Annotated in this window: 43 protein-coding genes and 2 tRNA genes (1 of these 45 running past the window's edge); 27 read left to right on the top strand and 18 right to left on the bottom strand. The window is 70.5% G+C overall.

Annotation, left to right across the window (positions count from 1 at the left end):
- The 10 genes from AB0903_RS17560 to AB0903_RS17515 form a co-directional block, all read right to left on the bottom strand.
- Positions 1 to 474 carry the beginning of a cytochrome P450 gene (locus tag AB0903_RS17560; protein ID WP_366703648.1) on the bottom strand. 885 nt of this gene lie to the left of the window's left edge, so only the first 474 of its 1,359 coding nucleotides appear in the window; it begins with the start codon at positions 472 to 474; its stop codon lies beyond the left edge, outside the window.
- 26 nt (positions 475 to 500) lie between these two features.
- Positions 501 to 1,595, bottom strand: coding sequence for a selina-4(15),7(11)-diene synthase (locus AB0903_RS17555; RefSeq protein ID WP_366703646.1), 1,095 nt, complete (start codon positions 1,593 to 1,595; stop codon positions 501 to 503).
- 176 nt (positions 1,596 to 1,771) lie between these two features.
- Positions 1,772 to 3,214 carry a cytochrome P450 gene (locus AB0903_RS17550; protein WP_366703644.1) on the bottom strand — a complete coding sequence of 481 codons (1,443 nt, stop codon included), beginning with the start codon at positions 3,212 to 3,214 and terminating at the stop codon, positions 1,772 to 1,774.
- The gene (locus AB0903_RS17545; protein WP_366703642.1) at positions 3,211 to 3,831 is read right to left on the bottom strand and encodes an ATP/GTP-binding protein; all 621 of its coding nucleotides are present in this window, start codon (positions 3,829 to 3,831) and stop codon (positions 3,211 to 3,213) included. The genes AB0903_RS17550 and AB0903_RS17545 overlap by 4 nt, the downstream gene beginning before the upstream one ends.
- On the bottom strand, positions 3,812 to 4,171 hold the full coding sequence (locus tag AB0903_RS17540; protein ID WP_366703640.1) for a DUF742 domain-containing protein: 360 nt from the start codon (positions 4,169 to 4,171) through the stop codon (positions 3,812 to 3,814). The genes AB0903_RS17545 and AB0903_RS17540 overlap by 20 nt, the downstream gene beginning before the upstream one ends.
- Entirely contained in the window at positions 4,168 to 4,584 is a 417-nt protein-coding gene (locus AB0903_RS17535) for a roadblock/LC7 domain-containing protein (RefSeq protein WP_366703638.1), read from the bottom strand. The genes AB0903_RS17540 and AB0903_RS17535 overlap by 4 nt, the downstream gene beginning before the upstream one ends.
- On the bottom strand, positions 4,581 to 6,074 hold the full coding sequence (locus AB0903_RS17530; protein ID WP_366703636.1) for an ATP-binding protein: 1,494 nt from the start codon (positions 6,072 to 6,074) through the stop codon (positions 4,581 to 4,583). The genes AB0903_RS17535 and AB0903_RS17530 overlap by 4 nt, the downstream gene beginning before the upstream one ends.
- A gap of 353 nt (positions 6,075 to 6,427) precedes the next feature.
- Positions 6,428 to 9,034 carry an aminopeptidase N gene (pepN, locus tag AB0903_RS17525; RefSeq protein ID WP_366703634.1) on the bottom strand — a complete coding sequence of 869 codons (2,607 nt, stop codon included), beginning with the start codon at positions 9,032 to 9,034 and terminating at the stop codon, positions 6,428 to 6,430.
- A gap of 166 nt (positions 9,035 to 9,200) precedes the next feature.
- The gene (locus AB0903_RS17520) at positions 9,201 to 10,229 is read right to left on the bottom strand and encodes an aspartate-semialdehyde dehydrogenase (protein ID WP_366703710.1); all 1,029 of its coding nucleotides are present in this window, start codon (positions 10,227 to 10,229) and stop codon (positions 9,201 to 9,203) included.
- Positions 10,230 to 10,417: 188 nt separating this feature from the next.
- Positions 10,418 to 13,738 carry a S8 family serine peptidase gene (locus AB0903_RS17515; protein WP_366703632.1) on the bottom strand — a complete coding sequence of 1,107 codons (3,321 nt, stop codon included), beginning with the start codon at positions 13,736 to 13,738 and terminating at the stop codon, positions 10,418 to 10,420.
- A gap of 202 nt (positions 13,739 to 13,940) precedes the next feature.
- Here AB0903_RS17515 and AB0903_RS17510 point away from each other — a divergent pair, with 202 nt between their 5' ends.
- Entirely contained in the window at positions 13,941 to 14,408 is a 468-nt protein-coding gene (locus tag AB0903_RS17510) for an NUDIX hydrolase (RefSeq protein WP_366703631.1), read from the top strand.
- On the opposite strand, the gene AB0903_RS17505 is transcribed toward AB0903_RS17510, so the two are convergent.
- Together AB0903_RS17505 and pepN (AB0903_RS17500) are read right to left on the bottom strand one after the other, a co-directional pair.
- Positions 14,384 to 15,409 (bottom strand): hypothetical protein, encoded by a 1,026-nt coding sequence (locus tag AB0903_RS17505; RefSeq protein ID WP_366703629.1) that lies wholly within the window; start codon positions 15,407 to 15,409, stop codon positions 14,384 to 14,386. The two genes, AB0903_RS17510 and AB0903_RS17505, sit on opposite strands and share 25 nt — an antisense overlap.
- 522 nt (positions 15,410 to 15,931) lie before the next feature.
- Entirely contained in the window at positions 15,932 to 18,493 is a 2,562-nt protein-coding gene (gene pepN, locus AB0903_RS17500; protein WP_366703627.1) for an aminopeptidase N, read from the bottom strand.
- 116 nt (positions 18,494 to 18,609) lie between these two features.
- On the opposite strand from pepN (AB0903_RS17500), the gene AB0903_RS17495 reads away from it, so the two are divergent.
- Positions 18,610 to 19,248, top strand: a complete 639-nt coding sequence (locus AB0903_RS17495) for a DsbA family protein (protein WP_366703625.1) — start codon at positions 18,610 to 18,612, stop codon at positions 19,246 to 19,248.
- 169 nt (positions 19,249 to 19,417) lie between these two features.
- Here AB0903_RS17495 and AB0903_RS17490 read toward each other — a convergent pair whose 3' ends face one another.
- Positions 19,418 to 20,053, bottom strand: coding sequence for a superoxide dismutase (locus tag AB0903_RS17490; protein ID WP_366703623.1), 636 nt, complete (start codon positions 20,051 to 20,053; stop codon positions 19,418 to 19,420).
- Between the two features lie 180 nt (positions 20,054 to 20,233).
- A complete protein-coding gene (locus tag AB0903_RS17485; protein ID WP_366703621.1) occupies positions 20,234 to 21,649 on the bottom strand; it encodes an amino acid permease in 1,416 nt (471 codons plus the stop codon).
- 516 nt (positions 21,650 to 22,165) lie between these two features.
- Between AB0903_RS17485 and AB0903_RS17480 the strand changes: the two genes are divergently transcribed.
- From AB0903_RS17480 to AB0903_RS17470, 3 genes are all read left to right on the top strand, one after another.
- Positions 22,166 to 22,780, top strand: a complete 615-nt coding sequence (locus tag AB0903_RS17480; RefSeq protein WP_366703619.1) for a biotin transporter BioY — start codon at positions 22,166 to 22,168, stop codon at positions 22,778 to 22,780.
- Between the two features lie 145 nt (positions 22,781 to 22,925).
- On the top strand, positions 22,926 to 23,414 hold the full coding sequence (locus tag AB0903_RS17475) for a ribose-5-phosphate isomerase (protein ID WP_366703617.1): 489 nt from the start codon (positions 22,926 to 22,928) through the stop codon (positions 23,412 to 23,414).
- Complete coding sequence (locus tag AB0903_RS17470; RefSeq protein ID WP_366703615.1) at positions 23,414 to 24,226, top strand: DNA-formamidopyrimidine glycosylase family protein; 813 nt, start codon at positions 23,414 to 23,416, stop codon at positions 24,224 to 24,226. Before AB0903_RS17475 ends, AB0903_RS17470 begins: the two co-directional genes overlap by 1 nt.
- Before the next feature lie 273 nt (positions 24,227 to 24,499).
- Here the strand turns inward: AB0903_RS17470 and AB0903_RS17465 are convergent, their stop codons facing one another.
- Complete coding sequence (locus AB0903_RS17465) at positions 24,500 to 25,729, bottom strand: GNAT family N-acetyltransferase (protein ID WP_366703613.1); 1,230 nt, start codon at positions 25,727 to 25,729, stop codon at positions 24,500 to 24,502.
- Positions 25,730 to 25,834: 105 nt separating this feature from the next.
- Between AB0903_RS17465 and AB0903_RS17460 the strand changes: the two genes are divergently transcribed.
- Positions 25,835 to 26,980, top strand: coding sequence for a PP2C family protein-serine/threonine phosphatase (locus AB0903_RS17460; protein WP_366703611.1), 1,146 nt, complete (start codon positions 25,835 to 25,837; stop codon positions 26,978 to 26,980).
- A gap of 73 nt (positions 26,981 to 27,053) precedes the next feature.
- The gene (locus AB0903_RS17455; protein ID WP_366703609.1) at positions 27,054 to 27,509 is read left to right on the top strand and encodes an HD domain-containing protein; all 456 of its coding nucleotides are present in this window, start codon (positions 27,054 to 27,056) and stop codon (positions 27,507 to 27,509) included.
- A gap of 40 nt (positions 27,510 to 27,549) precedes the next feature.
- On the opposite strand, the gene AB0903_RS17450 is transcribed toward AB0903_RS17455, so the two are convergent.
- On the bottom strand, positions 27,550 to 28,716 hold the full coding sequence (locus tag AB0903_RS17450) for an acyltransferase family protein (RefSeq protein WP_366703607.1): 1,167 nt from the start codon (positions 28,714 to 28,716) through the stop codon (positions 27,550 to 27,552).
- 421 nt (positions 28,717 to 29,137) lie between these two features.
- On the opposite strand from AB0903_RS17450, the gene AB0903_RS17445 reads away from it, so the two are divergent.
- Positions 29,138 to 29,332, top strand: a complete 195-nt coding sequence (locus AB0903_RS17445; RefSeq protein ID WP_264243361.1) for a hypothetical protein — start codon at positions 29,138 to 29,140, stop codon at positions 29,330 to 29,332.
- 94 nt (positions 29,333 to 29,426) lie between these two features.
- On the opposite strand, the gene AB0903_RS17440 is transcribed toward AB0903_RS17445, so the two are convergent.
- Positions 29,427 to 29,497: transfer RNA gene (locus AB0903_RS17440), tRNA-Gly, on the bottom strand.
- 140 nt (positions 29,498 to 29,637) lie between these two features.
- Here AB0903_RS17440 and AB0903_RS17435 point away from each other — a divergent pair.
- The 5 genes from AB0903_RS17435 (at position 29,638) to clpX (ending at position 34,321) form a co-directional block, all read left to right on the top strand.
- Positions 29,638 to 29,714, top strand: a tRNA-Pro gene (locus AB0903_RS17435).
- Between the two features lie 151 nt (positions 29,715 to 29,865).
- On the top strand, positions 29,866 to 31,260 hold the full coding sequence (gene tig / locus AB0903_RS17430) for a trigger factor (RefSeq protein ID WP_366703605.1): 1,395 nt from the start codon (positions 29,866 to 29,868) through the stop codon (positions 31,258 to 31,260).
- 295 nt (positions 31,261 to 31,555) lie between these two features.
- Entirely contained in the window at positions 31,556 to 32,161 is a 606-nt protein-coding gene (locus AB0903_RS17425; RefSeq protein WP_366703708.1) for an ATP-dependent Clp protease proteolytic subunit, read from the top strand.
- Positions 32,162 to 32,207: 46 nt separating this feature from the next.
- A complete protein-coding gene (locus AB0903_RS17420; protein ID WP_366703603.1) occupies positions 32,208 to 32,882 on the top strand; it encodes an ATP-dependent Clp protease proteolytic subunit in 675 nt (224 codons plus the stop codon).
- A gap of 149 nt (positions 32,883 to 33,031) precedes the next feature.
- Positions 33,032 to 34,321, top strand: coding sequence for an ATP-dependent Clp protease ATP-binding subunit ClpX (gene clpX, locus AB0903_RS17415; protein ID WP_264243358.1), 1,290 nt, complete (start codon positions 33,032 to 33,034; stop codon positions 34,319 to 34,321).
- A gap of 109 nt (positions 34,322 to 34,430) precedes the next feature.
- Here the strand turns inward: clpX and AB0903_RS17410 are convergent, their stop codons facing one another.
- Complete coding sequence (locus AB0903_RS17410; protein WP_366703601.1) at positions 34,431 to 35,405, bottom strand: hypothetical protein; 975 nt, start codon at positions 35,403 to 35,405, stop codon at positions 34,431 to 34,433.
- Between the two features lie 136 nt (positions 35,406 to 35,541).
- On the opposite strand from AB0903_RS17410, the gene AB0903_RS17405 reads away from it, so the two are divergent.
- The 14 genes from AB0903_RS17405 to AB0903_RS17340 all read left to right on the top strand — a co-directional run bounded on the left by AB0903_RS17405 (position 35,542) and on the right by AB0903_RS17340 (position 57,550).
- On the top strand, positions 35,542 to 38,163 hold the full coding sequence (locus AB0903_RS17405; protein ID WP_366703599.1) for a valine--tRNA ligase: 2,622 nt from the start codon (positions 35,542 to 35,544) through the stop codon (positions 38,161 to 38,163).
- Positions 38,164 to 38,242: 79 nt separating this feature from the next.
- Complete coding sequence (locus AB0903_RS17400) at positions 38,243 to 39,787, top strand: folylpolyglutamate synthase/dihydrofolate synthase family protein (RefSeq protein ID WP_366703597.1); 1,545 nt, start codon at positions 38,243 to 38,245, stop codon at positions 39,785 to 39,787.
- A 7-nt stretch (positions 39,788 to 39,794) separates the two neighbouring features.
- Positions 39,795 to 40,148 carry a DUF4233 domain-containing protein gene (locus AB0903_RS17395; protein ID WP_366703595.1) on the top strand — a complete coding sequence of 118 codons (354 nt, stop codon included), beginning with the start codon at positions 39,795 to 39,797 and terminating at the stop codon, positions 40,146 to 40,148.
- 102 nt (positions 40,149 to 40,250) lie between these two features.
- Positions 40,251 to 40,664, top strand: coding sequence for a nucleoside-diphosphate kinase (gene ndk, locus AB0903_RS17390; RefSeq protein ID WP_366703593.1), 414 nt, complete (start codon positions 40,251 to 40,253; stop codon positions 40,662 to 40,664).
- 408 nt (positions 40,665 to 41,072) lie between these two features.
- Positions 41,073 to 42,092: a rod shape-determining protein gene (locus AB0903_RS17385; RefSeq protein WP_366703706.1), complete on the top strand. Its 1,020-nt coding sequence runs from the start codon at positions 41,073 to 41,075 to the stop codon at positions 42,090 to 42,092.
- Between the two features lie 149 nt (positions 42,093 to 42,241).
- Positions 42,242 to 43,285 (top strand): rod shape-determining protein MreC, encoded by a 1,044-nt coding sequence (gene mreC / locus AB0903_RS17380; protein ID WP_366703591.1) that lies wholly within the window; start codon positions 42,242 to 42,244, stop codon positions 43,283 to 43,285.
- A gap of 13 nt (positions 43,286 to 43,298) precedes the next feature.
- Positions 43,299 to 43,970, top strand: coding sequence for a rod shape-determining protein MreD (gene mreD, locus AB0903_RS17375; RefSeq protein WP_366703589.1), 672 nt, complete (start codon positions 43,299 to 43,301; stop codon positions 43,968 to 43,970).
- 16 nt (positions 43,971 to 43,986) lie between these two features.
- The gene (gene mrdA, locus AB0903_RS17370; RefSeq protein WP_366703587.1) at positions 43,987 to 46,152 is read left to right on the top strand and encodes a penicillin-binding protein 2; all 2,166 of its coding nucleotides are present in this window, start codon (positions 43,987 to 43,989) and stop codon (positions 46,150 to 46,152) included.
- Between the two features lie 3 nt (positions 46,153 to 46,155).
- Entirely contained in the window at positions 46,156 to 47,355 is a 1,200-nt protein-coding gene (gene rodA / locus AB0903_RS17365; RefSeq protein ID WP_366703586.1) for a rod shape-determining protein RodA, read from the top strand.
- 82 nt (positions 47,356 to 47,437) lie between these two features.
- Entirely contained in the window at positions 47,438 to 48,958 is a 1,521-nt protein-coding gene (locus AB0903_RS17360; RefSeq protein ID WP_366703584.1) for a CYTH and CHAD domain-containing protein, read from the top strand.
- A gap of 51 nt (positions 48,959 to 49,009) precedes the next feature.
- The gene (locus tag AB0903_RS17355; RefSeq protein WP_366703582.1) at positions 49,010 to 50,935 is read left to right on the top strand and encodes a TIGR03960 family B12-binding radical SAM protein; all 1,926 of its coding nucleotides are present in this window, start codon (positions 49,010 to 49,012) and stop codon (positions 50,933 to 50,935) included.
- Between the two features lie 133 nt (positions 50,936 to 51,068).
- Complete coding sequence (locus AB0903_RS17350) at positions 51,069 to 52,013, top strand: hypothetical protein (protein WP_366703580.1); 945 nt, start codon at positions 51,069 to 51,071, stop codon at positions 52,011 to 52,013.
- Positions 52,014 to 52,136: 123 nt separating this feature from the next.
- The gene (locus AB0903_RS17345) at positions 52,137 to 52,916 is read left to right on the top strand and encodes a TIGR03936 family radical SAM-associated protein (RefSeq protein WP_366703578.1); all 780 of its coding nucleotides are present in this window, start codon (positions 52,137 to 52,139) and stop codon (positions 52,914 to 52,916) included.
- A 233-nt stretch (positions 52,917 to 53,149) separates the two neighbouring features.
- On the top strand, positions 53,150 to 57,550 hold the full coding sequence (locus AB0903_RS17340) for an Rne/Rng family ribonuclease (protein WP_366703576.1): 4,401 nt from the start codon (positions 53,150 to 53,152) through the stop codon (positions 57,548 to 57,550).
- The last annotated feature ends 121 nt before the right edge of the window (positions 57,551 to 57,671 follow it).

Raw genomic sequence — 57,671 nt, 5'->3', positions numbered from 1 at the left:
CGTCGTCGCCAGCGTCTCGATGGCGAACTGCGCCATCGCCTGCTCCATCTCGATCTCCTGGCCGGCCGTCCAGGAGTCCGCGAGGGAGCGGGCGTTGGAGCTCATCGCCTCCGCGTAGAGGGCGATCCGCTGCGGATGGAACATCGGCTGGATGAGCCGGCGGTGCTTGCGGTGGATCTCGCCGTCGGCCGTGGCGAGGCCGTCACCCGCGAGGGGCCGCAGCCGGTCGAAGAAGCGCCCCTTCTCGAAGCTGCGGGCCTGGCGCACGGTGACCTCGTGAATCAGCTCCGCCGACGTGGCCACGTACATCGGCATGGTGCCCAGGTCGACCCGCACCAGGTCACCGTTCTCCCGCAGGGACTTGAGGAAGCCGAGCGGGTCACGCCACAACTTCCAGGCGTGGCCGAGGAGCGGTACCGCGCCGGGGGCGACGGGCACAGACTGCGGCGCGGCTGGCCGCGTTCCGACTGACACCGGACGATCCTTTGCTGTAGGCGTGTCTATACGGTCTGCTCGACCGGACGGCGACCGGCGAACCGCTCGCAGGGAGCGGGCACGAGCTCCCACCACCAGGCGACGGCGGGGATGCCGAGCGGTTCATGGCGGTCGTCCGTCGGCGTCTCCCGGAAGGCCGGGGGCAGGCCCGCCGGGTCGTCCGGTGTGGTGTAGCGGACGGAGCTGATGCCCCAGTCCTGCGCGCCGCGGATGAAGCTGGAGAGACTGCTCAGATACTGCCGCAGCTGCGGGCTGCCCTCGGCGGACAGCTGCTCGGTCAGGCGCATGTACAGGCACATCACCCTGTCCCGTTGGGTTATCGCCGCGTTCAGGGCCTCCTTCGTGGACAGCCCGTCCTGCTCCAGCACCCGCAGGACGTTGAGGTAGTAGCCAGCGGACCTGCGCTCCTTGTGGTGGGAGAAGATGTCGTTGTCCCAGGTGATGATGAACGACGCCATCTCGGCCGCGGCGCGCACCGCCGTACGGTCGCGCTCGTGCGGCTGGAGTTCGTAGCCGTACGCCATCTCCAGCATCGGCAGGACCACGGACGTGGCTCCGTCGTAGAGGCGCATCAGGGTGTAGTCGTTGAGGTCGGGGACCGTGCCCGCGCGCCGGTGCGCGGCCTCCCACACGACGGAGAAGAAGTACTCGCGCAGGGCGTCCACCCAGCGGGCCGCCTGCCCGGCGGTGCCGTAGCGGTCGACCCTCGTCCGCAGGTCGCGCAGGCCGGCGGCCAACGGGTCGCCTCGCATCATCGGGGCCTCGGGGTTCTGCGCGACGCGGATCAGGCGGTGCAGGAGACCGGCCAGGTCCCCTGGTCTGTGTCCGAGTTCGCCCTCCTCGCAGTGGCCGTCGTCGACGCCGAACAGCCACAGGACGAAGTCCGCGAGGAGGGAGACGACTTCCTCCCGTCCCTCGGGCAGGATGCGCGCGGAGAAGATGCCGATCTCCTGGGTGACGAGCTTGCCGCGCAGTTCTTCCGAGCCGATGCGAAACGTTTCTGCCCAGGCCGCCGTCTGGACATCGATGTCGGCGTGACGCGGATGGATGGCCGGCCGGAGGGGCGAGAAGATCGGGGGTACGGTCAGCTCGGTCTCCACTGCGGCCTGCCTTTCGATGCCGGGTGCAGGGCGCCGGGTGCCAACGCCCGTACCGCACACGTGACTTGCGCCCCAACGTTGATCAACTGTCACGCATCGTACTCAGCCAACTTGGCTGATCCAATAGGATGATCTCCCTGCAATTGGGCCACATCGGGTCGTGTGCGACGGGCGTCTCAAGAGCGGAACAGTGACTTCCACCACGGTGTCCGCTCGGGGGCGCCGTCCGACCCGGCATCCGGTGCGGGCCGCGGCGCGACGGCCACGGTGGCCGGCAGCGCGCCCGGCACCGTCGACGCGATCTCGTCGGACCGCTCTGCGGCCGCCCGCACCTTCTTGAACGGCGGGGTGAACCGCACCGGCAGGGACTCCAGACGGTGTGACAGCCACGAGGCACTGGTACGCAGCTCCGCCTCGGACACGCCGAGCCGAAGGTCGGGCAGCCGGGCGAGCAGCGTGTCGATCCCCGTGTCCGCGATGGCCCGGCCGATGTCCTGGCCCGGGCATTCGTGCGGACCGCTGCTGAAGGCGAGATGGGCGCGATTCCCCAGTAGCGGTTTGTCCAGATCGGGCCGGATGGCCGGGTCCGTATTGCCCGCCGCCAGCCCCAGCAGCAGCATGTCCCCCTGCGCGATCTGCTGGCCGCCGAGCACGGTGTCGCCGGTCGCCCAGCGGCCGGTGATCGCGGAGAGCGGCGGCTCGTCCCACAGCACCTGTTCCAGGGCGTCCGGCAGCGTCATGTGCCCACCGGCCAGGTTGGCGCGGAAACGCCGGTCGGTCAGCACCAGGCGCAGGGTGTTGGCGATCAGGTTGACCGTGGTCTCGTTCGCCGCGACGAGAACGAGGCGCAGGTGCTCCATCACCTCGTCGTCGTCGAGGTCGGCCTGATGGCCGATCAGCCAACTCGTGAAGTCGTGACCGGGCTTGGCCTTCTTCCGCTCGGCAAGCGTCCGCAGGGTGTCCACGACGAGTTCGTTGCTTTCGAGCGCCGTCTCGCTGCCCTTCATCAGGTCCAGCGCGGCATCCACCAGCCGTGGCCCGTACTCCTCCGGCATGCCGAGCAGCTGGGTCATCACCAGCATCGGCAGCTTCTCGGCGAAGTCCCCGATCAGATCCGCCTGCCCGGACGTGGCGAACGAGTCCACCAGCTGGTTCGTGTACCGGATCACATAGCGCCGGATGCCCCGCCGGTCGAACTGCTCGAGCCCGTCCCGCACCGCCGATCGCAGTCGCTCGTGGTCGGCGCCGTCGGCGAAGACACAGATGGGCTGCCAGCCCACCATGGGCAGCAGCGGGGAGTTACGGGCGACCCTGCCCTGCTGGAACATCGACCACAGCCGGGAGTTGTTGGAGAACCGCGACGGCGCACGCATCACCTCGAGATTCTCCCGATGCCCCAGCACCAGCCACGCCGGCAGATCTCCGTGCAGCAGCACCGGCGCCACCGGGCCGTGCTCCTTGCGCAGCAGTTCGTACATCGCCCGGGGATCCGCCTCCGCCTCCGCGCCGTACAGGCGGCGCAGCGCGGCCGGCGCCACGCCGTGGGCGGGGCAGCCCGGCGGCGGGGCCGGGGTGCCGGGGGTGTCGTCCGGTCCGTGCGGGGCGGGGGTGGTGGTCATGACGCCTCCTGCGTCGTGGCGAGAGTCCGGAGGTAGCGCATCAGCGTCATCAGCACCTCCCGGCTGGAGCCGCGCAGCCGCGCGTCACACAGCACGATCGGGACCGCCGCCGGCAGGTCCAGCGCGGCGCGCAGCTCCTCCAGAGGATGCTCGGGCGCGTCGGGGAAGGTGTTGACGGCGACCACGAACGGCACGCCGCGCTCCTCCAGCCGGCCGATCACGTCGAAGCTGACTTCGAGCCGGCGGGTGTCGACGAGGACCACGGCGCCCAGCGCGCCCTCGAACAGGCCGCGCCACAGGAACCAGAAGCGCTCCTGGCCCGGGGTGCCGAACAGGTACAGCACCAGCTCCTCGTTGATGCTGATGCGGCCGAAGTCCATCGCGACGGTCGTGGAGGTCTTGCGCTCCACGCCCTGGGTGTCGTCGACGCCGGCCCCGGCCCGGGTCATCGTCTCCTCCGTCGTCAGCGGCCGGATCTCGCTCACCGAGCCGACCAGTGTCGTCTTGCCGACGCCGAAACCACCCACGACGACCACCTTGACGGCGGCCGTGGCCGTCCCGGGCAGCACGTCCTCGCTCCGCGGCCCGAGGGCCTGCTCAGAGCTTCTGAAGTCCATCGATCACTGCCTCAATCAAAGCGCGGTCGGGGAGATGGGCGGCCTGGACGGGTGCGCGTGCCAGCACCTTGTCCTCGGCCAGGAGGTCGCTGAGCAACACGGTCACGACGCTCACCGGGAGGCCCAGATAGGCGGAGATCTCGGCCACCGACAGCGGGGCCTGGCAGATGCGGATGATCGCCGCGTGCTCCGGCTGCATGCCGGGCGCGGGACCCGACCTGGCCACGATCAGAGTGACCAGGTCGAGCGTGGCGGGCGCGGATGAACCGCTGCGGCCGCCAGTGATGACGTAGAGCCGCTCGGGACTGCTCTGCTCCCAGTCCCCGCCCGCGTCGCTCACGCGGTCTGCCCCTCGTGCCGCGGCGGCGTGCTCAGATGCTCGCCGATCCGCAGCACGAGGTCCCGCATCCGCTGGCCCATCAGCCCGGCGTCGACTCCCTCGTCGGCCAGCACCGCGAGGTACGCGCCCTCGCCCGCCGCCATCAGATAGAAGAAGCCGCCGTCCATCTCGATGACGACCAGGCGCATCCGCCCGTCGCCCCGCGGGAGTTCGGAGGCCACCGCGGCCGCCAGGCTCTGCAGCCCCGCGCAGGCGGCGGCCAGCCGGTCGGCGGTGTCGGTGTTGGCACCGTACTGGGCCATGCGCAGACCGTCGGCGGACAGGACGACGACGTTACGGGTCTGCGGAACGCCCTCCGCCAGGTCCTTGAGCATCCAGTCCATGTTGGTCTGGTTGGACTGCCGCTGAATCATGGCTGCTTGTTCCCCTTGCTTGACTGGGTGGTGTCACCGGACAGGCCGTTCTGGAACGCGGTCAGCCACATCCCGGGCTGCACCGCCGGTGCGGACCCCGTCCCGGAGGCGGTCGCGGAGCTCGCCTCGCCGGCGCCGGGGGCGGCCTGCGTGACGGGAATGGCGGTCGGGGCGGTCGCCGCCGGCTCGGCGGTCGCGGTCGCGCGGGTCTTGCGGCGCCGCTGGGGCAGACCGGTCGGGGTCCGCTCGGTCACCTCCGGCGCGTCGTCGCCGGCCGGGCCCGTCGGACCCGTGACCGGCCTCGGCAGCCGCTCGTGGGTCTCGGAACCGGCCGCGCGGGGACCGGAAGACGTACCGATGCCGTGCGCGAGGCCGGTGGCGGAGGAGACGGTGGTGATCAGGTCCTGCGGCACGACCAGCACGGCCCGCACACCGCCGTACGCCGACGAGCGCAGCGCTACCCGGAAGCCGTACGCCTGCGACAGCCGGCCGACCACCGCGAGGCCCAGCCGAGGGGTCTCGCCGAGGTCGTTCACATCGATGCCCTGCTGTGCCTGCCGGAGCATGCGCTCGGCCCGCAGCCGGGCCTCCTCGCTCATGCTGACGCCGCCGTCCTCGATCTCGATCGCGATCCCGGACTGCACGTCCACCGCGGTCAGATGGACCTTGGTCTGCGGCGGCGAGTAGCGGGTGGCGTTGTCGAGCAGCTCCGCCAGCGCGTGGATCAGCGGCTCGACGGCCGTGCCGACGACGGCGACCTCGGAGACCGAGTGCAGCTCCACCCGCTGGTAGTCGAGGATCCGCGACATCGCGCCGCGCATCACGCTGTACAGCGGTACCGCCCTGCTCCACTGGCGGCCCGGGCGGGCGCCGCCGAGCACGGCGATGGAGTCCGCGAGACGGCCGATCAGGGCCGTGCCGTGGTCGATCCGCAGCAGGTCGCCGAAGACGCCGGGGGTCTGGCCGTGCCGGTCCTCCATCTCGCGCAGCTCTTGCGCCTGCTGGTGGACGATGGCCTGAACGCGGCGGGCGATGTTCACGAAGGCCCGCTGGGCGGACTCGCGCAGATCCTCCTCCGCACTGACCGCCTCGACGACCGAGCGGAGCACCGCCCGGTGCTCGGCCGGGGCGTCGATCGAGGCGAGCACGTCCTCGGGGAACTCGCCCTTGCGGAGCCGCTCCACCACCTGGGGCAGCAGCTCACCGGCGAGGCGGCCGGTCTCGGCGGCCCGGCGCGCGAGAGCCGCGTCCTGGTCCGCGACGGTGCGGTGCAGCCGGGCCACTGCTCTGCCGCGCCGCACGACCTCGGCGCAGGCGGCGGCGACCACGGCGACCGCGACCACGCCGACCAGGGCCACCGGGGTCCGGGCCGGAGCGGGGACCAGGAACACGGCCGCGACGGCGGCCGCGAGGGTCGCGGCCACGGGCAGCTGCCAGAGGCGGCCGGCCGGGGGCCGCGGACTTCCGGTCGACGTTCCCTGTCGAACCATCGGCATCCTCAGAATCGAACGTGGAAGATCATCAGACGACCGGGAGCATATCCCGCTCGTCGAGGGCGCTTTGATGGCGGGTCATGAGACTGTCGCGATGTATGCGGCTGAAGTGGCAAACCGGCGCGCCGAGTTCACGAGAAGAACATCGACATCCTGATGGACGCGCACGAGGCCCGGCCGCACCGACGCGGGCAGTGCCGATGCCGGCCGCACCGACGCCCGGCCGTGCCGTCGGTGGCCGCACCGACGCCGCGACGCGAACACGGGGAAGCCCCGGAACCGGCCTAAGGGGCGGTTCCGGGGCTTCCCCGCGTTCGAGGCCGGGGCGCGGTCGCCCCTTGTGGGCGCGGTCAGCCCGCTGCCGCGTCCGCGGCCTGGGCGCGCAGGGCGCGTTCGATGCCGGCGCGGGACTCGGAGACGAGCCGTCGCAGCGCCGCGCTCGGCCGGGCAGAGGCGAGCCAGGCGTCCGTCGCGTCCAGCGTCTCCCGGGAGACGAGCAGCGACGGGTAGAGACCGACCGCCACCTGCTGCGCCATCTCGTGGCTGCGCGAGTCCCAGACGTCCTTGACGGCCGCGAAGTACTTCTCCGCGTACGGCGCGAGCAGCTCGCGCTGGTCGGTCTGGACGAAGCCCGCGATCACCGACTCCTGCACGGCGTTCGGAAGCTTGTCGCTCTCGACGACGGAGGTCCACGCCTCCGCCTTCGCCTCCGCCGTCGGGCGCGCGGCCCGCGCGGTCGCCGCGTGGCGCTCGCCGGCCGCCGTCTTGTCCCGCTCGTACTCGCCCGCGATGTCGTCCTCGTCCAAGACGCCGGTCGCGGCGAGCCGCTCGACGAAGGCCCAGCGCAGCTCGGTGTCGACGGCCAGGCCCTCGATCGTCTCCGTGCCGTCCAGCAGCGCCTGCAGCAGGTCCAGCTGCTGCGGGGTGCGTGCCGTCGCGGCGAACGCCCGTGCCCAGGCCAGTTGGTGGTCACTGCCCGGCGCCGCGGCCCGCAGGTGCGCGAGCGTGGCGTCCGTCCACTGGGTGAGGCCGGCCTCACGCCATCCCGGCGCCGCGTACAGGTCGAGGGCCAGCTTGACCTGGCGGTGCAGGGACTGGACGACGCCGATGTCGGACTCCTTGCCGATCCCGGACAGGACCAGCGCCAGGTAGTCGCGGGCGGCGAGTTCGCCGTCGCGGGTCATGTCCCACGCGGAGGCCCAGCACAGTGCGCGCGGCAGGGACTCGGCGAAGTCGCCCAGGTGCCCGGTGACGTTGCGCAGGGACTCCTCGTCGAGGCGGACCTTCGCGTACGTCAGGTCGTCGTCGTTGAGCAGCACGACCGCCGGACGCGCCTTGCCCACCAGCTCCGGTACGTCCGTCAGCTCGCCGTCGACGTCCAGCTCGATCCGCTCGCGGCGCACCAGCTTGCCGGAGTCGTCCAGGTCGTACAGGCCGATGGCGATCCGGTGCGGGCGGAGCACCGCCTGCGGCGGAGCCGCGTCATCGGACACGGTGCCCTTGGCGCCCGCGGGGAGCGCCGGGGCCTCCTGCCGCACCGCGAAGGCGGTGATGCCACCGGAGCCGTCCGTGGTGATCTCGGGACGCAGGATGTTGATACCGGCTGTTTCCAGCCACGCCTTCGACCAGGTCTTCAGGTCCCGTCCGCTGGTCTCCTCCAGGGCGCCGAGGAGGTCGGAGAGACGGGTGTTGCCGTACGCGTGCGCCTTGAAGTACGCCTGCACGCCGCGGAAGAACTCGTCCATGCCGACGTACGCGACGAGCTGCTTCAGGACCGACGCGCCCTTGGCGTACGTGATGCCGTCGAAGTTCACGAGAACGTCGTCGAGGTCGCGGATCTCGGCCATGATCGGGTGCGTCGACGGCAGCTGGTCCTGCCGGTACGCCCAGGTCTTCATCGAGTTCGCGAACGTGGTCCACGAGTGCGGCCACTTCGAGCCCGGCGCGTACGCCTGGCACGCGATCGAGGTGTAGGTGGCGAACGACTCGTTCAGCCACAGGTCGTTCCACCACTCCATGGTGACGAGGTCGCCGAACCACATGTGCGCGAGCTCGTGCAGGATCGTCTCCGCCCGCACCTCGTACGCCGCGTCCGTCACCTTCGAACGGAAGACGTACTGGTCGCGGATGGTGACGGCGCCCGCGTTCTCCATCGCGCCGGCGTTGAACTCCGGCACGAAGAGCTGGTCGTACTTGGCGAACGGGTACGCGTAGTCGAACTTCTCCTGGAACCACTCGAAGCCCTGCCGGGTGACGTCGAAGATCGCGTCCGCGTCCAGGAACTCCGCCAGCGACGGGCGGCAGTAGATGCCGAGCGGGACGGACTGCCCGTCCTTCTCGTACGAGCTGTGGACGCTGTGGTAGGGGCCGACGATCAGTGCCGTGATGTACGTGGAGATCCGCGGCGTCGGCTCGAAGCGCCATACGGTGCCCTGCGGGCCCTCGGGCTCCGGCGTCGGAGAGTTCGAGACGACCGTCCAGCCCTCGGGGGCCTTCACGGTGAAGGCGAACGTCGCCTTCAGGTCGGGCTGCTCGAAGCTGGCGAAGACCCGCCGCGCGTCCGGCACCTCGAACTGCGTGTACAGATACGCCTGCTCGTCCACCGGGTCGACGAAGCGGTGCAGCCCCTCGCCGGTGTTGGTGTACGAGCAGTCGGCGACGACCTTCAGCTCGTTGTCGCCCTCGCGCAGATGCTGCAGCGCGATCCGCGAGTCCCGGAAGACCGCGGCGACGTCCAGCGGTTTCCCGTTCAGTACCACGTCGTGCACGGCCGGTGCGACCAGGTCGATGAACGTCTCCGCGTTCGCCTCCGCGGACGCGAAACGCACGGTGGTCTCGGACCGGTAGGTCCCGCCCTCCTGCGCCCCGGAGAGATCGAGGTCGATCTCGTACGAGTCAACGGTGAGCAGGCGCGCACGCTGCTGCGCCTCTTCACGGGTCAGGTTTGTGCCAGGCACCCGGTCATCTCCTCGGTATGTGATGTTTGCGGCACATCCTTCCACGCGGGGTGTGCGCCCCGCCCGGGAGAATCCGCAGCCCGGCACCGCCCTGTGCGGACGTGCCGGCGTGGTGAACGCCGAAGGGGCGGACGCCGCACCGGCGCCCGCCCCCAGGAGGCCCTGCTCAGCCGCGCAGCTCCTCCGCGACGAGCTCCGCGATCTGCACCGCGTTCAGCGCCGCGCCCTTGCGCAGGTTGTCGTTGGACACGAACAGCGCAAGACCGTTGTCCACGGTCTCGTCCACGCGGATGCGGCCCACGTAGGACGCGTCCTTGCCGGCCGCCTGCAGCGGCGTCGGGATCTCCGAGATCTCCACGCCCGGGGCGTCCTTCAGCAGCTCGTAGGCGCGCTCCACGGCCAGCGGGTTCGCGAAGCGGGCGTTGACCTGGAGCGAGTGGCCGGAGAAGACCGGGACGCGGACGCAGGTGCCGGAGACCTTGAGCTCCGGGATCTCGAGGATCTTGCGGGACTCGTTGCGGAGCTTCTGCTCCTCGTCGGTCTCGTGGGAGCCGTCGTCGACGATCGAGCCGGCCAGCGGCAGGACGTTGAAGGCGATGGGGCGCTTGTAGACGCCCGGCTCGGGGAAGGCGACGGCCTCGCCGTCGTACGCGAGCTGGTCGGCCCGGTCCGCCACCGCCTTGACCTGGTCGTCCAGCTCGGCGACGCCCGCGAGGCCCGAACCGGAAACGGCCTGGTACGTGGTGGCGACCAGCGCGAGCAGGCCGGCTTCCCGGTGCAGCGGCTTGAGGACCGGCATGGCGGCCATCGTGGTGCAGTTCGGGTTGGCGATGATCCCCTTGGGGCGGTCCTTGACCGCGTGCGGGTTGACCTCGGAGACCACGAGCGGCACCTTCGGGTCACGGCGCCAGGCGGAGGAGTTGTCGATCACGACGACGCCCTGGGAGGCGACCTTCTCGGCAAGCGCCCGGGAGGTCGCGCCGCCGGCGGAGAAGAGGGCGATGTCCAGGCCGGTGTAGTCGGCGGTGGAGGCGTCCTCGACCGTGATCTCCCGGCCCTCCCACTCGATGGTGGAACCCGCGGACCGGGCCGAGGCGAACAGCCGCAGCTCGTCCACCGGGAACTTCCGCTCGGCAAGGATCTTGCGCATGACCGTGCCGACCTGCCCGGTGGCTCCGACGATTCCGACCTTCACGAGGACTCCTCCGTACGTACTTGCGGCCATGTGCCGCTCCATGATGCGTATGTCCACACTCGGCTTGTCCAATCGGTTGTCCGAGTGGCGGGACGTGTGAGACACCTCATGCCACTTGACCTGCAAGAACGCAAGAAGGGGCGGGGACCCGCATCGGATCCCCGCCCCTCACTGTCGCGCCCGTGGTGCTACTCGGTGACCTTGGCGATCACCACGCTGCCCGCGCCCGCGGCCGTGCCGCGGCTGTTCAGCAGCTGCACCTCACCGAAGAACCGACGTCCCTCGGGTGCCGCGCCACTCACCACGACCTCGGCGCTGACCTGAGCCGACGCACCGGCCTCGAGCGTGAACGGCTTGTCCTCGTCGACCTTCAGCGTGCCGAGCGACGAGGAGAAGAACACGTCGCGGTAGTCGTACTCGGTGGTCCCGGCCGGGACCGAGTAACCGTCGACCACGATCGTGTAGGTGCCGGCGGCCGGCTTGATCAGGCTCACCGCCTCCTCCGAGTCGCCGTCCGCGGACTGGCCGACCACCGCGCCGTCCTTGAGGACCACCAGGTCCAGGTCGGCGCCGTTGTCGGAGGTCGAGCCGATCGCCACGTCGAGGCGCTCCACGCCCTCGCCGACGGTGACCGTGGACTCCTGCGACTCACCGTCCGCGATCGACGGTCGGGCGACCTTCGCCGAACCGAGCGAGCCGCCGGCCAGCTTGCCGTCGATGGCGGCGAACTGGTTGGTGACGTCCCACTCGACCGCCGTCGGCGTGCCGATCTTCGCCTCGGGGAGCGTCTTGACGGCCGGGTCGAAGGCGGCGCCCAGCACCGTCACGTCCAGCTTGAACGGGTTGTCCAGCAGCGGGGACGTACGCCGCGACTCGACCTCGATCTCCCACACACCCGGTGTCGGGTCCTTGTAGGACCGGACGTCCGGACGGCACGTGTTCGCCGGGTTGTCGTAGTTCGGGTAGCAGTTGATCGTCGAGGTCGGGTCGACCGGCAGACCGTACGGGTGGATGCCGATGAACCGGGTCTGGCTGCCCTCGTCGAGCCCGCCGATCGCGACCTCGAGGTTCTTGGCGCCCTCGGGGACCGTGACGAAGTACGACTTGTGGCTGTTGCGCTGCACCGAGTCCGACTTCGAGACGGTGTACCCGGGCTTCGCGAGCTCGTCGGAGACGACCACGGTGGCCAGGATCTGCTTGTCCGTGCCGATGGTGCGGCGGTCGTCCGCCTCGAGGATCGCGCTGTGCACACCGGCCGTCTTGGGCCGGGCCTGGACGGTGACGGTGACCGGCTGATTCAGCGGGAGCCTGACCTTGGAGCCGCCGAGCAGACGGAAGGTGCCGTCGTTGTTCTTCCAGCGCAGCTTGTGCTCGACCGCCTTCTTCGGGCCGGTCGTGCGGGTGACGGTGATGTCGTACGTCCGGCTCTTGCCCGCCTTCAGCCCGCCTTCGCGGTCGTAGAGGCCGGTGCCGAAGCCGGGGGTCTTCAGCGCGAAGTCGATCGCGGTGTCGACCGGCGCCTTGACCGTGTACTCGTGGGCGGCGACGCCGCGCCGGATCTGCTTCCAGGCGTCCACGACGTCGATCAGGCCCGCGCCCTGCTCGTGTGCCGACACACCCTTGATGCGGTCGGCGGTGCTGGTCAGGGCGGTGCGCAGCTGCGCCGGGGTGAGCTCGATGTCGCGCTGCTTGGCCGCGGAGAGCAGCAGCGCGGCCGCGCCGGCGGCCTGCGGTGAGGACATCGAGGTGCCCTGCATCATCGAGTAGCCGGGCGGCAGCTCGTAACCGGCCTCCTTGACCGGGCCGCCGGCCGCCCAGGTCTGGGTGGTGTTGACCGCCGCACCCGGGGCGGTCAGCGTCGGCGTGAAGCCGCCGTCCTCACGCGGGCCGCGGGAGGAGAAGGGCAGCATCGCGTACTTCTTCTTGACACCGGAGCCGTAGTTGGCGGCCCAGGTCTGCTTGGAGATGGACGCGCCGACGGAGATCACCTTCTCCGCGACGGCCGGGTCGCCGAGGGTGTTGGTGCCGGGGCCGGAGTTGCCGGCGGAGATCACCAGCTGGACGCCGTAGGCGTCGATGAGCCGGTTGTAGAGCTCGGCGCGCGCGTTGTTGCCGTCGTTGAGCGCGGGCAGACCGCCGATGGACATGTTGACGATGTCCACGCCGCGGTTGATGACCAGGTCGGCCATGCCCTCGGTGAGCGCGATGTTGGTGCAGCCGCCGCTCCAGGTGCACGCGCGCGAGGAGACTATCTTCGCGCCGGGGGCGGCACCGTTCATCCGGCCGCCGAAGAGGCTGTTGGCGGCGGTGATACCGGCGACGTGCGTGCCGTGCGAGCCCTCGATGACACCGATGTTGACGTAGTCGGCCGTCGCGCCCGCGCTGTTGTAGACGACGTCGGTACGGACCTCGATGACGAACGGGATGCGCTCGGCGATCGCGGTCTTCGGGTCGTCCTTGCCGAAGTAGCCCACCTGGAAGCCGTTCTTGTACGGCTTCATCAGGGTGTCGTCGGTGAAATCGGCGTTGTTGTTCAGGTCGACGCGCGCCGTGCGGGTGCCCTCGTCGTAGAGGACCGCCCAGACGTCGGTGGTGTCGCCGTCCCGGTTCAGGTCGCCCGCCATGTCGCCGCCCTTGGTGGCGGCCTCGGCGAACAGGTTGAAGCGGTAGTCGCCGGCCGGGGCGCTGTAGGTGCGCCCGTTCACGGCGAACGTCGGGCCGGAGACGGCCGTGTTCATCCGCAGCCAGGTGCGGTCGCCGTCGGCCACCGGGTCCGTCGCCGTGACCCAGTCGACGATCTTGCGCTCGCCGGTGGTGGTCTTCTGCAGCGCCGGGTGGGCGACGTCGACACCGGAGTCGAGGATTCCGATGGTCACGCCGCGGCCGTCGGCCTTCGGGTGCTTCTTGACGAAGTCCACCGCTCCGGTCTCGAACGACGGGTTGTACGGGTTCTTGGCCGGCGTCCCCTCCCCGGGCGCCGGGTACTGCTTGACCTGGGCCTCGGCAGTCCCTGCGGACGCGACGGTGTCCGCTGCCGGGGTCGGGTCGTCAAGCTGGATCTCGTGCTTGAGATCGATGCCGTGCACGCTGGACAGCTTGGCGGCGGACTTGAGAGCCGCCTCCGCCTTGTCCGTGGGCAGCGTGGCACTGACGTAGCCGAGCTCGTCGAAGGTCCGGCCGACGACTGCGCCCTTCACGGCGTCCAGTCGGTCCGCGACCTGCTCGGTCTGGCCGGGGGCGGTGGCCACCATGACGGTGACGCTCTTCTCGCCCTTGGCCTCGGCCTCCGCCAGCAGCTCCTCGTCGGCCTTGCCGATCTTGTCGGAGGACTTGGCGGCCTTGATCTCCTTGGTGCCGGCCGGGTCGTCGGCGGGCGTGGAGGCGACAGCAGGGGCGACGCCGGCGGCGACGAGCGCGGCCACCATGGAGGCGGCGGCCGCGACGCGCGCCACGCGTCTGTTCCCTGGCGTCGAGCGTCCTGTTGCGGAGCTCTCGGGTTGGGGGGTCATCAGTATCCCTGTTCGTGAAAGAGAGGGTCCGGAATACGGTGCCGGATGACCGCTCAGCCTTTCGTAAATGACAGGGGTTTGTGGAGGGTTGATCGAGACGGATGTGTGCATGGCGCACATCCGCCACCGCGTACGGTGCGCCACCGGGAACGAACCGGTGCGTACCGCCCTGGCCGGCCGGGCGCGCCGGTAATCTCACCGGATGAACAAGGAGTTGAGGGTCGCGGCCTACGCCGTGTGCGTCCGGGACGGACAGGTCCTCCTGGCCCGCTGGGTCGCCCGCGACGGAACCAAGAGGTGGACGCTCCCCGGCGGCGGCATGGACCACGGCGAGGACCCCCTCGACACCGTCGTACGGGAGGTGGAGGAAGAGACCGGGTACGGCTCCGAGATGACGGCGCTGCTCGGACTCGACTCGGTACGCCGACGCTACCCGCGCACGTTGGGCGCGTTCGCCGACTTCCAGGGCCTGCGGATCGTGTACGAGGGCCGGATCACCGGCGGCGGGCTGCGCAACGAGGTCAACGGGTCCACGGACCTTGCCGCCTGGCACCCCTTGGCGGCGGTTCCCCGCCTCGACCGGGTGGAACTCGTCGACGTCGGCCTGGAACTGTGGCGCTCCAGACCCGCGCTGGGCCGGGCCCCTCAGCGGGGCAGCACGACCACATAGGCAGCGGGCTCCCGGTCCGCCGCGGCCATCAGCGCCGTACGCACCACGGTCGCCTGCTGCTCCGGAGCCTCGCGCAGCTTGCGTGGCGTGAGATGCACGACGGTGATGCCCAGGCGCTCCAAGTGGTCCCGCTTGCGGGCGTACCGCGCCCACTCGGCCTCCGCGTCCTGGCGCGGTGTCCGGGTGTCCAGCTCCACGGCGACGGCCTGCTCGGGCCAGTACGCGTCGACCCCGCCGAGACGCGGCCCGCCGGGAAGGCGGAGGTCCACGTTCCACAACGGGTCGGGCAGGCCGCCGTCGCGCACCAGCCGGTACAGCCGGCCTTCCGCCAGGGCGCGGCGCTCCGCGAGCAGGTCGTCGACGGCACTGACGACGTGCGGCCGGTCCAGCAGCCGGGCGTTGTTCAACTCCCGTACCAGCGCGGCCGGTTCGCTGTAGCCGCCGCGCACGGCCTCCGTCAGCAGCCGGCCGACGAGCTGCGCGTCGTCGAGCTGTGCCACGGCGTCGGCGACCGCGCGAGCCGCCGGGGCGACGGGAAGGCCGGTGATCTCCTGCGCCTGCGGGAGGGAGCGCCCCCGCAGCAGCCGGGCGCAGCCCGTCGACCGCAGCCGCCGGGTCCCCGGCACCAGCACGTCGATCACGCCGAGCGCCGTCAGCGACGGCACCGCCGAGAACCCGTGCAGGGCGAGCGCGGCGAGTCCGGTGACCATGGCGTCGCCGTACGGTGCCGAGTCCTGCCGTTCGTGCCCCTGCGCAGGCAGGACGGGCCGGCCGGCGTACATCAGCACGGCGTGCAGCCGCTCCGCGCCGGTGGGCAGCCCGGGATGCAGCAGATACACCCCCGGCAGCAGCATCTGCCACGCCCCACCGGGCCGGCACTGCTCCGCGACCCGCGAGGGCGGGACGCCGTGCATCCGCAACTGCGCGCCGGACACGACGCGGTGGGACGCGGAGGCGAGGGGGAGGGGGAGAGGGGAGAGGGAAGCGTCGGGGTGGCTCATGCCGATGAGATGCCCGCGTCGCCGGACCGGGCTAACCGCTGTTACAAGCTCGTCGACAATTCGGGACGACCCTGCCCTAAAGTACGCCCGTTCGACTGCCGACACCCCGCGCGCCTTCCCCCGGGGGCTCTCCGCCCCCTACTCCCGGCGCCTCAATCGCCGGCGGCGGGGAGCTTGCCGGTCTCGTCGGGGCTCCGCCCCGCGTTCCCGGCGCCTCAATCGCCGGCGGCGGGGCTGGACGGGCCCGGCACACCGGCCCGGCCGGCGCTTGAGGCCACCGCGCGCAGCGCGGTACCGGGTCCGGGCGGAGCCCGGTCCGGCCGTCGGGCGGGCACGGGTGTGGGGGCACAGCCCTCAAGTGGCGGCCGGAGGGCGTGGTGGGGTTGGAGGCTTGCCCGGGGAGACCGCGCGCAGCGCGGTACCGGGTCCGGGCGGAGCCCGGTTTCGGGAAGGGGCGGGTAGGGGACCGGCTCCGCGCAGCGGGCCACCGCCCCCTCTCCCCGCGGCGCCCTCGGCGGCCCGTCAGTCCCCGTCCCGCCCCTGCGCGTTCAGCGCCCGCGCCAAGTCGTCCCGCGCCTCGGCCACCAGCCGCCGCAGCGCCGGCGCCGCCGACGGGCGCGCGGCGAGCCACTCGTCCGTCGCGGCGAGCGTCGCGGCGGAGTCCTGCAGGGCCGGGTACAGGCCCCGCACCACGTCCATCCCGATCTGGATCGACCGCTCGGCCCACACTCGCTCGATCGCCTCGAAGTACTTCTCCGTGTACGGCGCGACCAGCGCACGCTGCGACGGCTGGACGAAGCCCGAGATCGTCGCCTCGACGAGCGCGTTGGAGAGCGTGTCCGACTCGACGACCGCCGCCCACGCCTGGTCCTTGACCGCCGCCGACGGCCGGGACGCCAGGCAGCGCACCTCGTGCCGCTTGCCCGACGCCGTGTCGTCGCGCGCCAGTTCCGCGGCGATCGCGGACTCGTCGGCGGCGCCGTGCGCGGCCAGTGGCTCCAGGAACGACCAGCGCAGCTCCTGGTCGACGTCCAGTCCGTCGATCTTCGCGGTGCCGTCCAGCAGCCCGCTCAGCAGCCGGAAGTCCTCGTCCGACGCGGCGACCGACGCGAAGAACCGCGCCCAGGTCAGCTGGTGCTGGCTCCCCGGCTCCGCGTCCCGCAGCTCCCGCAGCGCGCCCTCGGCGGCCAGCCGGCCACCCTCCTCGCGCCAGTCGGGCGCCACGTAGTGGACGAGGGCCGCGCGGGTCCACGCGTGCAGCATCTGCAGCACGCCGATGTCGGACTCGCGGCCGGCGAACCTCAGCACCAGGCCGACGAAGTCCCGCGCCGGCATCAGCGCGTCCCGCGTCAGGTTCCACAGCGCCGACCAGCACAGCGCACGCGCCAGCGGGTCGGTGATGTCGCCGAGGGACGCCCGCAGTGTCTCCAGCGACCCTTCGTCGAAGCGGAGCTTGCAGTAGGTCAGGTCCTCGTCGTTGACCAGGACCAGCCCCGGCCGCTCCTCGCCCGCGAGCCCGGGGACGACCGTCCGCGCACCGGTGACGTCCACCCCGGTCTGCGCGTACCGCACCAGTGCGCCGTCCTCGACCCGGTACAGGCCGACCGCCACCCGGTGCGGCCGCAGCGTCCCGCCGTCCTGGGCGATCGCCAGCTCCGTGATCCGGCCGTCCTCCCCGACGACGACCTCCGGGGTCAGCGAGTTGACGCCGGACGTCTCCAGCCAGGAGCGCGACCACGTCTTCATGTCGCGTCCGGAGGTCTCCTCCAGCACGGACAGCAGATCGCCGAGCCGGGTGTTCCCGTACGCGTGACGCTTGAAGTAGCGCCGCGCCCCTTCGAGGAACGCGTCCCGACCGGCGTACGCGACGAGCTGCTTCAGCACGGAGGCGCCCTTGGCGTACGTGATGCCGTCGAAGTTGAGCTTGGCGTCCTCGAGGTCATGGATGTCGGCCGTGATCGGATGCGTGGACGGCAGCTGGTCGGCGCGGTACGCCCACGACTTGCGGTTGTTGGCGAAGGTGACCCAGCCGTTGGTGAAGCGGGTGGCCTCGACCATCGAGAAGGACCCCATGAAGTCCGCGAAGGACTCCTTGAGCCACAGGTCGTCCCACCACTGCATGGTGACCAGGTCGCCGAACCACATGTGCGCCATCTCGTGCAGGATGACGTTGGCGCGGCGTTCGTACGACGCCTGCGTCACCTTGCCGCGGAAGACGAACTCCTCCCGGAAGGTGACACAGCCCGGGTTCTCCATCGCGCCGATGTTGTACTCGGGCACGAACGCCTGGTCGTACTTCCCGAAGGGGTACGGGTAGTCGAAGTGCTCATGGAAGAAGTCCAGGCCCTGCTTGGTGACGAGGAAGATGTCGTCGGCGTCGAAGTGCCTGGCCAGCCCCTTGCGGCACATCGCGCCCAGCGGGATCCGCAGCAGCGTGCCGTCGGGCAGCTCGCGCTCGTACAGATCGGTCTCGTAGTGGTACGGCCCGGCGACGATCGTGGTGATGTACGTCGAGATCGGCGCGGTCTCGGCGAACCGCCACGTCCCGTCCTCGGAGCGCGCACCCTCGCGGTTGCTCCACACCGTCCAGCCCTCGGGGGCCGTGACCTCGAAGCGGAACGGTGCCTTGAGGTCGGGCTGCTCGAAGTTGGCGAAGACTCGTCGGGCATCGGCCGGTTCGTACTGGGTGTAGAGGTACACCTCCCCGTCCTCGGGGTCGACGAAGCGGTGCAGACCCTCGCCGGTGCGGCTGTAGGCGCACTGGGCGTCGACGACGAGTACGTTCTCCGCGGTCAGGGCGTCGAGCGTGATGCGCGAGCCGTCGAAGACGGCGGCGGGGTCCAGCTTCTCGCCGTTGAGGGTGACGGCCGTCACGGCCGGGGCCACCAGGTCCACGAACGTCGAGGCGCCCGGCTCCTCGGCGCGGAAGCGAATGGTGGTCACGGACCGGTACGTCCTTGGCCCGGAGGAGTTCTCGGGCTCCCCGACCGCGGAACGCACGTCGAGGGCCACCTCGTACCCGTCGACGGACAGCAGTCCGGCCCGGGACCGGGCCTCGTCGCGGGACAGATTCTCACCGGGCACAAGCACTCCTTCGTGTCTCGTTCGAACAGGAGCGATCCTCCCATGGGAATCCACCGGGCCCTCGGCGGCGTTGCCCGGGCAGGCGCGCAGGGCGCCGGCCCTTTCCGAGGAGTGATATGTCGCACAACGGCAAGACGCCCGTGGACTTCTGGTTCGACCCGCTGTGTCCCTGGGCCTGGATGACCTCGCGCTGGATGCTCGAGGTGGAGAAGGTTCGCGACGTAGAGGTGCGTTGGCATGTGATGAGCCTTGCCGTGCTCAACGAGGACAAGCTCGACGAGCTGCCGGCGGAGTACCGGGACATGCTGGAGAACCAGGCGTGGGGCCCGGTGCGGGTCGTGGTGGCCGCCCGGCAGGAGTACGGCGACGAGGTGGTCGGCAAGCTCTACACCGCCCTCGGCACCCGCTTCCACAACGAGGGCCGGGGACCCGTGCGGGAGGCCGTGGTCGCGGCGCTCAAGGAGGTCGGTCTGCCGACTTCCCTCGCCGACTTCGCGGACAAGGGCACGTACGACGCCCAGCTGCGCGCCTCCCACAAGGAGGGCATCGAGAAGGTCGGCCAGGATGTCGGCACGCCGGTCATCGCCGTTCCGGGGGCCGACGGCGAGCAGATCGCCTTCTTCGGCCCGGTCGTCACCCCCGCCCCCAAGGGGGAGGAGGCGGCCAAGCTCTGGGACGGCACGCTGATGGTCGCCTCGATCCCGGGCTTCTACGAGATCAAGCGCACGCGGACGGCGGGCCCGATCTTCGACTGAGCGGTCGCACCGACCTCAATCAGTCCCAGGTCGTCGAGCGTCCCCAAGCCCAGCGTCCCCACGCCGAACGGCCCCCGCGAGTCACGTCCTCGCGGGGGCCGTCCGTCTTGCCGCCTGCCCGGTGAAGGTTGAGAAGACGATCACGAGCAGGACATCCGGTGGCGCCGGTTCAGGGGGCGATCAGCGGCGTGCGGTCCTTGGCCTGCGCGTAGCGCTTCGCCACGTCCTGCCAGTTCACGACCCGCCACATGGCCTCGATGAAGTCGACCTTCTGGTTCTTGTACTGCAGGTAGAAGGCGTGCTCCCAGGCGTCGAAGACCAGGATCGGCACGGTGCCCTGGCCGACGTTGCCCTGGTGGTCGTAGACCTGCTCGACGATCAGCCGGCCGCTCACCGGCTCGTACGCCAGCACGCCCCAGCCAGACCCCTGCGTGGTCGCGGACGCCTTGGACAGCTGGGCCTTGAACTTGGCAAAGGAGCCGAACGATTCGGCGATCGCGTCCGCCAGTTCGCCGACGCCGTCCTTCTCCAGCGGTTCGCCGCCGCCGTCACCCGTCATGTTGTGCCAGTAGATGCTGTGCAGGATGTGCCCGGAAAGATGGAACGCGAGGTTCTTCTCCAGGCCGTTGATCGCTGCCCACGCGTCCTTGTCGCGCGCCTCCGCGAGCTGCTCGAGGGTGTCGTTGGCGCCCTTCACGTACGCGGCGTGGTGCTTGTCGTGGTGGAGCTCGATGATCTCCGGGTTGATGACCGGCTCGAGCGCCGCGTAGTCGTACGGAAGTTCAGGAAGCGTGTAGATGGCCATGGTCCGGTGGTCCCTCCGACTGCCAACAACTTGTTGCGAATCCTATGCAACTGCACGCTACCAGCAAGAGGCGTCCGTGTTGATCAGGTTCCTGAAGCGGCGGCGATGGTGGCCGGGCACGACGGAGGGACCCCCGGGCCGTCACGGCCCGGGGGTCCCTCCGTCGTGGTGCGGTGCCGGTCAGTCGACCGGGGCGCGGCTGCCGCGGCCCCGCTGGATCAGATGGCCGACCGCCGCCAGCACCAGCGTCAGTCCGCCCGTCCACAGCAATTGGACGCGGGTGCCCTCCTCGCGCGCCATCAGCACGAACACGGCAGCCATGCCCGCCAGCGCCACCCACGTCAGCGCCGGGAACAGCCACATCTTCACGACCAGCTTCTCGGGCGCCTCGCGCTCGGTGCGGCGGCGCAGGATCAGCTGGGACACGGCGATGAAGAACCAGACGACCAGGATGATCGCGCCGATCGTGTTGAGCAGCCACATGAAGACGTCGTCCGGCCGCCAGTAGGACAGCAGCACGCACAGGAAGCCGAAGACGGAGGACACGACGACGGCGACGCGCGGCACACCGCCGAAGACCCGGCCCAGTGCCTTGGGCCCCTGGTCACGGGCTACCAGCGAGCAGGCCATGCGGGAGGCGCCGTAGATGTTGGCGTTCATCGCGGACAGCAGAGCGATCAGCACCACGACGTTCATGATCCCGCCCGCAGCGGGGATGCCCAGGTGGTCCAGGGTCGCGACGTACGGGCCCTTCTTCTCGACCGCCTCGTCGTGCCAGGGCACCAGCGTGACGATGACCGCCATCGAACCGATGTAGAACACGGCGATCCGCCACATCGCGGTGCGCACGGCCTTCGCCACACCCTTCACCGGGTGCTCGGACTCGGCGGCCGCGATGGTGACCGTCTCCAGGCCGCCGTAGGCGAAGACGGAGGCGAGCAGACCCACGATCAGACCCTCGGTGCCGTTGGGCATGAAGCCGCCGTCGCCGGTCAGGTTGGTCGTACCGGGGGCGTCGACGTCCGGCAGGACGCCGACGACGGCGAGCACGCCGATGCCGAGGAAGAGCACGATCGCGCCGACCTTGAGCGCGGCGAACCAGAACTCGAACTCGCCGAAGTTCTTCACCGCCGCCAGGTTGGTGCCGCAGAACACCAGCATGAACAGCGCCACCCAGGCCCACTCGGGAGTGCCCGGGAACCAACCGGTCATGATCCCGGCGGCGCCGATCGCCTCCAGGCCGACGGCCACGCAGAGCAGGAACCAGAACGCCCAGCCGGCGGTGAATCCCGCCCACGGTCCGATCGCACGCTCGGCGTGCACGGAGAAGGAGCCGGAGGCCGGGTTCGCGGCCGACATCTCGCCCAGCATCCGCATCACCAGCATGACGAGCAGACCGGACAGCGCGTAGGCGACGACGATCGACGGGCCGGCCGCGGCGATGCCGGCTCCCGAACCGACGAAAAGCCCGGCTCCGATGACACCGCCGAGGGCGATCATCGACAGATGACGTTGTTTGAGGCCGTGCGTGAGCGTGGCGTCCGCCGTGGCGCCGGCCTGCTGGTCGGTCTGCGCGGGCGCGGTGGTCCGAGACATGGGCGTGCCCTGTTCATGAGCTGAGACGGGGGAGCGGACCAGTGTGGTCATGAGCACCGCTCACAAGGCATCGGTGTCCGCTATACGGTCACGATGCTCACACATGGTCAAGGGTCGTGCACAAGAGCTCCACGCCTCGGTGGCGCCGGTCACGTACGTCCGTCGCCGCCCGGGTGAGCCGCCGGAGCGCCCCGCGTTCGCGGGACGGGTCGCCCCGCCGCCTGTGCTCGGCGTCCCGGCGCAGCCGCCGGGACGGCTGGGAGGACACTCGACTCACTCGGCACGAGTTATGGAGTCCCTACAGTCTTCACGAGTCGGGGGCGACTGCGCAAAACGCCTCTCGTGACCAGGGCCTCAGTGATGCGTGTCACGTCGTCGGTCGCAGGGTCATGGCTCTTTGTGTGAACCCCACCAAGCCGTCAACCGCCGCTTTGTGGGCGGCTGATGGTGATCCGGCGACGGGCCGTGGGCTACGGTCGCCCTGTTCCGAACTGCCCACACCCCCGCGGAGTCCCGATGAGCACTGCTGCCGCCCCCGCCCGACCGGGGCTCGTCCTCGCCGATCTGCTGCCTTCCCCCAAGCTCTTCGGGCAGGGGGACTCCGCCACCCGCGTACGGGACATCACCCTGGTCGTCGGCGGCGCGGCCCTCACCGGCATCGCGGCACAGATAGCCCTCCCCGTCCCCGGCTCCCCGGTCCCCGTCTCCGGCCAGACCTTCGCCGCCCTCCTCGTGGGCACCGCGCTCGGCGCCCGCAGGGGTCTGCTGTCCCTCGCCCTCTACGCGGTGGCCGGCATGGCGGGCATGCCGTGGTTGGCCCAGGGCGCTTCCGGCTATGCGATGCCGTCCTTCGGCTACATCCTCGGGATGCTGCTCGCCGCGACCGCCGTCGGTCACCTCGCCCGACGCGGTGGCGACCGTTCGATGCTGCGCATGGCCGGCACGATGGCGGCCGGCTCCGCGATCATCTACGCGGTAGGCGTGCCCTATCTGGCGCTGGCCACCGGCATGTCCCTCGGTGAGGCGGTCGCCGCGGGCCTGGTGCCGTTCCTGATCGGCGACGCGCTGAAGGCCGCCCTGGCGATGGGCACGCTGCCCACCGCCTGGAAGCTCCTCGGCCGCCGCGACTGACGCTCGGTCCGGCCCTCGGGCGGTCCGGCCCTCGGGTGGTCCGGCCCTCGGGTGGTCCGGCGGGCCAGGGCCGGTCAGCTGCGGCGCCTCGCGCACCGGCAGCCCCGAGCCGGACCGCGCCGGTCCCGCATGCCACACTCGGACCATGCGCGTGTACCTCGGCTCCGACCATGCCGGCTTCGAACTCAAGAACCACCTCGTCGAGTGGCTCAAGGCCCACGGCCACGAGCCCGTGGACTGCGGTCCCCACATCTACGACGCACAGGACGACTACCCGCCGTTCTGCCTCCGCGCCGCCGAACGGACCGCCGCGGACGAGGGCAGCCTCGGCATCGTGATCGGCGGCTCCGGGAACGGCGAGCAGATCGCCGCCAACAAGGTCAAGGGCGTGCGTGCCGCGCTCGCCTGGAGCGAGCAGACCGCGGCCCTCGGCCGCGAGCACAACAACGCCAACGTCGTGGCGATCGGCGGCCGGATGCACTCCCTGGAGGAGTCCACCAAGTTCGTCGAGATCTTCCTGAGCACTCCGTACTCCGGCGAAGAGCGTCACACCCGCCGCATCGACATGCTCTCCGCGTACGAGACCACCGGCGAGCTGCCCCCGATTCCGGCCCACCACCCGCAGCAGGGCTGATGCCCGAGGGGCACACGATCCACCGACTGGCCGCCGACCACAGCGAGAGGTTCGGCGGCCGGTCCGTGCGTGCGACGAGCCCGCAGAGGAAGTTCTCCGACAGTGCCGCGCTGATCGACGGCCAGGTGCTCGAGTGCGCCGACGCCCACGGCAAGCACCTGTTCCTCGGGTTCGGGCCGCTCGGCTGGGTCCACATCCACCTCGGCCTGTTCGGCAAGGTCCACTTCGGTGACGCGCCCGCACCGCCGCCCACCGACACGGTGCGGCTGCGCCTGGCCGACGCCTCGTCCTACGTCGACCTGCGCGGCCCCACGGCCTGCGCGCTGCTCACCGACGGCGAGAAGCAGGCGATACACGACCGCCTGGGCCCCGACCCGCTCAGACCGTCCGACACCCCGGACCGGGCCTGGGCACGGATCTCCCGCTCCCGCACGACGATCGCCGCGCTCCTGATGGACCAGAAGATCATCGCGGGCGTCGGCAACGTCTACCGCGCCGAGGTGCTCTTCCGCCACGGCATCGACCCCTACCGGGCCGGCAGGGACCTCACGCGCCGTCAATGGGACGCGATCTGGGACGACCTGGTGGCTCTGATGCGCGAGGGCGTACGCAACAACCGCATCGACACGGTCCGCCCGGAACACACACCCGAGGCGATGGGGCGCCCGCCGCGTGTCGACGACCACGGCGGCGAGGTCTACGTCTACCGCCGGGCGAACCTGCCCTGCCACGTCTGCGACACCGAGATCCGCGCGGCGGCGCTGTCGGCCCGCAACCTCTTCTGGTGCCCGACCTGCCAGCCCTCGCACTGACCGTCGCGGGAGTGCCGCCCGAATGCAGCCCGCCGGTGTTCGAGGCGCGGGGGCGTTCCCGGTTCGGCGGCCTGTGGCGTGCCGGGGCGTATGCAGCCGGGCGGCCTCCGGGGCGGTGGCGCAAGCAGCCCGCCGGCGTGTGAGGCACGGGGTCCGGGGGCGGAGCCCCCGAACGGGTCCGGGCCGGAGCGCGGCTTCGGGAAGGGCCGGGTAGGGGTACAAGCCCGCCGCAGGCGCCCCCCGCCCCGGGCGCCCGTATCCGCCGCACGCCCCCTAGAACCCGTGCGGCAACCAGGGCGCCACGTCCGACGCGAACGCGACCGACGCCTCCCGCAGCGCCCCCTCCCGCAGCTCCCGTACCCGCCCCGCCCCCGCCATCGACGCCAGCGACACGCCCCCCAGATACGCCGCCCCCAACTCCCGTACCGACAGCTCCAGTTCGGCCGCATCCCGCGTCCGTGCGCACGTCGAGCCCTTCGCGTCCCCGGTAAGCCGCCAGCGGCCCGTGTTCCACGGGCAGAACGCGTCGTCGACGTCGAACACCACGTCGACCGGCGCCGCGTAACGCCGGGCCTCCAGCGCGGCCCCGACGTCGACCAATCGAACGTGCAGCGAGTCCCGTACCCGCACGTCGCAGCGGCGGATGTCGCTGACGAGGTGCAGCAGCGGGTCGTCGACCGGGCGGTTGCGGGACCGGACGGCCACCGTCAGGTCGATGTCGCACAGGAACCGCCACAGCACCGCGTACGCCACCGGGTCGAGTGCGTCGATGTGCCGTACCGAGATCGAGCCGTCGGGGCCGGCCGCGGTCCAGTCCGGCTTGTTGTGGAAACGGGTGTACCCCACGACCTGCCCGTCCCGCTCGGCGAGCACACACTGCATCGGAGACGCGCCCTGCCGCTCGCTCGGAGGGTCGAGCAGGGGCAGCCGCTCCCACCCCGGCCGGCGCGCGAGCATCCCCGGCCGCGCGCCGATCGTGCGCCGGTACACCTCCTCGCACGCCTCTGCGCCCTCTGTGACGGAAACGAACCGCAGCCGGACGTCCTCCCCGCCCGGCGGCATGGCCACGCGCACCCGCGAGGAGTCGATATCGACGGACAGCTGGTGCGTGGCGACGCCGTAGCCGAACCGGCCGTAGATCTCCGGCTCGGAGGCCGTGAGCACGGCGAGAGGCTCACCCCACGAGCGGACGTCGTCGAGCTGACGGCGCATCATCGACGACAGGATCCCGCGCCGCCGATGCGTGGCAGCGACGCTGACCATGGTCACTCCGGCCGCGGGTACGAACGTGCCGCCCGGCGCTGACACGGAGAAGGTGAACGCCCCCGCCGTGCCGACGCAGTCCTCGCCGTCCCAGACGCCGATCGAGCGCTCTGTCTCCGTCAGCGCCTCCCACAGCTCGCGCTCCGGCGGGCTCTCCGCGACACCTCCGAAGGCGAGTTCCAGATTCGCATACCACCGGTCCCACTCGGACTGCCGCAGCACTCTCAGATCCGTCGTCATATGCCATGCCTACCAGCCGCCCACGACGCGTCGCGACCCGATTTCGAACACGATGTCGTGGGGTCCCCCTGCACGGCGGGGCGGCGGGTGGATAGGGTCCCGGCAATGGCCCACGGCTCTGCAGCAGACTCGTTCACGGCCCGGATGCGCAAAGCCGTGCACCGGGCCCGTACGACGCTGCGCCGATCCGCCGTCGACTACTTCCGCGGCGACGGCTCCGACTGGCTCGCGCTGGTGGGGCTGTTGCTGACCGTCCCCGCGATCACCTGGGGAACGATCGCCGCGCCCGTGTGGTGCTCACCGGTGGCGCTCGTCCTGCCGATCGTGGCGGGCGGGCTGCTGCTGAGGCCGGCGAGCCTGCTCGGCCTCTACGCGGCCGCCGCGGGCGCCCTGATCGTGGAGTCCGTGGTGCTCGGCCCGTATCTGGAGGGCCCGGCCAGGGTCACCCCCGGCACGGTCCTCGTCGTCGCGGCGTGCGGTCTTTTCGGCCTGCTCATCGCCCAGTTCAGGGCGAGGGTCGGCGTGCCGTGGCGGCGCGGCGGCACCATGCTCTTCGACCTGCGCGAACGCATCCGGGTGCAGAGCGCCCTGCCACGGCTGCCGAAGGGCTGGCACCAGGAGATGGCGCTCCGCCCGGCCGGCGGTCAGTCCTTCTCCGGCGACTTCACGGTCGCCGCCCGTACCAACGGCGGCCGCACCCTGGAGGTCGTCCTCACGGACGTCTCCGGCAAGGGGATGGACGCGGCGTCGCGCGCACTGCTGCTGTCCGGGGCGTTCGGCGGGCTGCTGGGCTCGCTGCCCCCGCACGGGTTCCTGCCCGCGGCCAACGGCTATCTGCTGCGGCAGGACTGGGACGAGGGCTTCGCCACGTCCATCCATCTCGTACTCGACCTCGACTCGGGCGACTACGAACTGTTCTCCGCGGGCCATCTGCCCGCGCTCCAGCTCCACGCGGGCAGCGGGCGCTGGGAGGAGAAGACCGCGGAGGGCCCGCTCCTCGGCGTCTACGACGCGGCGCAGTTCGACCCGGTCAAGGGCTGTCTGCGCGCCGGCGACGTGCTGATGCTCTTCACCGACGGCCTGGTCGAGGCGTCCGGCCGTGACATCGCCGAGGGCATCGACCGGCTCACCGGTGAGGCCGACCGCTATGTGGCCTCGGGGTTCGAGGGCGCGGCCTGGCACCTGATCGAGGCGGTCGCCAAGGACGTCAACGACGACCGGGCGCTGCTGCTGCTGTGCCGCCAGGTGTGAGGCCGGCCCGACGCCGCCCGCGCCACCGTCGTCATCGCGCCGCCCCGGTCCTTCGCACGCGTACAGTCGTCCCATGTCGGAGCAGACGCTGACCCTGGCCGAGATCGAGGCGATCGCCCGCGCGGCGCACGCCGGACAGCAGGACAAGGCGGGCCGCCCGTACGCGGAACACATCGCGGCCGTCGCCGAGGGCGTGCGTACCCGGGGCGGCGGCGAGGACCAGGTTGCCGCGGGCTGGCTCCACGACACGGTCGAGGACGGCGTGCTCAGTCGGGCATGGCTCGAAGGTGCGGCGCTGCCGAAGTCCGTGAAGGACATGGTCCTCGCCCTCACCAAAGGCGAGGACGAGGACCTCGAGGTCTATACGCGGCGCATCCTGGAGACCCCCGGGGCGCTGCTCGTCAAACAGGCCGACCTGGCCCACAACGCCGACCCCGCGCGCCTCGCCGTGCTCGAGGAGGCCACACGGAACAGGCTGGCCGCCAAGTACGCCAGGACCCGAGAACTGCTGGGCCTGAGCGCCGACTAGAGCGGGTCCGGGCAGTCAGTCCCGCGACGACGCCCGCTGCTCACCGGCGCGGCCCCGGCTCGGCGGCGTCGTGGCGGAAGGCCCACTTCATCTCGGGCTCCGTGACGAACCGCAGAGCGCGGCGTACCGGTGGTGAGCACATCAAGGTCACGAGGACGCCCATACCCAGCGTCAGCACCACCAGGCCGACCGGGTCGCCGAGCCACGGCCGGCTCTCGAACAGCCCCCAGTAGTCACCGGCCTTGACCGCGAAGCCGTGCAGCAGATAGCCGCAGACGGTTCCGGCGCCCAGCGCCGTGAACCAGGCCCGGCGGCTCGGCACCAGCGCGAGGAACGCGGCGCTCAGCACCAGCGCGCACCCGAAGAGCGCGACGACCACCACCAGGCCCGACCACCACGGCCAGCCGCGCTCCTGCACGCTGCCGGAGCGGTAGAACCAGCTCAGGTTCATGCGCGGGGCCACCCAGTACGCGAAGAGCAGCGCCCCCGCGAGGACGGGCACGGCCAGCAGCCGTGCTTCGGGCCGCCGCAGCATCTGGAAGTGCTCCGGCTTCATGCACAGGCCGAGCACGAAGAACGGCAGGAACTGCAGCACCCGAGCGAGGTTGAGGTCCGCCCCGATGCCCGGGGTGAGCGCCGCCAGCACACCGATGGCGAGCGCGACGGACATCGGCCACCGCACCAGCTGCCACAGCGGGGTGGTCAGCCGCCAGATGAACAACGCGGCCAGGAACCAGGTCAGATAGAACGGGTCGAGCAGGCTGACGGGCCGCGACGGATCGTCGTCCGCGTACCGGGCGAACAGCGAATAGGCGACCTCGAAGACGACGTACGGCAGCGCGATGCCGGTCAGCAGTCGTCTGATCTGATGCGGCTCGCCCCGGTAACTCCGTGAGAAGTAGCCGGAGATGATGATGAAGGCCGGCATGTGGAAGGTGTAGATCACCATGTACAGGGCACGCGTGGCTCTGCTGCCCTCCATGACCGGCTCCCAGGCGTGCGCCACGGCCACCAGCACGATGGCCAGATACTTCGCGTTGTCGAAGTAGGCGTCCCGCCCGGTGGCCTTCGACGCCGCCTGAGGGGCGGATTTCAGGCCACTCGCGACCGGGGCGACAGCGGTCGCCGCCCGGGCCCCCGGGGTGGTCTCGGACTCCGTGACCTCAGGTCCGGATGTCCTCTCGTATCCATGCGCAGCGTGGAACATTCAAGGCACCCTAGCCGTAGCTATTCGATGCGTAAAACATGCCGCAATCCGGCCCATTCGAATGTGATGCCCGCCCCAAGAGGGCGGTATGTACTGGTTGCACCGCCTTGAACAGGGCATATCGCCCACTCTCCGCGGTCGCGTGAATTGCCTCACGGAGCTGCTTCGAATTTCTCGTGGCAGAAGTGTGGGGAGGGTGAAACGATCAAGGGCAATTCCTGCTCGTATTTCACCCGGCCGGCCTCGGCGGTACGGCGGCACCCGCCGTGCCTCCGCAACGGCGGTGGCCTGATCCTGTCGGGGACGATTCGCCACTCGGCCCCAGGGGCAAGGGGGTTGATGGCACGATGGTGCGGGCGGGAGCGTGCTGGACCGTGCGCTCCGGGCCGGTAAGGCGGACCGACCGAGGGTGTGATCAGTTGTGGCCATTTCGCTGTCAGTGGTGCTTCTGTTGGCGATCGTCCTCGTGGTGCTGATCCGCGGCGGCTCCATCAAGGCGGGGCCCGCCATCGTGGCGGCCCTGTTCGGCTTCTTCCTCGCGTCGACAGGCATGGCGCCGTCGATCGAGAGATTCATGAACTCGATAGCCGAGACGATCAACCAGATCAGCTTCTGAGATCCCCGCCCGCGCCCCGGGCACCCCTCCCCGCCGAACGCACTCGGGCCCGGTCCGGTGACTGATCACCGGACCGGGCCCGAGGTGTGCGCAGAGCGGGCGACGGGAATCGAACCCGCGTAGCTAGTTTGGAAGACTAGGGCTCTACCATTGAGCTACGCCCGCAAGCTCGCACCGCAGGTCACGTGGCCCGCGGCACGAGAAGCATCGTAGCGGGTCCGGGGCGCTGGACGCACACTCCCTTCGCCGAGCGGTAAAAGGCGCGGTGCCCGCCCGCCGGGCATGTACCCTACGGTTCGCACCGACGGGGTGTGGCGCAGCTTGGTAGCGCGTCCGCTTTGGGAGCGGAAGGTCGTCGGTTCGAATCCGGCCACCCCGACCACCAGCAAGATCGCGTTGTGAGGCGCCGTCTGCTTGCCGTTACTATGCAAGCTGCGTGCCCGTGTGTCTGATGTGCCGGGCCCGATCCGCTGAATCGCCGATGTATCGGCGCAGCAGAACCCAAAGATGTCAGCCACCAAGGAGACCGAACCGTGAAGAGCGCCGTGGAGAACCTGAACCCGACCCGGGTTCGGCTCACTGTCGAGGTGCCCTTCGAGGAGCTCAAGGCCAGCCTCGACGCGGCGTACAAGAAGATCAACCAGCAGGTCACGGTCAAGGGCTTCCGTAAGGGCAAGATCCCTGCCCGAGTGATCGACCAGCGGTTCGGCCGTGGTGCGGTGCTGGAGGAGGCGGTCAACGACGCGCTTCCCAAGCTCTACACCGAGGCGGTCAACGAGGCCGAGCTGAACCCGCTGGGCCAGCCCGAGGTGGACATCACCGAGCTGAAGGACGGCGAGACGCTGGCCTTCACGGCCGAGGTCGACGTCCGCCCCGAGATCGAGATCCCGGACTACTCCGGCATCGAGGTCACCGTCGACGCCGTCGAGGTCACCGACGAGGACGTCGAGAAGTCGGTGGAGCAGCTGCGTGAGCGCTTCGCGTCCACCAACCCGGTCGAGCGCGCCGCCGCCGAGGGTGACGTCGTCACGCTCGACCTGGAGGCCAAGGTCGACGGCGAGGTCCTGCCCGACGGTGTCGCGGAGGGTGTCTCGTACACCATCGGTTCCGGCGAGCTTCTCGAAGGCATCGACGAGGCGGTCACCGGCCTGGAGGCCGGCGGCGAGGCGACCTTCACCTCGCAGCTGAAGGGCGGCTCCGCCGAGGGCAAGGACGCCGAGGTCAGCGTCAAGGTCACCGCCGTAACCGCCAAGGAACTCCCCGAGCTCGACGACGACTTCGCCCAGATGGCGAGCGAGTTCGACACCCTCGAGGAGCTGAAGGCCGACAGCCGCAAGCGCCTTGCGAACATGAAGCAGTACGACCAGGCCACGCAGGCCCAGGAGCGTGTTCTCGAGAAGCTGCTCGAGCTCGTCGAGGTCCCCGTCCCCGAGAAGCTGCTCGAGGACGAGATCAACACCCGCAAGCACAACCTGGTCAACCACCAGCTCGGCCAGATGGGCCTCGACCTCGCCAAGTACCTGGAGATCCAGGGCAAGACCGAGGAAGAGTTCGATGCCGAGACCAAGGAGCAGGCGGTCAAGGGCATCAAGACCCAGTTCGTGCTGGACGAGCTGGTCAACAAGGAGAAGCTGAACGTCAACCAGGAGGAGCTCACCGAGCACCTCATGCGGCGTGCGCAGTCCTCCGGCATGAGCCCCGACCAGTTCGCCCAGGCCGTCGTCGAGGGCGGCCAGGTGCCGATGCTCGTCGGCGAGGTCGCCCGAGGCAAGGCGCTGGCCGTGGTCGTCGAGGCCGCGAAGGTCCTCGACACCAACGGTGAGGTCGTCGACCTCGAGGACGAAGAGGAAGAGCCCTCCGACGGCGCCGCCGCCGAGACGGCCGAGGCCGTCGTCGAGGGTGACGGCGAGGAGAAGGCCGGGGCCTGAGCCTCGCGCTGACCCTGCTACGGGCTCCGGACGCCACTGCGGCGCCCGGAGCCCGTACGCGTACAGCGGTCCTCCCACGGTCCGTTCCGGGGCCGCTGCGGACCCGCTGAGGGAGTTCGGACCGGCGGCGTGGACCTTGCGCTCCGAGCGAACAGTTCGGGAAGCGGGATGGCTCTGTCCGACCTGCGCGTTAGGGTCCATGAATACGAGGGCGGGGGAGTCCCCGCCCCCGGTACGAAGACGCTGAGACGGCCGAAGCCGTCAGAGACGAGCAGGTGGATACGTGACGAATCTGATGCCTACAGCCGCCGGCGAGCCCTCCATCGGTGGTGGCCTCGGCGACCAGGTCTACAGCCGGCTGCTCGGCGAACGCATCATCTTCCTGGGCCAGCAGGTCGACGACGACATCGCCAACAAGATCACCGCGCAGATGCTGCTCCTTGCCGCCGACCCGGACAAGGACATCTACCTCTACATCAACAGCCCGGGCGGTTCGGTGACGGCCGGCATGGCGGTCTACGACACCATGCAGTACATCCCGAACGACGTGGTGACGATCGGCATGGGCATGGCCGCCTCCATGGGCCAGTTCCTGCTGACCGGTGGTGCCCCCGGCAAGCGGTTCGCCCTGCCGAACACCGACATCCTCATGCACCAGGGCTCGGCCGGCCTCGGCGGTACCGCCTCGGACATCAAGATCCAGGCCGAGTACCTGCTCCGTACGAAGAAGCGCATGGCCGAGATCACCGCCCAGCACTCCGGCCAGACCATCGAGACGATCATCCGCGACGGCGACCGCGACCGCTGGTTCACCTCCGAAGAGGCCAAGGAGTACGGCCTCATCGACGAGATCATCTCCGCCGCCTCGGGCGTTCCGGGCGGTGGCGGCACCGGCGCCTGAGCCGCACCGCACCAGCCCCCTCCCGAGCCCGCAGAACGCCACCAGGATGGTGAACACCCACATGAGCAACTTCTCCGCCAGCGGTCTCTACACCGGCCCCCGGCCGGACAGCCGCTATGTCGTCCCGCGCTTCGTCGAGCGCACCTCTCAGGGCGTGCGTGAGTACGACCCGTACGCGAAGCTCTTCGAGGAGCGCGTGATCTTCCTCGGCGTGCAGATCGACGACGCCTCCGCGAACGACGTGATGGCGCAGCTGCTGTGCCTGGAGTCGATGGACCCGGACCGGGACATCTCGATCTACATCAACAGCCCCGGTGGCTCCTTCACCGCGCTGACGGCGATCTACGACACGATGCAGTTCGTGAAGCCGGACATCCAGACGGTCTGCATGGGCCAGGCGGCCTCCGCCGCGGCCGTGCTGCTCGCCGCCGGCACGCCCGGCAAGCGGATGGCCCTGCCGCACGCCCGTGTCCTGATCCACCAGCCGTCCTCGCAGACCGGCCGCGAGCAGCTCTCCGACCTGGAGATCGCGGCCAACGAGATCCTGCGGATGCGTGAGCAGCTGGAGGAGATGCTGGCCAAGCACTCCACCACGCCGCTGGACAAGATCCGGGACGACATCGAGCGCGACAAGATCCTCACGGCCGACGGCGCGCTGGCGTACGGCCTCGTCGACCAGATCGTCTCCACCCGTAAGAGCACGGCCGGAGCGGCCGCCTGACCGGTATGACGGCCCTTGGCGCGGTACACGACAATGGGTGAACCGCGCCAAGGGGGGCCCGAACCAAGGGCCAGGCAAGGTACCGTCGAATATGAGGCACCAGGAGCCGGCTGAACCAAGCCGCTCCCAGGCGATTGGGGAAGCACCTCGTGGCACGCATCGGTGATGGCGGCGACCTGCTCAAGTGCTCGTTCTGCGGAAAGAGCCAGAAGCAGGTGAAGAAGCTCATCGCAGGCCCCGGGGTGTACATCTGCGACGAGTGCATCGACCTCTGCAACGAGATCATCGAAGAGGAGCTCGCCGAGACCTCCGAGGTGCGGTGGGAGGAGCTGCCCAAGCCGCGCGAGATCTACGAGTTCCTCGAGGGGTACGTCGTCGGGCAGGAGCCCGCGAAGAAGGCCCTCTCGGTCGCGGTGTACAACCACTACAAGCGGGTCCAGGCCGGCGAGAACGGCGGAGCGCAGGGCCGGGACGACGCGATCGAGCTCGCCAAGTCCAACATCCTTCTGCTGGGCCCCACGGGCTCCGGCAAGACGCTCCTCGCCCAGACCCTCGCCCGCATGCTGAACGTCCCGTTCGCCATCGCCGACGCGACGGCGCTCACGGAGGCCGGCTATGTCGGCGAGGACGTGGAGAACATCCTGCTCAAGCTGATCCAGGCGGCCGACTACGACGTCAAGAAGGCCGAGACCGGGATCATCTACATCGACGAGATCGACAAGGTCGCCCGTAAGAGCGAGAATCCGTCGATCACCCGGGACGTCTCCGGCGAGGGCGTGCAGCAGGCCCTCCTCAAGATCCTTGAGGGAACCACCGCCTCGGTCCCCCCGCAGGGCGGCCGCAAGCACCCGCACCAGGAGTTCATCCAGATCGACACGACGAACGTGCTCTTCATCGTGGGCGGCGCCTTCGCCGGCCTCGAGAAGATCATCGAGTCGCGCGCGGGAGCGAAGGGCATCGGCTTCGGCGCGACGATCCGCTCCAAGCGCGAGATCGAGGCGAGCGACCAGTTCCAGGAGGTCATGCCGGAGGACCTGGTCAAGTTCGGCATGATCCCCGAGTTCATCGGCCGTCTTCCCGTCATCACGTCGGTCCACAACCTGGACCGCGAAGCCCTTCTCAAGATCCTCGTCGAGCCGCGGAACGCGCTGGTCAAGCAGTACCAGCGGCTGTTCGAACTCGACGGTGTCGAGCTGGACTTCGACCTCCCGGCCCTGGAGGCCATCGCCGACCAGGCCATTCTCCGCGGCACCGGCGCGCGCGGCCTGCGCGCGATCATGGAGGAGGTCCTGATGTCGGTGATGTACGAGGTCCCGTCCCGCAAGGACGTGGCCCGTGTGGTCATCACCGAGGACGTCGTCCACAACAACGTCAACCCGACGCTGGTCCCGAGGATCGTCAAGGACGAGGGGAACGGCCGTCACGAGAAGTCGGCGTAGCCGCAACCCAACGCCGAAGGGGCGCCCGGTCACTTGACCGGGCGCCCCTTCGGCGTGACGCGTGACGCGTGACGCGTGACGTATGGCGCGTGACGTACGAAGCGCGCCGTCAGACCTTGACGCGGACCTCGTTGCGAACCTGCGCCGCGATCGACGCCGTCTCGTCGATCCCCTTCCCGGCGCCCTTGTCCTGCGCCAGTACCACCGCGATGGTGCTGTAGTCCGCCCAGACGCACATCGCCTGCGAGACCTGCTGCTTCGTTTCGGTGCTGGTGCCTTCGATCATCTGGCACTTCATCAGCGCCCCGTCGAGTCCGTCGGGCTCGACGGACTCGGGCGAACCGACGAAGGCGGGCGCCTTACCGGACGACGCACCGTCCTTCTCGGCCTCGGCCTTCATGGCCGCGAAGAACGTGTCCAGAGCCCTCTCCGGATCGGAGATCTTGCCGAATAGGCCGTTGTAGGAGAGCGTCTTGGACTGCTGGATCTTGGCGAAGGAGTCCGGGTCGGCCGGATCCAGCTTGGTGGGATCGATGACCGTGTAGCCGGTTCCGACCGACATCGCGTCGGTCACCCCCGCGACCGTGAGCTGCTTGGCCAGGTCGTCGTCCGCCTTCGCGGGCTTCTGGTCCTGGCCCATGCGGTTGTAGTCCTTGAGCAGCTTCGCCGGCGTCGTCAGCTTGTGCGGACCGTCGTCCTCGAGGCCGCCACCGCTGCCCAGCAGGAAGTATCCGCCGCCGGCGAGGACCGCCACGGCCGCGACCGCGGCGCCGACGATCAGACCCGTCTTCTTCTTCGGCGCGGGCGGCGGGGGCGGGTAGCCGCCCGGCTGCTGTGCACCGTACTGGGGCTGCCGGCCGTAAGGAGCGGGCTGGCCGGGCTGTTGCGGGTAGCCGTACGGCTGCTGCGGCGGGACGCCCTGCGGCGCCTGCTGCGGGTACCCGTAACCGGGCTGCGGGGCCTGCGGCTGCTGGCCGTAAGGGCCCGGCTGGCCCTGCGGCTGGCCGTAGGGCCCCGGCTGGCCGTACGGTCCGGGCTGCTGCGGCTGCTGCCCGCCGTACGGGCCCGGCTGGTTGTAGCTCATTACGGGTGATCCCCTCGTGATGTTTATGTGTTGCCGACATCCTGGCCCAATCCGCGCCCACGTGGGTGGCGGGGGCTACACCGTTACCGAAGAATCGGGTTTCAGTACGGCACTGTGACACCTCTAAACTGGCCCGGTGACCGAGAAGACTCAGCAGCAGACAGCGCCCCCTTCCGAACTGCCGACCCAGTACGCGCCGGCCGAGGTGGAGAGGCCGCTGTACGAGCGCTGGGTGGAACGGGGTTACTTCGAGGCGGACGCGAAGAGCGACAAGCCTCCCTTCACGGTCGTCATCCCGCCGCCGAACGTCACGGGCAGCCTCCACCTCGGCCACGCCTTCGAGCACACGCTGATCGACGCCCTCACCCGCCGCAAGCGGATGCAGGGTCACGAGACGCTGTGGCAGCCGGGCATGGACCACGCCGGTATCGCCACCCAGAACGTCGTCGAGCGCGAGCTCGGCAAGGAGGGCAAGTCCCGCCACGACCTGGGCCGTGAGGCGTTCATCGAGCGGGTCTGGCAGTGGAAGGGCGAGTCCGGCGGCCAGATCTCCGGCCAGATGCGCCGCCTCGGCGACGGCGTCGCCTGGTCGCGTGAGCGCTTCACCATGGACGAGGGGCTCTCCCAGGCCGTCCAGACCATCTTCAAGAAGCTCTACGACGACGAGCTGATCTACCGCGCCGAGCGCATCATCAACTGGTGCCCCCGCTGTCTGACGGCCATCTCGGACATCGAGGTCGAGTACCAGGACGACGACGGCGAGCTCGTCTCCATGACCTACGGCGAGGGTGACGAGACCATCGTCGTCGCCACCACGCGCGCGGAGACGATGCTCGGTGACACCGCCGTCGCCGTCCACCCCGACGACGAGCGCTACAAGCACCTGGTCGGCAAGCGGATCAAGCTGCCGCTGACGGACCGTACGATCCCGGTCGTGGCTGACACGCACGTCGATCCGGAGTTCGGCACCGGCGCCGTCAAGGTGACGCCCGCGCACGACCCCAACGACTTCGAGATCGGGCAGCGGCACGACCTGCCGTCGATCGCCGTCATGGACGAGCGCGCGGTCATCACCGCTCACGGCCCGTTCGAGGGCCTGGACCGGCTGGAGGCGCGCAGCGCCATCGTCGGCGCACTGCGCGCCGAGGGCCGGATCGTCGCCGAGAAGCGCCCCTACGTCCACTCCGTCGGCCACTGCTCGCGCTGCAAGACCACCATCGAGCCGCGTCTGTCCATGCAGTGGTGGGTCAGGGTCGGTCCGCTGGCGAAGGCCGCCGGCGACGCCGTCCGCGACGGCCGGGTCAAGATCCACCCGCAGGAGATGGAGAAGCGGTACTTCGACTGGGTCGACAACCTCCACGACTGGTGCATCTCGCGCCAGCTGTGGTGGGGCCACCGCATCCCGGTCTGGTACGGCCCGGACGGCGAGATCGTCTGCGTCGGTCCCGATGAGCAGCCGCCCGCGGGCGAGGGCTGGCACCAGGAGACCGACGTCCTCGACACCTGGTTCTCCTCCGGTCTGTGGCCGTTCTCCACGCTCGGCTGGCCCGAGCAGACCGAGAGCCTCGCGAAGTTCTATCCGAACTCCGTCCTGGTCACCGGCTACGACATCCTGTTCTTCTGGGTCGCCCGGATGATGATGTTCGGCCTGTACGCGATGGACGGCACCCCGCCGTTCCACACCATCGCCCTGCACGGCATGGTCCGCGACCAGTTCGGCAAGAAGATGTCCAAGTCCTTCGGCAACGCGGTCAACCCGCTGGACTGGATGGACAAGTACGGTTCCGACGCCCTGCGCTTCACGCTCGCGCGCGGCGCCAACCCGGGCGTCGACGTCCCGATCGGCGAGGACTGGGTCCAGGGCTCGCGCAACTTCGCGAACAAGATCTGGAACGCCACCCGCTTCGCCCTGATGAACGGCGCCACGGTCGAGGGCCCGCTGCCCGCGCCCGAGGCGATGTCGTCCACCGACCGCTGGATCCTGTCGCGGCTGAACACGACGGTCGCGGAGGTCGACGCCCACTACGAGGACTTCCAGTTCGCGAAGCTTTCAGAGGCGCTGTTCCACTTCGCCTGGGACGAGGTCTTCGACTGGTACGTCGAGCTGTCCAAGACGACCTTCTTCGCGGGCGGCGAGCAGGCGAAGGTGTCCGGCCGGGTCCTCGGCGAGGTCCTGGACGTGATGCTGCGACTGCTGCACCCGGTCGTCCCGTTCGTCACCGACACGCTGTGGACGACGCTGACCGGCGGCGAGTCGCTGGTCGTCGCCGACTGGCCCGCCGACAGCGGCTTCCGCGACGAGGCCGCCGAGCGGGAGATCGAGCTGGTCCAGCAGGTCGTCACCGAGGTCCGCCGGTTCCGCAGCGACCAGGGTCTGCAGCCCGGCCAGAAGGTCCCGGCCAGGCTCACCCTGGACGGCACGGCGCTCGCGCCGCACGAGGCCGCGATCCGTCAGCTGCTGCGCCTGCAGCCGGAGGGCGAGGGGTTCCACGCCACCGCGTCGCTCCCGGTCGCAGGCACCACCGTGGCGCTCGACCTGTCGGGCACGATCGACGTCGAGGCGGAGCGCAAGCGTCTGACGAAGGACCTGGGTGCGGCGCAGAAGGAGGTCGCGCAGGCGACCGCCAAGCTCGGCAACGAGGCGTTCCTCGCCAAGGCACCGGATCATGTGGTCGACAAGATCCGGGTCCGGCTCGCCAAGGCCGAGGAGGACATCGCGCGGATCGAGAGCCAGCTCGGCGCTCTGCCCGCGAGCTGACGGCCGGCGGCGGCCGAGGCCCCGGGGACTCCCCGGGGCCTCGGCCGTCCCTGTCGGTACCCGTCCGTAGACTGGACCCGTGAGCGAGCACCCCGATCCCTTCGACGAGTCCGATCCCTTCGACGAGCCGGCAGAGTCCGACGCGTCAGACACCTTCGACAAGATCGTCGACGCAGAGACCGACCGCGACCCCGACCTGGCGGTGATCGAGGCGGGCAGCCGCACGCTGCGTGCCCGGGCCGGGACGCCGCAGGCCGACCATGTGCCCGCCCGGCCCGCGGACCCGGAGGTGGACAAGGCGCTGCGGGAGGTCGAGGCCGATCTGGCGACGCGCTGGGGCGAGACCAAGCTGGAGCCCTCCGTCGCCCGCATCGAGGCGCTGATGGACGTGCTGGGTGAGCCCCAGCGCGCCTACCCGTCGATCCACATCACCGGTACGAACGGCAAGACCTCCACGGCCCGGATGATCGAGGCCCTGCTCTCCGCGTTCGACCTGCGCACCGGCCGGTACACCTCGCCGCATGTGCAGTCGGTCACCGAGCGGATCAGCCTGGACGGCGCGCCCGTCCCCGCGGAGCGGTTCATCGAGACGTACCACGACATCAAGCCGTACGTGGAGATGGTCGACGCGAGCCAGGGCTACCGGCTCTCCTTCTTCGAGGTGCTCACCGGCATGGCGTACGCCGCCTTCGCCGACGCGCCGGTGGACGTGGCCGTCGTCGAGGTCGGGATGGGCGGCAGCTGGGACGCGACGAACGTGATCGACGGCTCGGTGGCCGTGGTCACCCCCATCGACCTCGACCACACCGACCGGCTGGGCTCCACGCCCGCCGAGATCGCCGTGGAGAAGGCCGGGATCATCAAGCAGGGCGCGACGGTCGTGCTGGCGCAGCAGCCGGTGGACGCGGCGCAGGTGATGCTGAAGAAGGCCGTCGAAGTCGACGCGACGGTGGCCCGCGAGGGCATGGAGTTCGGTGTGGCCTCGCGCGAGATCGCGGTCGGCGGGCAGTTGCTGACGCTGCGCGGTCTGGGCGGCGAGTACGACCAGATCTTCCTCCCTCTCTACGGCGCCCACCAGGCGCACAACGCCGCGGTGGCGCTCGCCGCGGTGGAGGCGTTCTTCGGCGTGGGTGCGGGTGAGTCCCGCACGCTGGACGTGGACACGGTCCGCACGGCGTTCGCCGCCGTGTCCACGCCCGGCCGCCTCGAGGTCGTGCGCCGCAGCCCCACCGTCGTGCTGGACGCCGCGCACAACCCGGCGGGCGCGCGGGCCACGGCGGCGGGCATCACGGAGTCGTTCGGCTTCTCGCGCCTCGTCGGCGTGGTGGGGGCCAGCGGCGACAAGGACGTCCGCGGCTTCCTCGAGGCGTTCGAGCCGATCTTCGCGGAGATCGTCGTGACGCAGAACTCCAGTCACCGCGCGATGGACGCGGACGAGCTCGCCGCGATCGCCGTGGAGGTCTTCGGTGACGAGCGGGTGGTCGTCGAACCGCGGCTGGACGACGCGCTGGAGGCGGCGATCACACTCGCCGAGGAGGAGTCCGAGTTCGCCGGCGCGGGTGTGCTGGTGACCGGTTCGGTGATCACGGTCGGCGAGGCCCGGCTGCTGTTGGGGAAGGGCTGACATCGACGTGCGTACGCTCTGCGCATCGACCCTGATCGGTGAGTTCTTCGTGATCGGCTTCGCCGGTCTCGTCGCCATGAAGTCGGACGACGTCTCGATGACGGCGGTTTGGACGGTCTGCGGCGTCCTGATGCTGGTGTCGCTGCTGCTGTGCGGCATGGTCACCCGGCCCGGCGGGATCCAGCTCGGCTGGGTGCTCCAGGTCGCGCTGATCGCCAGTGGTCTCGTGGTTCCGGCGATGTACTTCCTCGGCGTGCTCTTCGGCGGGCTGTGGTGGGCGTCCGTCCACTTCGGCCGCAAGGTCGACGAGGCGAAGGCCAAGTGGGCGGCGCAGGCGGACGCAGGGGCCGAGGCCCCGTAGGCGGGCGGGGGCGTCGGGCCCGGGGCGGGTGACGCCCCGGGCGTCACACCCGGTAACCTCGCCCCAACCGCACACTTCCTGGCCTGCAAGGAGCCGCACACCATGACTCAGCGCACCCTCGTCCTTCTCAAGCCGGACGCCGTCCGTCGCGGACTCGTGGGCGAGGTCATCGGCCGTATCGAACGCAAGGCCGACTGGGAGATCGCCGCGCTGGAGCTGCGGCAGCTGGACCGCGCCACCCTGGAGCAGCACTACGCAGAGCACGTCGGCCGGCCGTTCTACGAGCCGCTGGTGGAGTTCATGCTGTCCGGTCCGGTCGTCGCGATGGTCGTCGACGGTGAGCGTGTCATCGAGGGCGTACGCCGACTGGCGGGTCCGACGGACCCGATCGCCGCCGCTCCCGGGTCCATTCGGGGCGACTTCGGCACAATCGTCCGGGAGAACCTGATCCACGCTTCGGACTCCGAGGAGTCCGCCATTCGGGAACTGAAGCTTTTCTTCCCCGGGCTTTCCTGACAGCGCATCAGCCATATGGCGCTGAACGTCCTTCCGGGCGATCTTTTTCGACCTCCGGGCTCTCGGCGGTGTCGTCCGGAAGGGCCCCGGTCACGGAGCCTCTCCCCGTGACACCGGGCCTGTGGCCACGGGGCGACGCCACTGGACGGATCCCCGCAGACAGCCCGTACAGGGCCTTGCCCCCGGGCGACCGATGGAATTTCGGTCGCCTTTCGGTATACGCAAGGGTATTGCGGGAACGCATCGCCTCAACGCATCGTCACCATTGACAAGAGGTGGACCACCGCGCGGTGTCGCTGCAGGCGGCACTACGATGTAAGCCTCCACGCCACACGCACCCACCTCGCCATCCTGAAAAGCCGTCAACGCTCGATTGGGAAGGCCAGACGCATCCTCATGGGGAACAACATGTCGTTCATCGGCCGTGACATGGCTGTCGACCTCGGGACCGCCAACACGCTGGTGTACGTCAGAGGCCGGGGGATCGTTCTCAACGAGCCGTCCGTCGTCGCCATCAACACCAACACGGGCGGCATTCTCGCGGTCGGCGCCGAGGCGAAGAAGATGATCGGCCGGACGCCGGGCAACATCGTTGCCGTCCGGCCGCTGAAGGACGGCGTGATCGCCGACTTCGAGATCACCGAGCGGATGCTCCGCTACTTCATCCTGAAGATCCACAAGCGCCGGTACCTCGCCCGGCCCCGTGTCGTCGTCTGTGTGCCCTCCGGTATCACGGGCGTCGAGCGCCGCGCGGTCATCGAGGCGTCGACGCAGGCGGGCGCGCGGCAGGTCCACATCATCGAAGAGCCCATGGCCGCCGCCATCGGCTCCGGGCTCCCCGTCCACGAGGCCACCGGCAACATGGTCGTGGACATCGGCGGCGGCACCACGGAGGTCGCCGTGATCTCGCTGGGAGGAATCGTCACGGCACAGTCCATCCGCGTGGCCGGCGACGAGCTGGACAACGCGATCATCCAGCACATCAAGAAGGAGTACTCGCTCCTCCTCGGTGAGCGGACCGCCGAGAACATCAAGATCACCATCGGCTCGGCGTACGAGATGGACAAGGACGAGCACACCGAGATCCGCGGCCGTGACCTGGTGTCCGGTCTGCCCAAGACCGTGGTCATCTCCGCCGCCGAGGTGCGCAAGGCCATCGAGGAGCCGGTCAACGCGATCGTCGACGCGGTGAAGACCACGCTCGACAAGTGCCCGCCCGAGCTGTCCGGCGATGTCATGGACCGCGGGATCGTCCTGACCGGTGGCGGCGCGCTGCTGCGCGGACTGGACGAGCGGCTGCGCCGCGAGACGGGGATGCCGATCCACATCGCGGAGAACCCGCTGGACTCGGTGGCGCTCGGATCCGGCAAGTGCGTCGAGGAATTCGAGGCGCTGCAGCAGGTGCTGGACTCCCAGCCGCGTCGTTAGACGGTCGTACCGGTCGTCGGACGTCTCGGCCATGCGCCGTACGGGGGCCGGTAGGCGCCCACATGGGGTCCTCCCCGCGCCGACGCGGGGGACGGATCGTTGCTCCACCCGACACGACCATTCCTACGAGGAAGGCACGGCCGCCGCACGTGAGGGACACAAAGGAGAGCCGGCTGCTCCTGGTGCTGCTGATCGCCATCGCGTTCGCCTTGATCACGGTGGACATCCGCGGCGGTGAGGACTCGCCGGTCGACGGTGCCCGACAGGCCGCGGCGTCGGTCTTCGGCCCCGTGGAGAACGGTGTCGCGGCGGCCGTCGATCCGATCGGCAACGCGATAGGGGCGGTCCGGGACTCCGGTGACCGCCACGACCGCATCAGGCAGCTCGAGCTGGAGAACGCCCAGCTGAAGCAGCGGCTCGGCAGCGACGCGCGCAAAGAGAGCAGGCTGCGCCAGCTGGACGGCCTGATCAGAACGGCCGCCGCCGGCCAGTACGGCATCAAGGGCGCCGAGGTCATCGCCATAGGAGCGGCCCAGGGCTTCTCCTGGACGGTGACCATCGATATCGGTTCCGACGACGGCGTCCAGCGCGACATGACCGTCATCAACAACGACGGCCTCGTCGGCCGGGTGACCACCGTCGGCCCGCGCACGTCGACCGTGCTCCTCGCCAACGACCCCGACTTCACCGTCGGCACTCGTATGGAGAAGACCGACGAACTGGGCTTCGCCACCGGCCAGGGAGACCGGCCGCTGCTGGTCCAGCTCCTCAACGGCAAGTCGAAGGTCAAGAACGGCGACCGGCTCGTCACCTTCGGCTCGCAGGGCAACAAGCCCTTCGTGCCGGGTGTCCCGGTCGGTGAGGTCGTCCGCGTGGATCCCGCGCGTGGCGACCTCACCCGCAACGTCTATGTGCGTCCGTACGTCGGCTTCAGCAAGCTCGACATCATCGGTGTCGTCGTCCAGGCGCCGCGCACCGATCCGCGCGACACCGTCCTGCCGTCGAAGCCGGTCGCGCCCAGGCCCACACCCACGGTCACGGTGACCGTCACCCCCGGAGCGATCCCGCCCGAGGGCGACGGCCCGGCGCAGGGCGACGGCGAAGCGCAGGACAACGGCGCGGGGCAGGACGGCGGTCTTGATCCGGGCGCGGGTGACGGCGGCGACGCCACAGGCCAGAACGACGACCAGTAGGAGCTGATCCGTCATGCGTTTCAACCGGATGCTGCTCTCCACGGCACTGGTCGTGGTCGCCCTCGTCCTCCAGGTCTCTGTGCTCTCCCGCCTCCAACTGCCCGGTGCCGTGCCCGACCTGCTGCTGCTCACGGTGCTCGGGCTGGCGATGGTGTACGGGCATGTGGCCGGCGCGTTCGTCGGGTTCGGTGCCGGTCTGCTCGCCGACCTCGCCCCGCCCGCCGACCACGCCGCCGGCCGCTACGCCCTGGTCCTGTGCGTCATCGGCTATCTCGCCGGCCTGGTCCGCCCGGAGAACGGCAAGCCGCTGCGATCGGCCACCGGCCCCATGGCCGTGGTCGTCGCGGCAGCCGTCGGCTCCACCCTGCTGTACGCGCTGGTCGGCGCGCTCGTGGGCGACACCGCCGCCCGCCACGTGGGCCTGACGAGCCTGCTGCTGACGGCCGTGGTCTACGACCTGATCCTGGCGCCTTTCACGGTCCCGCTGATCATGTGGCTCGCCAGACGCAGCGACAACGATCCGCTCGCCGAGAGCCAGAGTCCCGCCGGCACCGACGTGGCCGCCGGCTGGCTCGCCTCCGGCACGGGACTGCGGATCGGCAGCCAGCGCGGCGGCCTGCGGCTCAGGGCGGCGAAGACACGCGCCGCACGGGCCGGACGCATCAAGGGAGTCAAGCGACTGTGACGAAGGGGGCAGCAGCGTGAGCAACATTCCCGAGACCGGGCGGACCCCCCGGGTCCAGATCCGGCTCGTCATCATCCAGGTACTCGTCTTCTCTCTCCTCTTCACCCTCGGCGGCCGGCTCTGGTACCTCCAGATCCGCAACGGCGACGAGTACACCGACGAGGCGAAGAGCAACCACGTACAGCGGGTCGTCCAGCCCGCGGTCCGCGGTTCGATCCTCGACGCCCGTGGTGTGCCCCTCGCCGACAACGAGACCCGGCTCGTGGTTTCCGCCTCCCGCACCGACCTGATGAAGATGAAGGACGACGGCAAGGCCGTCCTGACCCGGCTCGCGGGCGTCCTCGGCATGAAGCCGAAGGAGGTCATGGACAAGGTCCGGCTCTGCGACTCCGAGACACCCCAGCCCTGCTGGAACGGCTCGCCGTACCAGCCGATCCCGGTCACCGACGAGGCGACCACCCAGCAGGCGCTGCAGATCCGCGAACAGGCCGAGGACTTCCCCGGCATCACCGCGGAGCCCACCGCCGTCCGCCGCTACCCGGCGCCCGGCAAGGCACGGACCGCGCAGGTGCTCGGCTATCTGTCGCCCGTCACCGACGAGGAGATCCAGAAGGCCAAGGACAGCGCCTCGCCGTACCTGCGCTCCGACCAGGTCGGCCGTTCGGGCCTGGAGCGCAGCTACGACAAGGAGCTGCGCGGCAAGGCAGGGGTCACGTCGTACGAGGTGGACAAACTCGGCCGGGTCATGGGGCAGACGGAGGCGGACCCGGGTGTGCCCGGCTCCCACCTCGTGACCAGCATCGACGCCCGCGTCCAGAGTGTCGCCGAGTACGAACTGCACCAGGCGATGAAAGCCGTACGGGATCAGACGGACAAAATCACCGGTCGCCCGTACGAGGCCGACGCGGGTGCCGTCGTCGTCATGGAGGGCAAGACCGGCCGGGTCGTCGCCATGGCCTCCCAGCCCGACTACGACCCCAACGCGTGGGTCGGCGGCATCTCCGCCAAGGACTACGCCAAGCTCACCGGCAAGGAGTCCAACTACCCGCTGCTGAACCGGGCCACCCAGGGCCAGGCGCCCGCCGGCTCCGTGTTCAAGGTGGTCTCGGCGAGCGCGGCCGTGCGGGCCGGCTACCCCTTCAACGACCTCTACAACTGCAGCAGCTCGTACAGCATGGGCAACCGGAGCTTCGCCAACTTCGAGTCCCAGGGGCACGGCCCCATCACCCTCGGCGACGCTCTCAAGTACTCCTGCAACACCGTCTTCTACCGCCTCGGCCACCAGGAGTGGCAGCGCGACGGCGGCCTCAAGCCCAAGAAGAACGCCAACGACTGGTTCTACCGGACCGCCCGTGACTTCGGATTCGGCTCCGAGACCGGCATCGACCTCCCGAACGAGGTCAAGGGCCGCATCCCCGACCGCCGGTGGAAGCAGGACTTCTGGGAAGCGAACAAGGACTCCTGGTGCAAGCAGGGCAAGAAGGGCGGCACCTATGTCGAGCGGATCGCCTATGAGAGCTGTCTCGAAGGCAACCAGCTGAAGGCGTTCGACAGCATCAACTTCGCCATCGGCCAGGGCGACGTGCTCATCACGCCCATCCAGCTGGCCACCGCCTACTCCGCCATCAGCAACGGCGGCACCCTCTACAACCCCACCATCGGCAAGGCCGTGATCAGCCCGGACGGCAAGAAGATCGAGGAGATCAAGCCCGAGTCCCACGGCAAGCTGCCGGTGGACGCCCAAACCGTCAGAGACCTCGACAAGGGTCTGCGCTCGGTCGTCGAGCCCGGCGGCACCGCCGCCTGGCGGTTCGGCGGCTGGCCGCAGGACAAGATCCCGATGCGGGCCAAGACCGGCACCGCCCAGGTCTACGGCAAGCAGACCACCTCGTGGTTCGCCACCTACACCGACGACTACACGATCGTCATGACGATTTCCCAGGGCGGTACCGGCTCCGGCGCCTCAGGTCCCGCCGTACGCAACATCTACGACGCGCTGTACGGCCTGGACAAGGAAGGCAACCAGGACCTGAAGAAGGCCCTGCTGCCCAAGCCGCAGAAGGCGCTGCCCAAGATCCTTCCGGACGGCTCGATCGAGACCCCGGAAATCAAGCCCTACGCGCCTCCGAAGCCGAAGGACGCCGAACAAGTGCTCGCGGGCTCGCCCGCGCAGGGGGACTGAGCCGTGACCATCGGTGGCTTCTCCGTCTCCGGATACGGACCGGAACGCGGCGGGATCCGGGGCCGGCTCACCGCCCGCGATTCGATGGTGCGCAGACTCGACTGGCCGATCCTGCTCTCGTCGCTCGCGCTGTCCCTGCTCGGTGCGCTGCTGGTGTGGTCCGCGACCCGCGGACGCACCGAACTCAACCAGGGCGACCCGTACTACTTCCTCGTCCGGCACCTGCTCAACACCGGGATCGGCGTGGTGCTGATGATCGGCACCGTATGGCTCGGGCACCGCACCCTGCGCGGCGCGGTCCCGGTCCTCTACGGGCTGTCCGTGGTGCTCGTGCTGCTCGTCCTCACCCCGCTGGGCGCCACCATCAACGGTGCGCACGCGTGGATCCAGCTCGGCGGCGGTTTCTCCCTGCAGCCGTCGGAGTTCGTGAAGATCACGATCATCCTCGGAATGGCGATGCTGCTCGCCGCCCGGGTCGACGCCGGCGACCAGGCGTACCCCGACCATCGCACCGTCGCCAAGTCCCTCGGGATCGCCGTCGTGCCGATGGCCATCGTGATGCTCATGCCGGACCTCGGCTCGGTCATGGTCATGGTCGTGATCGTCCTCGGCGTGCTGCTCGCCTCCGGCGCGTCCAACCGTTGGGTCTTCGGACTCATCGGCGCCGGTGCGCTGGGAGCGGTGGCGGTCACCGTGCTGGGACTGCTCGACGAGTACCAGATCAACCGCTTCGCCGCCTTCGCCAACCCCGAACTCGACCCGTCCGGCGTCGGTTACAACACCAACCAGGCACGGATCGCGATCGGCTCCGGCGGGCTGTACGGCGAGGGCCTGTTCAACGGTCACCAGACCACGGGGCAGTTCGTGCCCGAACAGCAGACGGACTTCATCTTCACCGTCGCGGGGGAGGAACTCGGCTTCCTGGGGGCCGGGCTGATCATCTGCCTGCTGGGTGTGGTGCTGTGGCGCGCCTGCCGGATCGCACGCGAGACGACAGAGCTGTACGGCACGATCGTGGCCGCCGGGATAGTCGCCTGGTTCGCCTTCCAGTCCTTCGAGAACATCGGCATGACCCTCGGCATCATGCCCGTCGCGGGCCTTCCGCTGCCGTTCGTGTCGTACGGAGGCACGTCGATGTTCGCGGTGTGGATCGCGATCGGGCTGCTCCAGTCGATCCGGGTCCAGCGCCCCATAAGCGCGTAGCCCGGACGGGCGGTGTTTCGGGCCCGGACGGGCCACGTCCGGAGGGCTGCCGCTCGCACACGCGGCGGGTTAGATTCGAGAGATGGCGGACACCAAGCGCGAGATCGAGCGTAAGTACGAAGCCACCCCCGACACCCCGATGCCCGACCTGACGAAAGTGCCCGGCGTGGCCGACGTCGTCGGCAAGGGGGTCGCCGAGCTCGACGCCGTGTACTACGACACGGCCGACCTGAGACTGGCCGCAGCCTCCGTCACGCTGCGGCGCAGGACCGGCGGCGCCGACGCCGGCTGGCACCTCAAGCTGCCGGTGTCGCCCGGCGTGCGGGACGAGATCACCGCCCCTCTGTCCGACGGGATCCCGGCCGGTCTTGCCGCCCTTGTGCGGGTCCACGCACGGGGCGAGGAACTCGTCCCCGTGGTGCGGCTGCTGTCCTCCCGGGACGTACACCATCTCGTCGACGCCGACGGAGCGCTCCTCGCCGAACTCAGCCGGGACGCCGTGGTCGCGGAGCGCCTCCACGGCGGGAACGGCACCGCCCAGTGGGACGAGATCGAGGTGGAACTCGCGGACGGCGGGGACCCGGCCTTCCTGGACGCCGTCGACAAGCGGCTCCGCAAGGCCGAAGTACGCGCGGCCGCCGCGTCGTCGAAGCTCGCCAGGGCACTGACCGAGACCGGTACCGGCCCGGCCCGGCCGTCCCCCGAGCCGTCCGCCGCGCGCACGGCCGGCGATCAGGTGCTCGCGTATGTACGCGAGCAGGCGGCCGCGATCGTCGCGTACGACCCCGGGGTGCGTCGTGACCTGCCCGACGCCGTGCACCGGATGCGGGTCGCCACCCGGCGGCTGCGCAGTACGCTGCGGACCCACCGCAAGGTCCTCGACCGCCACGCCACGCAGCCGGTGATCGACGAGCTCAAGTGGCTCGCGGCCGAACTCGGCGTGGCCCGCGACCAGGAGGTGCTCGCCGAGCGGCTGCACAGCCGGGTCGACGCCGTACCGGTGACGCTGCTGCTGGGCCCGGTCGCCGCACGGCTGCGGCAGTGGTCCGTCGCCGGGGCGGCGGAGGCGCGCAGGACCGCCGTCGCCGCCCTCGACGGCGACCGCTACCTGGCACTGCTCGACGCCTTGGACGGGCTGCTCGCCGACCCGCCCCTACTGAAGGCCGCGGAACACGCTCCCGAGGACGTGCTCGCCAAGGCCGTGCTGAAGGAGTACGACCGGCTGGCCGCCCGTATGGCTCACGCGCTGTCGCTGCCCGCGGGTGAGGAACGGGACCTCGCCATGCACGACGCCCGCAAGGCCGCCAAGCGCGCGCGGTACGCGGCGGAGGTGGCGCGGCCCGCGCTCGGCAAGCCGGCGAAGCGCTTCGGGAAGCGGATGAAGGCGGTGCAGCAGGTGCTCGGCGACCACCAGGACAGCGTCGTCGCACGGCAAGCGCTGCGGGACCTCGCCGTCCAGGCACACGCGGCGGGTGAGAGCGCCTTCGTCTGGGGGCTGCTGTACGGCAGAGAGGAGGCCCGCGCCGGTACGCGGGAGACGGAGCTGCCCCGGGTCTGGGCAGAGGCGTCCGCCCCGGGAATCCGGGCGGCGCTCGGCGGCTGAGCGTGCGGGTACGCTTGAGAGTCGCCCCCTTGTCAGCCCAGATAGGTTTCCATGTCTGCCGAGTCGGTCTTCCCACAGCTCGAAGCGCTGCTTCCGCATGTGCAGAAGCCCATCCAGTACGTCGGCGGTGAGCTGAACTCCACCGTCAAGCCCTGGGAGTCCTGCGACGTCCGCTGGGCCCTCATGTACCCGGACGCCTACGAGGTCGGTCTGCCCAACCAGGGCGTCATGATCCTTTACGAGGTGCTCAACGAGCGCGAGGGCGTGCTCGCGGAGCGCACCTACAGCGTGTGGCCGGACCTCGAGGAACTAATGCGCGAGCACAAGGTGCCGCAGTTCACCGTGGACAGCCACCGGCCCGTCGGCGCGTTCGACGTGTTCGGTCTCAGCTTCTCCACCGAGCTCGGCTACACCAACATGCTCACGGCCCTCGACCTCGCGGGCATCCCGCTGGAGTCGAAGGACCGGACGGTCGACCATCCGATCGTGCTGGCCGGCGGCCACGCCGCGTTCAACCCCGAGCCGATCGCGGACTTCATCGACTGCGCGGTCATCGGCGACGGTGAGCAGGCCGTGCTCGACATGACCGGGATCATCCGCGCCTGGAAGGCCGAGGGCCGCCCGGGCGGGCGCGAGGAGGTCCTGTTCCGTCTCGCGAGGACCGGCAACGTGTACGTGCCGCGCTTCTACGACGTGGAGTACCTGCCCGACGGCCGCATCGGCCGCGTCGTGCCGAACCGGTCCGGCGTGCCGTGGCGGGTTTCCAAGCACACCGTCATGGACCTCGACGAGTGGCCCTACCCGAAGCAGCCGCTCGTCCCGCTCGCGGAGACCGTCCACGAGCGGATGTCCGTCGAGATCTTCCGCGGCTGCACCCGCGGCTGCCGCTTCTGCCAGGCCGGCATGATCACGCGCCCCGTGCGGGAGCGAAGCATCACCGGCATCGGCGACATGGTCGACAAGGGTCTCAAGGCCACCGGCTTCGAGGAGGTCGGCCTATTGTCGCTGTCCTCCGCGGACCACAGCGAGATCGGCGACATCGCGAAGGGCCTCGCGGACCGGTACGAAGAGGACAAGATCGGCCTCTCGCTGCCCTCGACGCGGGTGGACGCCTTCAACGTCGACCTGGCCAACGAGCTGACCAGGAACGGCCGCAGGTCCGGTCTGACCTTCGCCCCCGAGGGCGGCTCCGAGCGCATGCGCAAGGTCATCAACAAGATGGTCTCGGAAGAGGACCTGATCCGTACGGTCGCCACCGCCTACGGCAACGGCTGGCGCCAGGTGAAGCTGTACTTCATGTGCGGTCTGCCCACCGAGACCGACGAGGACGTGCTGCAGATCGGCGACATGGCGGTCAACGTGATCGCCAAGGGCCGCGAGGTGTCCGGCTCCAACGACATCCGCTGCACGGTGTCGATCGGCGGCTTCGTGCCCAAGCCGCACACCCCGTTCCAGTGGGCGCCGCAGCTGAGCGCCGAGGAGACCGACACGCGGCTGGAGAAGCTGCGCGACAAGATCCGCGGCGACAAGAAGTACGGCCGGTCGATCGGCTTCCGCTACCACGACGGCAAGCCCGGCATCGTCGAGGGCCTGCTGTCGCGCGGTGACCGTCGCATCGGTGCGGTCATCCGCGCCGTCTACGAGGACGGCGGCCGTTTCGACGGCTGGCGCGAGCACTTCTCCTACGACCGCTGGATGGCCTGCGCCGAGAAGACGCTTCCCGGCTTCGGCGTCGACGTCGACTGGTACACGACGCGTGAGCGTACGTACGAGGAGGTCCTGCCGTGGGACCACCTGGACTCAGGACTCGACAAGGACTGGCTCTGGGAGGACTGGCAGGACGCGCTCGACGAGACCGAGGTCGAGGACTGCCGCTGGACGCCGTGCTTCGACTGCGGCGTGTGCCCGCAGATGGACACGGCCATCCAAATCGGCCCCACCGGCAAGAAGCTGCTGCCGCTCACGGTCGTCAAGTAGCGCTCACCACCTGGCTCGGCGGACGGCCCGGCCGCAGGGAAACCTGTGGCCGGGCCGTCGTCCGTTTCGCCGGCCCGGGGCGAAAAGCGCAGGTACGGGGATCCGAACACGTCTCCGACGCGTCTTGTCCGACATGGACTTGGAGAAGCCGCCGCAGCCGACCGCACCGCCGCGCCACGGCGTCGACGTGGCACCGCAGGGTTACGAGCCGGGTGACGGCTGCCTCGCGCAGGCCGTCCGCATCCCGGTGCGCGTTGTGGTGGTGCTGGTCGTCATCCCCGTGCGGATGGTCTGGGACGTCCTCGTGCTCTGCGGCCGGGCCGTCGATCGGGTGCTGCTGAGGCCGCTGGGGCGGCTGCTGGCGTGGGTCTTCGAGGAGGTGGTCACTCCCGTAGGGCTGGCCGTGGCCCGGCTGGCGGGGCTGGTCTGCAAGGTGCTGTTCTACTGGCCGTGGGTGGGGCTGTGGCGGTATGTGGTGGTGCCGGTGGTGCGGTATGGGCTGGTGGTGCCCGCGGTGTGGGCGTACCGGCAGTTGCTCACTCCGCTCGGGCACGGCGTCGCCCGGGTGGTGCGCGGGCTGTGGTGGGGAGCCGTCCGGCTGGTCGGCGTCCTGCTCGTCGCTCCCGTGGTCTGGGTGTACCGGTACGTCCTCGCACCCGTCGGCCGGGAGGTCGCGGCGGCGGTGGGCGTGGCGTGGCGGATCGCCGGATTCGTCTCCCGCGCCGTGGGCCGGGGACTGAAGTGGCTCGTGTGGAACCTGGTGGGCCGCCCGGCACGCTGGTTCTACCGCGAGGTCTGCACTCCGGTCGGGCACTTCGTGCGCGACGCCGTGTGGCGACCGGTCGCCGAGGCCGCCGTGCAGGCCGGCCGCGCCGCCCGGGCGGCGGTCGCAACGGCCCGTGAAACAGTCCGCCAGGCACGGCGCGACGCCTGGCGGGCGCTGATCGGCACGCCCCGCCGGTCGCGGTCGCCGGTGGGCACGACCGGCCAGGCGCGTAACCTGGGTGGCAGACAACATGCACAGCCCGTTCCCGGCGTGGCGGCCGAACCCGAGATCTCCCTGCGCAAGCAGGGGTGAACCGCTCGGCCCCCGGGGAACACCCCACACGTTGAGGGCGGCGCGCCACCCGCGCCCGCTCCACACCGAGGAGAAGAACCACTGGGCAAGCGACAGCCCGAAGGCCCGCCGCCCGCACCTGCGGTGCAGCGCATTCGACTGCGTTACACCAAGCGCGGCCGCCTCCGGTTCACCAGTCACCGTGATTTCCAGCGCGCCTTCGAGCGGGCGCTGCGGCGTGCCGAGGTGCCCATGGCGTACTCGGCGGGCTTCACCCCGCACCCGAAGGTGTCGTACGCCAATGCCGCCCCCACCGGCACGGGCAGCGAGGCCGAATACCTGGAGATCGCCCTCACCGACCACCGCGACCCGGACAAGCTGCGTGAGCTGCTCGACGAGTCGCTGCCGGCCGGTCTGGACATCACCGACGCCGTCGAGGCCCGTGTCTCCGGCCTCGCCGACCGGCTCACCGCCTCCGTGTGGGAGCTGCGTCTGGAGGGTGTCGAGCCGCAGGACGCCGAGAGCGCCGTGGCCGTCTTCCTCGCCGCGGAGACCGTCGAGGTCCAGCGGAAGACGAAGAACGGCATGCGCACGTTCGACGCCCGCGGTGCCGTGGCCGACCTCCAGGCGGGTCCCGCGCCGTCCGATAGGACCGGGGACGGGCCCTGTGCGATACTGCGCCTGGTTGTTCGGCACGTGACACCTGCCGTACGACCCGACGACGTCCTGTCCGGTCTCCGAGCTGTGGCCGACCTGGCGCCGCCGGTCCCCGCAGCGGTGACCAGGCTGGCGCAGGGGCTCTTCGACGAGGAGTCCGGCACGGTGACCGACCCGCTCGCGCCCGACCGCGAGGCAGCCCCGGCCGCTAAACCCACGGCCGCCGGGACCGCTTCTGCGACGGCGCCGGAAGGTCCCGCCGCGTAAGGACGGCCGTCGTAGCGCGGCTCTCGCACTCGGGAGCCACCAGGGTCGGGCCGCGCAAGGACACAGGAGACTTTCGCCAGGCCGTACGTACATCGCGTAGGGAACCGGCGAGCCAGACATCAGCTCCCGTGCGGCGCCCGCGCCCCGGACGGCGGCACCGCGCACATCACGCGGGCCGCGGCCGGACCGGAACCAGGCGCGGCGCCCGGGAGCGTGACGGGAGAACCGCCCGCATGCTCGAGCCGAACGAAACCGGCACCGCCGGTAACAACGACAACGAAGACAACAACAACAGCCCCAGCGACACGCTGCCGCCGCGCCGCAGGCGCCGCGCCGCGTCGCGTCCGGCGGGCGCACCCAAGGCGGTCGAGACCGCGGAGGGTGTGGCCCAGGTGCAGGCCGCCGAGGCCGTGATCCCGGCCGTGGCCGCGGTGGGCGCCGTGGTGGAAGGCTCCAAAGAGGCCGCCGAAGAAGCGCCCGCCGAGCCCGGGGCCGCAGAGGCGGCCCAGGTGGCGCAGGCGGTGACCGACGCGCCGCGTGCACGTCGTCGTGCGACGCGTAAGGCGTCGGCTCCGGCCGGCGAGCCGAGCGTGGCGGAGAGTGCCGAGTCGGATGCCGGTGGGGTTGCGGAGCCGGTTGCGGCTGAGGCCGCGGCGCCACGGCGTCGTCGTCGGGCGTCTGCTCCTGCGGGTGCGCCGGCTGGTGGTGTCGAGGCCGTGGAGGGCGAGCTGCCCGAGTCGGTCGCGATGGAGGCTGCCGAGGAGGTGCCCGCGCCGCGTGCACGTCGTCGTGCGACGCGTAAGGCGTCGGCTCCGGCCGGTTCGCCGCAGGTGGCGGAGAGTGCCGAGTCGGATGCCGGTGGGGTTGCGGAGCCGGCTGAGGCCGCGGCGCCGCGGCGTCGTCGTCGGGCGTCTGCTCCTGCGGGTGCGCCAGCTGGTGTCGAGGCCGTGGAGGGCGAGCTGCCCGAGTCGGTCGCGATGGAGGCTGCCGAGGAGGTGCCCGCGCCGCGTGCACGTCGTCGTGCGACGCGTAAGGCGTCGGCTCCGGCCGGCGAGCCGAGCGTGTCGGAGCCCCGCAGCGACGAGGCTGCCTCGGCGGAGTCCGTGGTGTCCGCCGAAGCGGCGCTCGAAGAGAGCCCCGCGCCCGCGACGACGGAGAGTGGCGCCCCGCGCCGCGCCCGTCGCCGTGCGTCCGCCCCGGCCGGTGCGCCGAAGGCCGTAGAGCCCGAGGCCGTCGCGCCTGAGCTCACCGAGGCCGACGAGGAGGAGGCCGCCGTGGCCGCTGTCAGCGAGGAGCCCGAGACCGCAGCCGACGAGGAGGCGCCCGCGCGCCGCCGTACGCGCCGACGTGCCTCCGCGCCCGCCGGTGCCCCCAGGGCCGACGCCGCGGAGGAGGCCCAGCCCGCCGAGGCCGAAGCGGAGGAGGCGCCCGCGCCGCGTTCCCGCCGCCGATCGGCCCGTAAGGCCGCCGCGACAGGCGCGCCCACGGCGATCGACGAGGACGTGGCAGACGCGGGCGAGAGCCTGCCCGAGAGCGCCGTCGCCCAGATCGCCTCTGAAGGGGCGGAGGTCGAGGCCGCTGAGAAGGCCGCGACCCGCGGCCGTACGCGCCGGCGCGCGGTATCGCCGCAGTTCACCGCCCAGTCCGCCGAGCAGGCCGAGGAGACGACCGGTCGTGGCGGTCGCGCCGCGAGGCCGGCTGTCCCGACCTTCCGGGCGCCCGTCTTCACCGAGCCGATGTTCCAGACCCCGGAGACGGCCGCTGCCGCGGCTGCCGCCGTGAGCGCTCCGGAGCCGCAGGAGGAAGAGGAGCCCGTCGAGTCCGCCGCCCCCGAGTCCGCCGCCCCCGAGTCGGCCGCCCCCGAGCCGGCGGGCCGTCGTCGTCGCCGTCGTCGCGGCGAGCCCGCGGAGCCCGTCGAGGCACCCGCAGCCGAGGCCGCTCCGGCCGAGGACGAGACCGAGCCCGAGCAGGCCGAGGCCGCGGACGGCGAGGAGCAGGACGAGTACGAGGACCGCCCCTCGCGCCGTCGCCGTCGTGGAGGCCGTCGCCGTCGCCGTGGTGAGGCCGCGGAGGCGGACGAGACCGCCGAGGAGGGGGCCGAGGAAGCCGACGCCGAGGCCGCCCAGGAAGAGGGCGACGAGGAGGACGAGGACGAGGTCGGCACCCCGTCGGCCGCCGGCACCAGCAGCACCCGGCGCCGCCGCCGTCGTCGCCGCCGCAGTGGTGACGGTGCCGCCGCGGAGGGCGAGACGGGCACCGACGACCCCGAGCGTACGGTCGTCAAGGTCCGGGAGCCCCGCAAGAAGGAAGAACCCGGGACAGGCGCGGACGAGGTCCAGTCCATCAAGGGCTCGACCCGTCTGGAGGCGAAGAAGCAGCGCCGCCGTGAAGGCCGCGAGCAGGGCCGCCGCCGGGTGCCGATCATCACCGAGGCCGAGTTCCTGGCGCGCCGCGAGGCCGTCGAGCGCGTGATGGTCGTTCGCCAGAGCGGCGAGCGCACCCAGATCGGTGTCCTCGAGGACAACGTGCTCGTCGAGCACTACGTCAACAAGGAGCAGGCCACCAGCTACGTCGGCAACGTCTACCTGGGCAAGGTCCAGAACGTACTGCCGTCCATGGAGGCCGCGTTCGTCGACATCGGCAAGGGCCGCAACGCGGTGCTGTACGCCGGTGAGGTGAACTTCGAGGCCCTGGGCATGGCGGGCGGTCCCCGCCGTATCGAGGCCGCCCTCAAGTCCGGCCAGTCGGTCCTCGTCCAGGTGACCAAGGACCCGATCGGCCACAAGGGCGCCCGCCTCACCAGCCAGGTGTCCCTGCCCGGCCGCTACCTGGTCTACGTGCCCGAGGGTTCGATGACCGGCATCAGCCGCAAGCTGCCCGACACCGAGCGCGCACGGCTGAAGACCATCCTCAAGAAGATCGTCCCCGAGGACGCGGGCGTGATCGTGCGCACCGCCGCCGAGGGCGCGAGCGAGGACGAGCTGCGCCGCGACGTCGAGCGTCTGCAGGCCCAGTGGGAGGACATCCGGAAGAAGGCCAAGGGCGTCGGCAGCTCGAACGCGCCTTCGCTGCTCTACGGCGAGCCGGACATGACCGTCCGTGTCGTCCGCGACATCTTCAACGAGGACTTCACCAAGGTCGTCGTCAGCGGTGACGAGGCGTGGGAGACCATCCACGGCTACGTCTCGCACGTGGCGCCCGATCTCGCGGACCGGCTGCAGCGCTGGACCAGCGAGACCGACGTCTTCGCGGTCCACCGGATCGACGAGCAGCTGATGAAGGCGCTGGACCGCAAGGTCTGGCTGCCGAGCGGCGGCTCGCTGGTGATCGACAAGACCGAGGCCATGGTCGTGGTCGACGTCAACACCGGCAAGTTCACCGGTCAGGGCGGCAACCTCGAGGAGACCGTCACCAGGAACAACCTGGAGGCGGCCGAGGAGATCGTGCGTCAGCTCCGGCTGCGCGACCTGGGCGGTATCGTCGTCGTCGACTTCATCGACATGGTGCTGGAGTCCAACCGGGACCTGGTCATGCGGCGGCTCCTGGAGTGCCTGGGCCGCGACCGCACCAAGCACCAGGTCGCCGAGGTGACCTCGTTGGGCCTGGTCCAGATGACCCGCAAGCGGGTCGGCCAGGGGCTGCTGGAGTCCTTCTCCGAGACCTGCGTCCACTGCAACGGCCGCGGCGTGATCGTGCACATGGAGCAGCCGACGTCCGTCGGCGGCGGCGGTGGCGGCAAGCGCTCGAAGAAGCGGGGCCGCGGTGGTGCGCAGGAGCAGATGGAGCCGGAGCCGGAGGTTGCCGAGACCGAAACCGAAGAGGAGGAGGTCGCCGCCGAGGTGGCGGCGCCGGTGGCGCTCGCCGAGCCCGCGTTCGTACCGGACGAGGAGCTGTACAGCAGCGCGGCGGAGGCCGAGGCGGCGGCGACGCGGGGCCGTGGCCGCCGCCGGGCCACCCGCAAGGTGTCGGCCCCGGCGGGCGCGCCCAGGACCGCGGAAGTGCAGGAGCCCGCGGCGCAGGCCGCGGAGCCGCAGGCCGAGGTCCCCGCGCCCGCGGAGGCCGAGCCGGTCGCACCGGCGGAGGAGGCGGCCCCCACGGGCCGTACCCGCCGCCGCGCGACGCGGAAGGTGTCCGCTCCGGCGGGCCCGCCCGTGACGTCCGAGCCGACCGTCGTGGAGACGACCGTCACCGCGCCGGCCGAGCCGGAGCCGGAACCGGCAAAGGCCCCCGCCCCAGCCGCCGAGGTGGCGCCGGTCGCGGTTCCGCCGCGTGCGCGCCGCCGGGTGACCCGCAAGGCGACGGCTCCGGCCGGTTCGCCGTCGGGCGCTGAGGAGGCCGCGGTCGTCGTGGTCGAAGCGGAGCCCAAGGCGGCCGAGCCGGTGGACGAGGCTGTCAAGGCCGACGAGGCCGGGACCGAGGCTGCGGCCCCGGCGGCCAAGAAGGCGGCCCGCAAGACCGCGAAGAAGGCCACGGCGAAGAAGGCGGCGGCGAAGAAGACCACCGCCAAGAAGACGACTGCGAAGAAGACGACAACGGCGAAGAAGACGACGACGGCGAAGAAGACGTCCAAGAAGACCGTCGCCGCCGAGCAGACGTCGACCCCGGGCGTCTCGTCGAACGCGTCGGACGAGTAGGGCTCAGGCGCACGAGACGGCGGGGGGGGGGGTGAGGTTGGGGGGGCCCCCGCCGCCCGGCGGCGCCGGGACAGCGATGGGGGGGTTGCGCCCAGGGCTTTGACGCCGGAGATGGCCCAGG

This window comes from Streptomyces sp. NPDC048389 (genome assembly GCF_040706335.1).
GTDB lineage: Bacteria > Actinomycetota > Actinomycetes > Streptomycetales > Streptomycetaceae > Streptomyces.
The sequence above is the reverse complement of the archived record's forward strand: the minus strand, read 5'-3'. Positions and strand labels throughout refer to the sequence as shown.

Coding starts and splice junctions, on each gene's coding strand:
- AB0903_RS17550 (WP_366703644.1), bottom strand. CDS start 3,214: ATGACCACCACCCCCGCCCCGCACGGACCGGACGACACCCCCGGCACC.
- AB0903_RS17545 (WP_366703642.1), bottom strand. CDS start 3,831: ATGGACTTCAGAAGCTCTGAGCAGGCCCTCGGGCCGCGGAGCGAGGAC.
- AB0903_RS17535 (WP_366703638.1), bottom strand. CDS start 4,584: ATGATTCAGCGGCAGTCCAACCAGACCAACATGGACTGGATGCTCAAG.
- AB0903_RS17530 (WP_366703636.1), bottom strand. CDS start 6,074: ATGGTTCGACAGGGAACGTCGACCGGAAGTCCGCGGCCCCCGGCCGGC.
- AB0903_RS17515 (WP_366703632.1), bottom strand. CDS start 13,738: ATGACCCCCCAACCCGAGAGCTCCGCAACAGGACGCTCGACGCCAGGG.
- AB0903_RS17510 (WP_366703631.1), top strand. CDS start 13,941: ATGAACAAGGAGTTGAGGGTCGCGGCCTACGCCGTGTGCGTCCGGGAC.
- AB0903_RS17505 (WP_366703629.1), bottom strand. CDS start 15,409: ATGAGCCACCCCGACGCTTCCCTCTCCCCTCTCCCCCTCCCCCTCGCC.
- AB0903_RS17495 (WP_366703625.1), top strand. CDS start 18,610: ATGTCGCACAACGGCAAGACGCCCGTGGACTTCTGGTTCGACCCGCTG.
- AB0903_RS17490 (WP_366703623.1), bottom strand. CDS start 20,053: ATGGCCATCTACACGCTTCCTGAACTTCCGTACGACTACGCGGCGCTC.
- AB0903_RS17485 (WP_366703621.1), bottom strand. CDS start 21,649: ATGTCTCGGACCACCGCGCCCGCGCAGACCGACCAGCAGGCCGGCGCC.
- AB0903_RS17480 (WP_366703619.1), top strand. CDS start 22,166: ATGAGCACTGCTGCCGCCCCCGCCCGACCGGGGCTCGTCCTCGCCGAT.
- AB0903_RS17475 (WP_366703617.1), top strand. CDS start 22,926: ATGCGCGTGTACCTCGGCTCCGACCATGCCGGCTTCGAACTCAAGAAC.
- AB0903_RS17470 (WP_366703615.1), top strand. CDS start 23,414: ATGCCCGAGGGGCACACGATCCACCGACTGGCCGCCGACCACAGCGAG.
- AB0903_RS17465 (WP_366703613.1), bottom strand. CDS start 25,729: ATGACGACGGATCTGAGAGTGCTGCGGCAGTCCGAGTGGGACCGGTGG.
- AB0903_RS17460 (WP_366703611.1), top strand. CDS start 25,835: ATGGCCCACGGCTCTGCAGCAGACTCGTTCACGGCCCGGATGCGCAAA.
- AB0903_RS17455 (WP_366703609.1), top strand. CDS start 27,054: ATGTCGGAGCAGACGCTGACCCTGGCCGAGATCGAGGCGATCGCCCGC.
- AB0903_RS17450 (WP_366703607.1), bottom strand. CDS start 28,716: ATGTTCCACGCTGCGCATGGATACGAGAGGACATCCGGACCTGAGGTC.
- AB0903_RS17425 (WP_366703708.1), top strand. CDS start 31,556: ATGCCTACAGCCGCCGGCGAGCCCTCCATCGGTGGTGGCCTCGGCGAC.
- AB0903_RS17420 (WP_366703603.1), top strand. CDS start 32,208: ATGGTGAACACCCACATGAGCAACTTCTCCGCCAGCGGTCTCTACACC.
- AB0903_RS17410 (WP_366703601.1), bottom strand. CDS start 35,405: ATGAGCTACAACCAGCCGGGCCCGTACGGCGGGCAGCAGCCGCAGCAG.
- ndk (WP_366703593.1), top strand. CDS start 40,251: ATGACTCAGCGCACCCTCGTCCTTCTCAAGCCGGACGCCGTCCGTCGC.
- AB0903_RS17385 (WP_366703706.1), top strand. CDS start 41,073: ATGTCGTTCATCGGCCGTGACATGGCTGTCGACCTCGGGACCGCCAAC.
- mreD (WP_366703589.1), top strand. CDS start 43,299: ATGCGTTTCAACCGGATGCTGCTCTCCACGGCACTGGTCGTGGTCGCC.
- AB0903_RS17360 (WP_366703584.1), top strand. CDS start 47,438: ATGGCGGACACCAAGCGCGAGATCGAGCGTAAGTACGAAGCCACCCCC.
- AB0903_RS17355 (WP_366703582.1), top strand. CDS start 49,010: ATGTCTGCCGAGTCGGTCTTCCCACAGCTCGAAGCGCTGCTTCCGCAT.
- AB0903_RS17350 (WP_366703580.1), top strand. CDS start 51,069: ATGGACTTGGAGAAGCCGCCGCAGCCGACCGCACCGCCGCGCCACGGC.
- AB0903_RS17340 (WP_366703576.1), top strand. CDS start 53,150: ATGCTCGAGCCGAACGAAACCGGCACCGCCGGTAACAACGACAACGAA.